55 protein-coding genes, 6 pseudogenes and 1 riboswitch (2 of these 62 running past the window's edge) are annotated in these 55,779 nt (G+C 68.4%); of the genes and pseudogenes, 42 read left to right on the top strand and 19 right to left on the bottom strand.

Annotation, left to right across the window (positions count from 1 at the left end; all coding sequences use genetic code 11):
* Nucleotides 1–289, bottom strand: the 5' portion of a protein-coding gene (locus tag JOE53_RS13680; RefSeq protein ID WP_204948031.1) for an ester cyclase. Its footprint begins 68 nt before the window's first position; only the first 289 of its 357 coding nucleotides appear in the window; the start codon lies at nt 287–289; its stop codon lies beyond the left edge, outside the window.
* 475 nt (nt 290–764) lie between these two features.
* Here JOE53_RS13680 and JOE53_RS13675 point away from each other — a divergent pair.
* Nucleotides 765–1,163 (top strand): annotated as a pseudogene (locus JOE53_RS13675) (SRPBCC family protein); the annotation flags it as partial.
* Nucleotides 1,164–1,281: 118 nt separating this feature from the next.
* Here the strand turns inward: JOE53_RS13675 and JOE53_RS13670 are convergent.
* A pseudogene (locus JOE53_RS13670) lies at nt 1,282–1,737 on the bottom strand (integrase core domain-containing protein); the annotation flags it as partial.
* 72 nt (nt 1,738–1,809) lie between these two features.
* Here JOE53_RS13670 and JOE53_RS13665 point away from each other — a divergent pair.
* A complete protein-coding gene (locus JOE53_RS13665) occupies nt 1,810–2,967 on the top strand; it encodes an IS30 family transposase (protein WP_204948014.1) in 1,158 nt (385 codons plus the stop codon).
* A 13-nt stretch (nt 2,968–2,980) separates the two neighbouring features.
* Here the strand turns inward: JOE53_RS13665 and JOE53_RS13660 are convergent.
* Nucleotides 2,981–3,505 (bottom strand): annotated as a pseudogene (locus tag JOE53_RS13660) (helix-turn-helix domain-containing protein); the annotation flags it as partial.
* Nucleotides 3,506–3,587: 82 nt separating this feature from the next.
* Entirely contained in the window at nt 3,588–4,382 is a 795-nt protein-coding gene (locus JOE53_RS13655) for an alpha/beta fold hydrolase (protein ID WP_204948030.1), read from the bottom strand.
* Nucleotides 4,383–4,441: 59 nt separating this feature from the next.
* On the opposite strand from JOE53_RS13655, the gene JOE53_RS13650 reads away from it, so the two are divergent.
* The 7 genes from JOE53_RS13650 to JOE53_RS13620 all read left to right on the top strand — a co-directional run bounded on the left by JOE53_RS13650 (nt 4,442) and on the right by JOE53_RS13620 (nt 12,399).
* On the top strand, nt 4,442–5,122 hold the full coding sequence (locus tag JOE53_RS13650; protein ID WP_076688265.1) for a winged helix-turn-helix transcriptional regulator: 681 nt from the start codon (nt 4,442–4,444) through the stop codon (nt 5,120–5,122).
* 205 nt (nt 5,123–5,327) lie between these two features.
* Nucleotides 5,328–5,495: riboswitch (M-box (ykoK) riboswitch) on the top strand.
* 236 nt (nt 5,496–5,731) lie between these two features.
* Entirely contained in the window at nt 5,732–7,369 is a 1,638-nt protein-coding gene (locus tag JOE53_RS13645; RefSeq protein WP_233449583.1) for an NRAMP family divalent metal transporter, read from the top strand.
* Between the two features lie 45 nt (nt 7,370–7,414).
* Complete coding sequence (locus tag JOE53_RS13640; RefSeq protein ID WP_233449582.1) at nt 7,415–8,659, top strand: magnesium transporter MgtE N-terminal domain-containing protein; 1,245 nt, start codon at nt 7,415–7,417, stop codon at nt 8,657–8,659.
* A 97-nt stretch (nt 8,660–8,756) separates the two neighbouring features.
* Nucleotides 8,757–9,548, top strand: coding sequence for an MgtC/SapB family protein (locus JOE53_RS13635; RefSeq protein WP_204948027.1), 792 nt, complete (start codon nt 8,757–8,759; stop codon nt 9,546–9,548).
* The gene (locus tag JOE53_RS13630) at nt 9,541–9,960 is read left to right on the top strand and encodes a hypothetical protein (protein ID WP_005050432.1); all 420 of its coding nucleotides are present in this window, start codon (nt 9,541–9,543) and stop codon (nt 9,958–9,960) included. Before JOE53_RS13635 ends, JOE53_RS13630 begins: the two co-directional genes overlap by 8 nt.
* Before the next feature lie 91 nt (nt 9,961–10,051).
* Entirely contained in the window at nt 10,052–11,326 is a 1,275-nt protein-coding gene (locus JOE53_RS13625) for an LCP family protein (RefSeq protein ID WP_204948026.1), read from the top strand.
* 242 nt (nt 11,327–11,568) lie between these two features.
* On the top strand, nt 11,569–12,399 hold the full coding sequence (locus tag JOE53_RS13620; RefSeq protein WP_233449581.1) for a hypothetical protein: 831 nt from the start codon (nt 11,569–11,571) through the stop codon (nt 12,397–12,399).
* Nucleotides 12,400–12,610: 211 nt separating this feature from the next.
* Here the strand turns inward: JOE53_RS13620 and JOE53_RS13615 are convergent.
* Nucleotides 12,611–12,874 (bottom strand): annotated as a pseudogene (locus tag JOE53_RS13615) (MerR family DNA-binding protein); the annotation flags it as partial.
* A gap of 58 nt (nt 12,875–12,932) precedes the next feature.
* Between JOE53_RS13615 and JOE53_RS13610 the strand changes: the two are divergent.
* Nucleotides 12,933–14,179 (top strand): IS3 family transposase gene (locus JOE53_RS13610; protein ID WP_204946851.1). Its coding sequence is split into 2 segments (ribosomal slippage): nt 12,933–13,245 and nt 13,245–14,179, totalling 1,248 coding nucleotides; the frame shifts between segments, so codons are not numbered across the junction.
* 39 nt (nt 14,180–14,218) lie between these two features.
* On the opposite strand, the pseudogene JOE53_RS13605 reads toward JOE53_RS13610, so the two are convergent.
* Nucleotides 14,219–14,356: pseudogene (locus tag JOE53_RS13605) on the bottom strand (MerR family DNA-binding transcriptional regulator); the annotation flags it as partial.
* Nucleotides 14,357–14,472: 116 nt separating this feature from the next.
* Here JOE53_RS13605 and merA point away from each other — a divergent pair.
* Together merA and merB are read left to right on the top strand one after the other, a co-directional pair.
* Entirely contained in the window at nt 14,473–15,897 is a 1,425-nt protein-coding gene (gene merA / locus JOE53_RS13600) for a mercury(II) reductase (RefSeq protein WP_036286088.1), read from the top strand.
* Entirely contained in the window at nt 15,807–16,304 is a 498-nt protein-coding gene (gene merB / locus JOE53_RS13595; protein WP_025104814.1) for an organomercurial lyase, read from the top strand. Before merA ends, merB begins: the two co-directional genes overlap by 91 nt.
* A 503-nt stretch (nt 16,305–16,807) precedes the next feature.
* Here the strand turns inward: merB and JOE53_RS13590 are convergent.
* From JOE53_RS13590 to JOE53_RS13570, 5 genes are read right to left on the bottom strand one after another with little or no spacing between them, the layout of a single operon-like run.
* Nucleotides 16,808–18,721, bottom strand: a complete 1,914-nt coding sequence (locus tag JOE53_RS13590) for a heavy metal translocating P-type ATPase (RefSeq protein ID WP_204948025.1) — start codon at nt 18,719–18,721, stop codon at nt 16,808–16,810.
* Nucleotides 18,718–19,077 (bottom strand): Cd(II)/Pb(II)-sensing metalloregulatory transcriptional regulator CmtR, encoded by a 360-nt coding sequence (gene cmtR / locus JOE53_RS13585; protein ID WP_060960787.1) that lies wholly within the window; start codon nt 19,075–19,077, stop codon nt 18,718–18,720. Before cmtR ends, JOE53_RS13590 begins: the two co-directional genes overlap by 4 nt.
* 26 nt (nt 19,078–19,103) lie before the next feature.
* On the bottom strand, nt 19,104–19,646 hold the full coding sequence (locus tag JOE53_RS13580) for a type II glyceraldehyde-3-phosphate dehydrogenase (RefSeq protein WP_081767967.1): 543 nt from the start codon (nt 19,644–19,646) through the stop codon (nt 19,104–19,106).
* Between the two features lie 39 nt (nt 19,647–19,685).
* The gene (locus JOE53_RS13575; protein WP_005049568.1) at nt 19,686–21,341 is read right to left on the bottom strand and encodes an ABC1 kinase family protein; all 1,656 of its coding nucleotides are present in this window, start codon (nt 21,339–21,341) and stop codon (nt 19,686–19,688) included.
* Nucleotides 21,341–21,928 carry an AAA family ATPase gene (locus tag JOE53_RS13570; RefSeq protein ID WP_005049570.1) on the bottom strand — a complete coding sequence of 196 codons (588 nt, stop codon included), beginning with the start codon at nt 21,926–21,928 and terminating at the stop codon, nt 21,341–21,343. Before JOE53_RS13570 ends, JOE53_RS13575 begins: the two co-directional genes overlap by 1 nt.
* Before the next feature lie 60 nt (nt 21,929–21,988).
* Between JOE53_RS13570 and JOE53_RS13565 the strand changes: the two genes are divergently transcribed.
* From JOE53_RS13565 to JOE53_RS13540, 6 genes are all read left to right on the top strand, one after another.
* Entirely contained in the window at nt 21,989–22,273 is a 285-nt protein-coding gene (locus JOE53_RS13565; RefSeq protein WP_005049572.1) for a metal-sensitive transcriptional regulator, read from the top strand.
* 45 nt (nt 22,274–22,318) lie between these two features.
* Entirely contained in the window at nt 22,319–22,669 is a 351-nt protein-coding gene (locus JOE53_RS13560; RefSeq protein WP_005049574.1) for a heavy-metal-associated domain-containing protein, read from the top strand.
* On the top strand, nt 22,666–24,954 hold the full coding sequence (locus tag JOE53_RS13555) for a heavy metal translocating P-type ATPase (RefSeq protein WP_005049576.1): 2,289 nt from the start codon (nt 22,666–22,668) through the stop codon (nt 24,952–24,954). The genes JOE53_RS13560 and JOE53_RS13555 overlap by 4 nt, the downstream gene beginning before the upstream one ends.
* Nucleotides 24,955–24,979: 25 nt before the next feature.
* Complete coding sequence (locus tag JOE53_RS13550; RefSeq protein ID WP_204948024.1) at nt 24,980–25,258, top strand: YHS domain-containing protein; 279 nt, start codon at nt 24,980–24,982, stop codon at nt 25,256–25,258.
* Between the two features lie 29 nt (nt 25,259–25,287).
* The gene (locus JOE53_RS13545) at nt 25,288–25,905 is read left to right on the top strand and encodes a hypothetical protein (protein ID WP_204948023.1); all 618 of its coding nucleotides are present in this window, start codon (nt 25,288–25,290) and stop codon (nt 25,903–25,905) included.
* 275 nt (nt 25,906–26,180) lie between these two features.
* Nucleotides 26,181–26,786 carry an alpha/beta fold hydrolase gene (locus JOE53_RS13540; protein WP_233449580.1) on the top strand — a complete coding sequence of 202 codons (606 nt, stop codon included), beginning with the start codon at nt 26,181–26,183 and terminating at the stop codon, nt 26,784–26,786.
* A 28-nt stretch (nt 26,787–26,814) separates the two neighbouring features.
* Here JOE53_RS13540 and JOE53_RS13535 read toward each other — a convergent pair whose 3' ends face one another.
* The 4 genes from JOE53_RS13535 to JOE53_RS13520 form a co-directional block, all read right to left on the bottom strand.
* Nucleotides 26,815–27,543, bottom strand: coding sequence for a cytochrome c biogenesis protein ResB (locus tag JOE53_RS13535; protein WP_373876964.1), 729 nt, complete (start codon nt 27,541–27,543; stop codon nt 26,815–26,817).
* Nucleotides 27,527–28,417, bottom strand: coding sequence for a prolipoprotein diacylglyceryl transferase (gene lgt, locus JOE53_RS13530; RefSeq protein ID WP_204948022.1), 891 nt, complete (start codon nt 28,415–28,417; stop codon nt 27,527–27,529). The genes JOE53_RS13535 and lgt overlap by 17 nt, the downstream gene beginning before the upstream one ends.
* Complete coding sequence (locus JOE53_RS13525) at nt 28,417–29,088, bottom strand: M23 family metallopeptidase (RefSeq protein ID WP_005049595.1); 672 nt, start codon at nt 29,086–29,088, stop codon at nt 28,417–28,419. Before JOE53_RS13525 ends, lgt begins: the two co-directional genes overlap by 1 nt.
* Before the next feature lie 394 nt (nt 29,089–29,482).
* Entirely contained in the window at nt 29,483–29,938 is a 456-nt protein-coding gene (locus JOE53_RS13520) for a DUF6153 family protein (RefSeq protein ID WP_204948021.1), read from the bottom strand.
* 164 nt (nt 29,939–30,102) lie between these two features.
* On the opposite strand from JOE53_RS13520, the gene JOE53_RS13515 reads away from it, so the two are divergent.
* The 8 genes from JOE53_RS13515 to istB all read left to right on the top strand — a co-directional run bounded on the left by JOE53_RS13515 (nt 30,103) and on the right by istB (nt 41,255).
* Nucleotides 30,103–30,573: a DUF6153 family protein gene (locus tag JOE53_RS13515; protein WP_036286051.1), complete on the top strand. Its 471-nt coding sequence runs from the start codon at nt 30,103–30,105 to the stop codon at nt 30,571–30,573.
* Nucleotides 30,574–30,673: 100 nt separating this feature from the next.
* The gene (locus tag JOE53_RS13510) at nt 30,674–31,288 is read left to right on the top strand and encodes a DUF305 domain-containing protein (protein ID WP_056207384.1); all 615 of its coding nucleotides are present in this window, start codon (nt 30,674–30,676) and stop codon (nt 31,286–31,288) included.
* Between the two features lie 117 nt (nt 31,289–31,405).
* Nucleotides 31,406–32,266 carry a F510_1955 family glycosylhydrolase gene (locus tag JOE53_RS13505; RefSeq protein WP_060959933.1) on the top strand — a complete coding sequence of 287 codons (861 nt, stop codon included), beginning with the start codon at nt 31,406–31,408 and terminating at the stop codon, nt 32,264–32,266.
* Between the two features lie 58 nt (nt 32,267–32,324).
* Complete coding sequence (locus JOE53_RS13500; protein WP_204948020.1) at nt 32,325–34,778, top strand: phosphoketolase family protein; 2,454 nt, start codon at nt 32,325–32,327, stop codon at nt 34,776–34,778.
* On the top strand, nt 34,775–37,396 hold the full coding sequence (locus JOE53_RS13495) for a heavy metal translocating P-type ATPase (RefSeq protein ID WP_204948019.1): 2,622 nt from the start codon (nt 34,775–34,777) through the stop codon (nt 37,394–37,396). The genes JOE53_RS13500 and JOE53_RS13495 overlap by 4 nt, the downstream gene beginning before the upstream one ends.
* The gene (locus tag JOE53_RS13490) at nt 37,389–38,918 is read left to right on the top strand and encodes a multicopper oxidase family protein (RefSeq protein ID WP_204948018.1); all 1,530 of its coding nucleotides are present in this window, start codon (nt 37,389–37,391) and stop codon (nt 38,916–38,918) included. The genes JOE53_RS13495 and JOE53_RS13490 overlap by 8 nt, the downstream gene beginning before the upstream one ends.
* A 337-nt stretch (nt 38,919–39,255) precedes the next feature.
* Nucleotides 39,256–40,464 carry an IS21 family transposase gene (gene istA / locus JOE53_RS13485; protein WP_204946859.1) on the top strand — a complete coding sequence of 403 codons (1,209 nt, stop codon included), beginning with the start codon at nt 39,256–39,258 and terminating at the stop codon, nt 40,462–40,464.
* Nucleotides 40,464–41,255 carry an IS21-like element helper ATPase IstB gene (gene istB, locus JOE53_RS13480; RefSeq protein WP_204946858.1) on the top strand — a complete coding sequence of 264 codons (792 nt, stop codon included), beginning with the start codon at nt 40,464–40,466 and terminating at the stop codon, nt 41,253–41,255. The genes istA and istB overlap by 1 nt, the downstream gene beginning before the upstream one ends.
* Before the next feature lie 17 nt (nt 41,256–41,272).
* Here the strand turns inward: istB and JOE53_RS13475 are convergent, their stop codons facing one another.
* The 3 genes from JOE53_RS13475 to JOE53_RS13465 all read right to left on the bottom strand — a co-directional run bounded on the left by JOE53_RS13475 (nt 41,273) and on the right by JOE53_RS13465 (nt 43,387).
* Nucleotides 41,273–42,223 (bottom strand): integrase core domain-containing protein, encoded by a 951-nt coding sequence (locus tag JOE53_RS13475; protein WP_061681364.1) that lies wholly within the window; start codon nt 42,221–42,223, stop codon nt 41,273–41,275.
* Nucleotides 42,220–42,537: a transposase gene (locus JOE53_RS13470; protein WP_022883238.1), complete on the bottom strand. Its 318-nt coding sequence runs from the start codon at nt 42,535–42,537 to the stop codon at nt 42,220–42,222. The genes JOE53_RS13475 and JOE53_RS13470 overlap by 4 nt, the downstream gene beginning before the upstream one ends.
* A 496-nt stretch (nt 42,538–43,033) precedes the next feature.
* Nucleotides 43,034–43,387 (bottom strand): histone-like nucleoid-structuring protein Lsr2, encoded by a 354-nt coding sequence (locus JOE53_RS13465; RefSeq protein WP_076691976.1) that lies wholly within the window; start codon nt 43,385–43,387, stop codon nt 43,034–43,036.
* Between the two features lie 627 nt (nt 43,388–44,014).
* Here JOE53_RS13465 and JOE53_RS13460 point away from each other — a divergent pair.
* The 11 genes and pseudogenes from JOE53_RS13460 to JOE53_RS15150 all read left to right on the top strand — a co-directional run bounded on the left by JOE53_RS13460 (nt 44,015) and on the right by JOE53_RS15150 (nt 52,495).
* Nucleotides 44,015–45,325, top strand: coding sequence for an ISL3 family transposase (locus JOE53_RS13460; protein ID WP_204946571.1), 1,311 nt, complete (start codon nt 44,015–44,017; stop codon nt 45,323–45,325).
* 515 nt (nt 45,326–45,840) lie between these two features.
* Nucleotides 45,841–46,158 carry a transposase gene (locus JOE53_RS13455; protein WP_022883238.1) on the top strand — a complete coding sequence of 106 codons (318 nt, stop codon included), beginning with the start codon at nt 45,841–45,843 and terminating at the stop codon, nt 46,156–46,158.
* Nucleotides 46,155–47,105 carry an integrase core domain-containing protein gene (locus tag JOE53_RS13450; RefSeq protein ID WP_061681364.1) on the top strand — a complete coding sequence of 317 codons (951 nt, stop codon included), beginning with the start codon at nt 46,155–46,157 and terminating at the stop codon, nt 47,103–47,105. Before JOE53_RS13455 ends, JOE53_RS13450 begins: the two co-directional genes overlap by 4 nt.
* Nucleotides 47,074–47,280 carry an IS3 family transposase gene (locus tag JOE53_RS13445; protein WP_204948017.1) on the top strand — a complete coding sequence of 69 codons (207 nt, stop codon included), beginning with the start codon at nt 47,074–47,076 and terminating at the stop codon, nt 47,278–47,280. The genes JOE53_RS13450 and JOE53_RS13445 overlap by 32 nt, the downstream gene beginning before the upstream one ends.
* A 201-nt stretch (nt 47,281–47,481) precedes the next feature.
* Entirely contained in the window at nt 47,482–47,889 is a 408-nt protein-coding gene (locus JOE53_RS13440; protein ID WP_061682027.1) for a hypothetical protein, read from the top strand.
* 1 nt (nt 47,890) lies between these two features.
* The gene (locus JOE53_RS14845; RefSeq protein ID WP_269454330.1) at nt 47,891–48,124 is read left to right on the top strand and encodes a helix-turn-helix transcriptional regulator; all 234 of its coding nucleotides are present in this window, start codon (nt 47,891–47,893) and stop codon (nt 48,122–48,124) included.
* Between the two features lie 86 nt (nt 48,125–48,210).
* Nucleotides 48,211–49,080 carry an NAD(P)-dependent alcohol dehydrogenase gene (locus tag JOE53_RS13430; RefSeq protein WP_204948015.1) on the top strand — a complete coding sequence of 290 codons (870 nt, stop codon included), beginning with the start codon at nt 48,211–48,213 and terminating at the stop codon, nt 49,078–49,080.
* A gap of 140 nt (nt 49,081–49,220) precedes the next feature.
* Nucleotides 49,221–49,766: a transposase gene (locus JOE53_RS15215; RefSeq protein ID WP_407663971.1), complete on the top strand. Its 546-nt coding sequence runs from the start codon at nt 49,221–49,223 to the stop codon at nt 49,764–49,766.
* The gene (locus JOE53_RS13420) at nt 49,652–50,731 is read left to right on the top strand and encodes an IS30 family transposase (protein ID WP_425562642.1); all 1,080 of its coding nucleotides are present in this window, start codon (nt 49,652–49,654) and stop codon (nt 50,729–50,731) included. The genes JOE53_RS15215 and JOE53_RS13420 overlap by 115 nt, the downstream gene beginning before the upstream one ends.
* 8 nt (nt 50,732–50,739) lie before the next feature.
* Nucleotides 50,740–51,704, top strand: a pseudogene (locus JOE53_RS13415) (IS3 family transposase); the annotation flags it as partial.
* A 473-nt stretch (nt 51,705–52,177) separates the two neighbouring features.
* Nucleotides 52,178–52,495 (top strand): GIY-YIG nuclease family protein, encoded by a 318-nt coding sequence (locus JOE53_RS15150; protein ID WP_271170963.1) that lies wholly within the window; start codon nt 52,178–52,180, stop codon nt 52,493–52,495.
* 51 nt (nt 52,496–52,546) lie between these two features.
* On the opposite strand, the gene JOE53_RS13405 is transcribed toward JOE53_RS15150, so the two are convergent.
* Entirely contained in the window at nt 52,547–52,948 is a 402-nt protein-coding gene (locus tag JOE53_RS13405) for a DoxX family protein (RefSeq protein ID WP_204948012.1), read from the bottom strand.
* Nucleotides 52,949–53,018: 70 nt separating this feature from the next.
* Between JOE53_RS13405 and JOE53_RS13400 the strand changes: the two genes are divergently transcribed.
* The 5 genes from JOE53_RS13400 to JOE53_RS13380 form a co-directional block, all read left to right on the top strand.
* Complete coding sequence (locus JOE53_RS13400) at nt 53,019–53,552, top strand: putative immunity protein (RefSeq protein WP_204948011.1); 534 nt, start codon at nt 53,019–53,021, stop codon at nt 53,550–53,552.
* A 12-nt stretch (nt 53,553–53,564) separates the two neighbouring features.
* Complete coding sequence (locus JOE53_RS13395) at nt 53,565–54,098, top strand: VOC family protein (protein WP_271170964.1); 534 nt, start codon at nt 53,565–53,567, stop codon at nt 54,096–54,098.
* Nucleotides 54,091–54,882: a MerR family transcriptional regulator gene (locus JOE53_RS13390; protein ID WP_204948010.1), complete on the top strand. Its 792-nt coding sequence runs from the start codon at nt 54,091–54,093 to the stop codon at nt 54,880–54,882. Before JOE53_RS13395 ends, JOE53_RS13390 begins: the two co-directional genes overlap by 8 nt.
* A gap of 73 nt (nt 54,883–54,955) precedes the next feature.
* Nucleotides 54,956–55,321 (top strand): ArsR/SmtB family transcription factor, encoded by a 366-nt coding sequence (locus tag JOE53_RS13385; protein WP_204948260.1) that lies wholly within the window; start codon nt 54,956–54,958, stop codon nt 55,319–55,321.
* Nucleotides 55,318–55,779, top strand: the start of a protein-coding gene (locus JOE53_RS13380) for a cation diffusion facilitator family transporter (protein WP_204948009.1). The gene runs 582 nt beyond the window's last position; 462 of the gene's 1,044 nt are visible here — the first part of the coding sequence; it begins with the start codon at nt 55,318–55,320; its stop codon lies off the right edge, out of view. The genes JOE53_RS13385 and JOE53_RS13380 overlap by 4 nt, the downstream gene beginning before the upstream one ends.

The following is a 55,779-nucleotide window of genomic DNA, read 5'->3' as shown; positions in this document are numbered from 1 at the left end:
CGACGATCCGCCGGTTGGCCCACCGGTAGTGCGCGAGTTCGAAGCCTTGCCCCTCCGAGCAGGTGGTGGTCAGTCGTGCAGCGAGGCGATCACCGTTGCACAGCAAGTCGGTGATCTCCCAGCGATGGTCGGGATGTGTGGCGGCCAGACGGCGCAGGTTGCCAACGTAGGTGGCACCGTCGATCAGCTCGCCGTTGACGCTGACCTCGTGCGCGACGTGCTCTGCGGCCACGTTCCAGTTTCGGGCGTTTACGGCCGCCAGGTACCGTCGGTAATCCCTGATCTGCATCCGGCAAGTCTGCCTCGGTGGACCTGTGATGATGGTCGTCGACGCAGCGCTCTCGCACGCGCCGACGGCTCACCGACCGCAGACGCGAGCTACGAGGTGCGCCGTGGTGTCGGCCGTCGCGGTTGTGCTCGCACTGACAGGGCATGGCCTCATCGATCAGATTGACGGTGCTGCGGACAGGGACAGACCGGGTGCGCGCAGGCAACAGACGGCGCGCTCGACAACGTGTGCGGGGCCGACGAATCCATTGCGGCAGTCCCCAACCCAGCACAACCAGCTCGACTGACAAGACGCCCCAGACACGGACACCGGCCAGGGGTGCGCGAGTACGCGCGGGACGGGTTCCTTGGTCTGGACGGCAAGACGGCCTCGGCGCTGAAGACGTTCTTGACAGCGAGGCAGTCCGCACACCGGAGAACAGAGATCCGCCTCGAACGCGACGGACCGGTGTGAGGGGCTCGAGCACGTCGTCGCTGCACCCGTCGACCGCGTCTGGGCGGCACTCGCGAGCCCCGAGGGCCTGCGCTCTTGGTGGTGGAGCCACTGGAGCGACGTCGAGATCGACGCCGACGTTCGCCCCGGCGGCGCCTACCGCATCGCCGCACACGGAGCGGGCGTCGAGTTGCAGGGCAACTACCTTGCCGTCGACGCACCGAGCCATCTCGCGTACACCTGGGCCTGGCGCGACGACGACGGGGAGATGCCCGACGAGGCCGTCGACATGCGGCTCGACGCCGTCGACGGCGGCACGCGCGTCATGATCCTGCACTCCGGTCCGTGGCCCGACGACGCTCCTGCGGAGTCCTACCGTCACGGCTGGATCTTCACCCTCGGACAGCTGGAGGAGGCGCTCGCCTCGACCGACCTTCCTTAGCAGGGGTTTGACACCGCCAGGCTGGCCTCCCCAGGCTGGCCCGCGGCTGACACCCCTCTGAGAGGCCGCCCGCGGGCACCCCGCCGCGGCCGGCTGCCGGCTGAGAACCTCACCATGACTAAATGTACTGACCGGGGACGTTGATCAAGCGTGAGAACGGCGGCTGGTTCCCGCAGGCCGTGTGGGGCCGGTGCTGGTTGTAGTAGTGCAACCAGCCCTCGAGCTCGCCCCGTCGTTCGGCCTCAGACGTGTAGCAGCGGGCATAGGCCCAGCCGTCAGCCAGGGTGCGATGGAAGCGCTCGATCTTTCCGTTGGTCTGCGGCCGATACGGGCGGGTGCGCTTGTGCCGGATGCCGAGTTCTGCGCAGGTGTCACGCCACAGGTGTGAGCGATAGGCGCCGCCGTTGTCGGACAGGACCCGTTCGACGATCACGCCGCGGGCGTTGAACCATTCGACGGCCCGGACCAGGACGGCGGTGGCCGTTTGGGCGGTTTCGTCGTCGTGGATCTCGGCGTAGGCGACTCGGGAGTGGTCGTCGATGACGGTGTGGACATAGGCCTTGCCCATCAACGGGTCGGCGGATTCAACCGGTGGTCGCAATGAGTGCTGTGAGATGAAGCAGACGCTGATCTCGGGAGGCATTCGTTGCAGGGCAAGCATGGTCATCTCAGTCGTGAGCAGAAGCAGCTCGCGCTCCGTCTCCACTCGAAGGGGTGGCGGCTCATCGATATCGCCCGCGAGATCGGGTGCACGGCCCCGATGGTCGGCCGCATGGCGCGGGAAGGCCGTCACCTCGACGGGAAGCCGTTCGGCTGGGAGCCGCGCGAGGGGCATCTGACGGTCTTCGATCGTGAGGAGATCCTGGTTGGTCTCGCGCGCGGTGACACGTTGACCGCGATCGCGCTCGCCCTGGGACGGGCGGTGTCGACGGTCAGCCGCGAGGTCAAGCGCGGCGGCGGGCGGGAGGGGTACTCGGCGTGGCGGGCGCATGAGGACGCGCGAGAGCAGGCCCGCCGACCGAAGCCGTTCAAGCTTGACGGTGGACGGCTGCTCGAGGTTGTCGCGACGCAGCTGGAGCAACTGTGGTCTCCGCAGGAGATCGCCGCCCGCCTACGGTTGGAGCATCCCGACGACCCGGAGATGCACGTGAGTCATGAGACGATCTACCAGTCCCTGTTCGTGCAGGGACGCGGGCAGTTGCGCCGCGAGCTTGCCCGCTGCCTGCGGTCAGGGCGTGCGGCACGGAAGTCGCGGACCGCGACGGACCGGCGAGGCCGGCTGCCAGGGATGGTGATGATCAGCGAGCGCCCCGCGGAGGTCGAAGACCGCGCCGTGCCGGGGCATTGGGAAGGCGACTTGATCCTCGGTGAGAACAGTCGCAGCGCCGTGGGAACCCTCGTTGAACGCAGCACCCGCCTCACACTTCTGCTGCACCTGCCCGACGGGAAGAGTGCAGACAAGGTGGAGGCCGCAATGCGCGAGGCGATCACCGCGTTGCCGGCGTCGCTGGCGCGGACGATCACCTGGGATCAGGGTGCCGAGATGGCCAAGCATTCCGAGTTCACGACAGCGACCGGCATCCCGATCTACTTCTGCGACCCGCGCTCCCCGTGGCAGCGCGGAAGCAACGAGAACACCAACGGACTGCTACGCCAGTACCTGCCGAAGAGCACCGATCTGAGCATCGTCACCCGCGCTGAGCTGACCGCGATCCAGGACTCGCTCAACGGACGACCACGCAAAACGCTCGGCTATCTGACACCATCGGAGAAGTTCACAGAACTCGTTGCGACCACCGGTTGAATCCGCCGTCCCGGTACTTGTTCCTGGGTTTGTCGGGTGTGGCGGCGCGGTTCTTCGCGCCTTGCTGCCGGCCGACATAACGCCAGCCGCCCCCGTCGGGGATGTTGCCGAGCTTCTTCACATCGACATGCAGCATCGCGCCGGGATGGTCGTGCTCGTAGCGGCGGATCGGTTCTCCGGTGGCGCGGTCGACGTGCGTGAGCCGGTTGAGATGGACTGAAACGAGGATCCTGTGGACGGTCGACGGGGCGATCCCGAGCCGACAGGCCAACTGCACGGGTCCCTCTCTCAGGCGCAAACGCAAGCTGATACAGCGTTTCGCGATCCTGGCGATGGTCCTGTTCGGCGAGCGATGGGGTCGTGAGCTTCTGTCCTGCATGGATTGGCCATTGCGATAACGCTCGGACCAGCGTTTGACGGCTGGCCAGGAAACCTGGAAGCGAGCGGCTACCTCCCTGATCGGCCAGCCCTCGTCTATGACCAGACGGGCGACGATCAGGCGGTGGCGCGGGGTGAGTGCTGCGTTGGCGTGAGACATGGGGCTCCTGCAATTGCTGGACGGGGCCCACCCGATCAGGATGGGCCCCGTCCAGGGAGTATGGATGTGCGGTTGCGTTTGGTCAGGCTTGCTGGTCAGAGTGATTGCGGATCGCTGCCAGCTGCACTTCCGCGGGAATGCCATGCCACTCGCCGGGAAGCTCGTGCAGCGTCGACTGTGGAAGCGCCTGCTCCAACTCGGCGGCCCACCGCTTGAGCCGCGGGGCGGTGTGGGTGCTGACCATCAGCACTGTCGGGGTCGCGAGGCCTTCGAACCGCTGGGCGTTGCAGCCAGGAAGGAAGGTCAACTCGTGCAGGCTGGCCGGGACGTCTGCGAGGTGCTGCTCCAAGGTGGGAATCTGCCCAACGATGTCGGCGGGGATGCCGACGACATCGCGAAGGTAGTAGTCGCGAGCCTGCTGCCGGTCACGCGCCAGCAGGTCCTTCATCCGGGCCCGCTCAACGGCCAGGGTGCCGGGCTCGAACAGCGGCGGCTCGAGCAGGTACAAGGTGCGGATGGGTGCGCCAGCCTGGGCAGCGAGCAGCGCGAGGTCGGCGCCCGAGGAGAACCCGTACACGTCGACGGTGGCGCCGAGATGCTGGGCGATCAGGGTGATGTCGTTGATCTCCTGGTCGACCGTGTAGCAGTCGGGGTCGGAGCCGGGCGGCAGGGTGCTCTTCCCTGTGCCACGACGGTCATAGGTGGTCACCGTGAAGCACGTGGCGAGGGTGGTGGCCAGGTCAGGCTGGGGGTCGATCGTCCGCGAGCTGGCGACGCTGGGAACGATGAGGAGTTGGGGTCCGCTGCCCTGAGTGGTCAAGGCAAGGGTGGCCCCGTCGGCTGTGGTGAGGACGGTGTCCGTCGGCTGCGCACTCATGAACTATATTAAACATAGTAACAACTATGTTGTCCATAGCTGATGGGTAGGCTTGTCATATGCCCATCAAGAAGACCTACGCGGAGCATGGAGACGCTTGCGCCTCAGCGCACGGCATCGAGCTCATCGGTGACGTGTGGACCTATCCCATCCTGCGGGAACTGTTCCTTGGGCCCAAGCGGTTCTCGGAGCTGTCCTTACTGCTGCACGGCGTGACCCCAGCCGTATTGACAGCCCGCCTACGCGACCTGGACACCAGGGGCCTTGTGCAGCGACTTGACACGACGTCGCCAGCTGGGGGCTCGATCTACCAGCTGACGAGCTGGGGCCACGAGCTGGAGCGCCCCTTGGAGGGCATTGCCCGGTGGGCTCAGTCGTCGCCCACCTGGGATCCCAGCGGCGGCCTGACACCCGATGCGGCGGTCCTCGCCATGAAGACGATGGCCGCAGGCCTCACCTCACCTGGCAGCACGCTCGAGTTCGACCTGACACTGTTCGACAGTCGCTGCACGCGGCCGCAGGACTACACCTACCGCGTGAAGCTGGACGGGACAGGCCTGCTCGTCGTGCGGGAGTCGACTGTCATCGATGACGCCGACCTGCGTTGTGACTCAACCCTCTGGGCAAACCAGCTGTTCGATCCGAACTGTCCGATTATTGGCACGAGCAAGGACAGCGCAGGTCCGGTGGGGCGGTTCGTCGCTGTGTACCAGGCATCGCTTCAGTCGGTCGAGAATTAGCGCGGCACCATCGGTGACCTCTCACCCTGCCTGCTTCAACCAATGTGTCCGGTCAGTACAGCTAGACTGCCCGCAACCGTTCACTTTTCGAGCGCCGAAAGTGACCAGGATTCACGCGCCGCCGACAGTTCCCAGAATTTCGGGGCACCGGATTCGGCCTTCGGGGACGAAGTCGCGCCGTCCGTGGCCTACACTTGACGCGTTAGGCGCCGATCGTTAGCTGAGGCTCCTTCGTGAACACACGCCAGCGACCCCACACGTCGAGAGACGCTCCGGGTCAGGACAGGCTTCCCCGGCTTAAGGGGTCGCCCCGATTGGCTCCCGCTCCCGGGTGACGTCACGAAGTGCCAAAGGTCTTACGTGGAGAGGCTGAGTCGTATCGACGAGCCTCAAGGTGCGAGGAATCCGATCGGGGAGGTGAGCGATGAGCGATCACGATAGTTGGGCGTTCCGCACGCCCCCCTTCTTCCTCTAGACGCCCACTCGGGCTGCCTGGGCGGGCCTCTTCGCCTGCCGTCTTCTTCCGTGCCCTCCGTGCGGTCGTTGATCGACCGTGCCTGGGGGTCCGCTTCCATGCCCACCCGACTCGGGGTGAGAAAGCGATGCATCATGACGACCACCAACACTCCACGGACGCAGCAGCACGCGGTGCTCGACTCCGCCCACGTGGGGAACATCGAGGGCGCGTTCGGCACGATCCAGCTCGATGACACGGCGCCCCGCACGAAGCTGTCCGCGAAGCTGCGCACCCTCGTGGCGATCGTCGGGCCGGGCCTGATCGTCATGGTCGGCGATAACGACGCCGGCGCGTTCGGCACGTATACGCAGGCGGGGCAGAACTACGGCACCGCACTGCTGTGGGTGCTGCTGCTGCTGGTGCCGGTCCTCTACGTGAACCAGGAGATGGTTCTGCGCCTGGGCGCGGTGACCGGGGTCGGGCATGCCCGGCTGATCCTCGAGCGGTTCGGGAAGTTCTGGGGCGCGTTCAGTGTCATCGACCTGTTCATCCTGAACGCGCTGACGATCATCACCGAGTTCCTCGGCATCAGCCTGGGGCTGAGCTATCTGGGACTTCCCGAGGTGCCGGGCGTGATCATCGCCGCGGTCGTGATCGTCGCCGCCGTGAGCACCGGGTCGTTCCGCCGGTTCGAGCGGCTGTGCATGTTCCTCATCTTCGGGTCCCTCATTCTCGTCCCGCTCGCATTCCTGGCACACCCCTCCGCAGCGGAGGTCGCGCACGGGTTCATCCCCGGCTTCCCGCCCGGCGCCGAGCTGTCGACGGTGATGCTGCTGATCATCGGGATCGTGGGCACCACCGTGGCGCCGTGGCAGCTGTTCTTCCAGCAGTCGTACATCATCGACAAGCGGATCACGCCGCGGTTCATGAACTACGAGAAGGCCGACCTGTGGATCGGCATCGTGATCGTCATCGTGGGGGCGACGATCCTCATCGCGGTGCCCGCCGCGGTGTTCGCCGGCACCCCCGAGTTCGGGAACTTCACCGACGCCGGCGGGGTCGCCGCCGGCATCGGAAAGTACGTGGGCCGGGTCGCCGGCATCCTGTTCGCCATCGCCCTGATCGACGCATCCATCATCGGTGCGGCCGCGGTGGGCCTTTCCACCTCGTACGCACTCGGCGACACGCTCGGGTTGAAGCACTCGCTGCACCGCAAGGTGTCGGACGCGAAGGGCTTCTACGCCGCGTTCGCCGGGCTGCTCATCGTCTCCGCGATCATCGTCGTCATCCCGGGCAGCCCGCTGGGTCTGATCACGGTCGGGGTGCAGGTCCTCGCCGGGGTGCTGCTGCCCTCGGCCACCGTCTTTCTGCTGCTGCTGTGCAACGACAAGGAGGTGCTCGGCCCATGGGTGAACGGGCGGCGGCTGAACATCTTCACCTCCGCCGTGATCGCGGTGCTCGTCATCCTCTCCCTGGTGCTGACGGCGAGTGTCATCTTCCCGGACATCAGCGGTGACCAGATCATCATGATCCTCGTCGCCGGCGCCGTGCTCTCGATGCTGACCGGTGTCGGGTTCGCAGTCGCCCGGGTCCGTCGCCCCGCGCGCAGCGACCCGGACGAGGTTCCGCGCAGCGCGCGCGCCTCGTGGCGGATGCCTCCTATCGCGCTGCTGAACCCGCCGAAGCTGTCCACCGGGCGGCGGCTCGGGCTGAGCGTGCTGCGCATCTACCTGCTGATCGCGATGATCCTCGTCATCGTCCGTGTCATCCAACTCGCCCTCGGGCACTGAACTGCTGGTCTTGAAAGAACGGTGAGACAGATGAACGATGCAATCATGACCACCACCCGTCCCCGGACGCTCCTGTCGGGCATGCTGCGACAGCCGATCCAGGACGCCAAAGGCAACCAGATCGGCGTTCTCGCCGACGTGATCGTCCGCCTCGGCCCGGAAGGCTACCCGGCGGTGACCGGGCTGGTGGCCCGGGTCGGGTCGACCGCCGTGTTCGTCCCCGCGGTGAACATCGAAGCCCTCGACGACGACCGGGTCGTGCTCGATACGGCGAAGCTCGACCTGCGCCCGTTCGAACGCCGCGACGGCGAGGTCCTCCTCAAAGAGGCGGTGCTCGGCCACCGGCTCATCGACGTCGACAACGCCCGGCTGGTACGCGCCTACGATGTCGCGATCGACAGCATTCCCGGCGGGTGGGTCGCCGCCGCGCTCGACGTGCACGCCCGGCCCTGGTATTCGCGCCGCGGGCACGGCGCCCACGCCTTCCGGGACTGGAAGTCGTTCGAGGCGCTCATCGGCCACGAGCCGTCCGCCGCGGCACGCTCCCGCTTCAAGCGGCTGCGCGGTCTGCGGCCCGCGCAGATCGCCGACCTCATCGAGGACGCGTCATCCCGGGAGCGAGACGATCTGTTCGAGCACCTGCACACCGACCCCGAGCTCGAGGCCGACGTCATCGAGGAACTCGACGACAACGACCAGGCGCAAGTCCTGAAAGCCCGCGACACGGCCGACATCGCCGCCGTGCTCAGCCGCATGCACGCCGACGACGTCGTCGACGCGATCCTCGACCTTCCGCAAGAACGCCGCCAGCCGGTCCTCGACGCGCTGCCGCCCACGCAAAGACGGGACGTGCTCCGCCTGATGACCTACCAGGACAAGACAGCCGGCGGCCTCATGGGCGTCGAATACCTCGCCCTCGGCGAGGACGTCACTGTCCAGGAAGCGAGGAGCGCCGTCCGCGCCGCGGACGCACAGCAGCCGCAGTCCCTCGCGGTCGTCTACGTCGTCGACGACACCGGGCGCCTCGCAGGGTCGGTCGACCTGGTCGCCCTCCTGCGCGCCGACCCCGCCGCACTCCTGCGCGACGTGGCGGAGGCCGAGCCGGTGAGCCTCGTGCCCACGGACGACATCATCGAGGTCGTCAACGTCATGGCCGACTACAACCTGCTGTCTGTCCCCGTCGTCGACGACACTGAGCACATCCTCGGCGTCATCACCGTCGACGACCCGCTCGAGGAGGCGATCCCCGAGGACTGGCGGCAGCGCGAACGCCGCACCCGCAGCAGCTGACCCGCCCGGCCTCCACCGGCATCATCATTCCGAAGTCACCCCCGGCCCTGCCTGGATCAGGTCGGGGCTGACTTCGACGACCCTGAAGGAGCGTCCCATGACGCTGACCAACCTCGACTTCATCCTCCGCCTCCTCCTCGCCGGCGGGTGCGGCATGCTCATCGGACTGGAACGGCAGTACCGGTCCCGCACCGCGGGTCTGCGCACCCAAGCGCTCGTCGCCCTCGGCGCCGCCGCGTTCGTCCTCTACGGCATCCAAGTCGGCGTGCCCCAGGCGTCCTTGCAGATCACCGCCTACGTCGTCTCCGGCGTCGGCTTCCTCGGTGGCGGGGTGATCCTCCGGCAAGGGTTCACCGTGCAGGGGCTGAACACCGCCGCCACCCTCTGGTGCTCCGCCGCGGTCGGCTGCCAGGCCGCGGGAGGACACGTCATCCCCGCCCTCGCCACGACCGGCCTCGTGCTGGCGATCCACCTGCTGCTGCGCCCGCTCGGCCGACTCGTCGACCGCGCCCCCGCAGCCAAGAGCGAGACGGTGGGTGCGTACAGGCTGACCGTCCGGGTCCTGGAGCGGAGGGAAGCCGAACTGCGCGCCCGCCTGTCCGCCGCTCTCGACTCGCCCGACGTCGTCGTGCACGGCATGACGAGCCACCTCGACGACAGCGGCGGGAAGGGGCAGGAGATCGAGGAGCTCGAGGCTGAACTGCTCGTCGAAGGCCACGCCGCCACGCTCCTCGACGGCATCGTGACGCGCCTGTCGCTCGAGCCCGGGGTGCGCGGGCTGTCATGGCGGTCGGAAGATCCAGCTCCGATCGGCGATGACGAGGGGAACGGGCGACCGACGCACGGCAGCGCCCTGCGGGCGATCACGAGGAGGACGCGCGATGAGTGACTTCGGGATGCTCGCCCTCCTCGCCGAGGGAGCCGGCGAGGCCGCGATCAAGGCTCTTGCCGGCCGCATCTCACCGGACCTCATCATCGTGGCCGACCGGATACCGTCGGATGTGACCGCGAAGACCCTCATGTCGGGCCTGCACCACCTCCCCGACGAGGTCATCACGACCACCGTCGAGGGAACCCGCATCCAGAACTCGCTCAACGAAATGAAGGAGGCCGGCGACTACTTCACCGAGTACCTCACACCCCTCCTGCTCAGCCGCACCCACATCCTGATCGTCGCGCCCGCCGAACTGCTCGACGCCTTCCTGCGGATCATCGCGCCCGCCCGCCTGGAGGGCACGATCGCCGGGGGCGACGCCGTGGTGTACGCGTTCGATCGATGGATGCGGGCCAGGACGCGCTGACGGCGCGCTGATCGGGTGCCGATTGGAGCCAGCCCGTCCAGTGCCGGAAACATTCGACTTCCTCACAGGTTCATGTCTGCATGATCGGTGGGTGTCGCGTCGTGTCGTTCGTTCCGCCCGTGTCCGCCGCAACCGGCGACGTCTTGTCGCTCTGATCGCCGGGGCGGTCGTCATCGTCCTGCTCGCCGGGGTCGCAGTCGTGGTCGTCAACTTGGTGAGTCTGAACACGGGCATCCACCGGTCCGCGATCGCGATGCCCGCCGGCACGGGGCAGACCGCGGCGCCGGGTGTGGCGCAGGACACCGGCGAGGTGAACATACTAGTGATGGGTCTGGACAGTCGGGTCGATGAGAATGGCAACCCGTACCCGCAGGACATCTACAACGCGATCCACGCTGAAGACGCGTCCGTCGGTGGGTACAACACGAACGTCCTGCTCTACATCCACATCCCCGCCGGCGGCGGTCCGGCGGTGGGGATATCCATCCCGCGCGATGACTATGTCCAATACGCGGGCAACATCGGCGGTGTCTCGCACGGCAAGATCAAGGAAGCGTACGGGCGGGAACTGTCCGCGAAGCTCCCCGTCCTGCTGAAGCAGGGCCTGTCGAAGGCGGACGCGTATCAGCAGGCGCGCGATGCGGCACGCGAGGCGGAGATCCGCACGGTGTCGCAGTTCCTCGGCGGGGTGCGGATCGATCATTTCGTCGAGGTCACCATGGCGGCGTTCTACCGTGTCGCGCAGGCCGTCCAGCCGATCACGGTCTGCCTGAACCACGCGACAGCGGACCCGAAGTACTCGGGCGCGAACTTCCCCGCCGGGATGCAGCAACTCACCGCGTCGCAGGCGATGTCGTTCGTGCGTCAGCGCCGCGACACCGTATACCGGGGCGTGTTCCTGACCGACCTGGACCGCACCCGCCGACAGCAGGCGTTCATGGTCTCCCTCGCCGTGAAACTGCGTAACGCGGCGACGTTCACCAACTTCGGCACCCTGCAGACCCTGATCGACACCGCCAAGCAGTACATCGCCCTCGACCAAGGCCTGGACCTTCTGTCGCTCGCCTCGGACATGCAGCACTTCTCCGGCGGAGGCATCAGCTTCCAGACCCTGCCCGTGGAACGCTTCGGCACAATCGGCGGGGAGAGCGTGAACATCGTCGACGTGAAGAAGATCCAGGCCACCGTCGCCGGACTTCTCCACCCACCAACGCCCACGCCCGCTCCGCCCGCGCCGACCGCGTCGGCATCCCCTCACTCGACCGCATCGACGCCCGTCAACACCCAGCCGACCAGCACGGGACCGGCGAGCTACACGAACTCCCAGCAGCCCATGCAATCCGGCGCCATCCCCTGCGTCAACTGAACGACCGCTGACAGCGAGCGGACTCCCGCTGGCGCCCGACGAACGCTGGCGCACCCGCATTCCTCCGAACACCAAGCATCGAGCATGGTCCCGGATCAAGCCGACATGCCGGTACCGAGTCGAGTTGACATTCTCACCACGGCAGTGCGATCTCCCTCGAGCGGTGGCTGTACAAGAGCCGCTGTGCGGTCGTCCTCCGTGAGCTCGCCGATGGCACGCTGCCCCTCACCGCGGACGCGATCATGACCAGAGCGCACGCCGGCCAGTCCGTGGCATTCCTGCTCTCGCTCCTCATCCGCTCAGGCGTGCTGCCCGATTTCGACATCCAAGCGGCGAGGTTCGAGCACTGGTTCCAACGGTGGCTTCCGACCGTCCCCCATCCCGAGGACCGGCTCCTCCTACGGCGGTACTGCACCTGGGAGCTGCTGCCGTCGGGCAGATCACTCAGGGGCAGACCAGCTACGGCCGTCCGATCCGGCTCCACCTATCAGAAGGTGCGTGCGGCGCTGAAGCGGTGCGCGGCCCTCCTGCAGCAGATCCGCGCGAGCGGCGAAACGCTGACGACATACCCGCAGCGATCTCTCGACGGCTTCCTCACCGGTTCGCCCTCACAACGGGATGCCCTCGCGCCGTTCACCCGGTGGCTGCGACGGCACCGCCTGAGCCGCCTCCGGGTCGAGTTCCGCAGCCATCGCCTCGAAGGGCGCGACTACGCCGCCGACCATCGGTGGACGATGGCACGCGCGTTCATCACGCGAGACGACATGGATCCCGTGACGCGAGTCAGCGGATTGCTCGTCCTGTTCTACGGGCTCCACCTGACCCGCATCGCAGCGATCACCCGCGCACAAGTCGATACGACCGCGCGCCCCATGACGCTGACGGTCGGAACTGAACCGATCGAGCTGCCCAAGTCCTCGCCGAAGCAATGGTCCAGCTGCTCGACGGCAACCGCTCCGACACTTGGCTCTTCCCGGGCAGGAACCCGGGCCGACCGATCACCCCCGGGCCGCTCAGCCGTCGACTCCGTCAAGAAGGACTCCTCGCCGGCAGCGCTCGTGTCACCGCGCTGATGGACCTCACCCGACAACTGCATCCTCGAATCGTGTCCGACCTGCTCGGCATCACGGCGTCATCAGCTGCCGCCTGGGCACGCCTCTCCGGGGGCGAATGGTCCGACTATCCCGCGCTGCGCTCAACCTCGACCTGAGCACCAATGGCCTCCCGCTACGCTTGCGCCTCCAGTGGGACTGCCTGAATTATCGGACAGACCCCCGGGCTTGGCTACAGATAGCGGCAGACCTGATCCGAGCTGCACGTGTCGGGCTCGACGTGCTCGGCCTGGTCGCGGAGCCCGGCGAGGGTGTCGCGCAGGTCGTGGAGCTGCCTGAGCTGCTGGTCGATATCGGTGAGGCGTGCGTCGAGGAGGTCGCGGACGTGGCTGCAGGGCGCTTGGCCGTGGTCGCGGATGTGGAGGATCTGCTGGATCTGGGCGAGGGTGAGTCCAGCGGCTTGGCCGCGGTGGATGAAGTCGATTCGGGGGCTTGACCCCTGATCTTGGACACGCTGATTCCAGCACGATGCTGGGGAAGCGAGAATCTGAGGGATGGCAAGGAAGAACTACACGGACGAGTTCCGGCAGCGTGCGGTGGATTTGTACGAGTCCACGCCGGGCGCGACGCTGAAAGCGATCGCGGCCGATTTGGGGATCTCCCGTGGTGCGTTGAAGGAATGGGTCGACAAGCTCGGATCCGGGACCGCTGCGGCCGGTTCGGTGTCGCCGCCGGTGTCGGTGCGGTCGGAGTCGCAGGCGGCGAGGATCATCCGGTTGGAAGCCGAGTTAGCGGTCTCGAGAGCGGAGCAGGTCAAGCTCGAGACGGAGCGGGACATCCTCCGTCAGGCGGCGAAGTATTTCGCTGCGGAGACGAACTGGTGAACCGCTTCCAGTTCGTCGAGGACCACAAGGACGCCTACGGCGTGAAGCGGTTGTGTGAGGTCATCGAGATCGCCCGGTCCTCGTTCTACGCGTGGCTGGCCGCAGCCCCGGGACGGGCCGCGCGAGCCGCGGACGACGCCCGGTTGGCGGCACGGATCCGGGTGCTGCAGGACCCCGCGCAGGGTGGTGACCGCGCCTACGGGGCACCGAGGATCACTGCCGACCTCAACGACGGCGTCCCCGCCGCCGGGCGGGTGAATCATAAGCGGGTCGCTCGGGTGATGCGGGAACACGCGCTCGCGGGGATCCGACTGCGCCGCCGGGTGAAGACCACGATCCCGGACCAGTCCGGACGGAAGTTCCCCGACCTGGTCGGGCGGGACTTCAGCACCGGGGAGCCGAACCGCAGGTATGTCGGCGATATCACCTACCTCCCCATCGCGGACGGCAGCAACCTGTATCTGGCGACCTGCATCGACCTCGGGTCGCGCAAGCTCGCCGGCTGGCAGGTCGCCGACCACATGCGCACCGAACTCGTCGAAGGCGCTCTCCGCGGCGCGCACCGCGACCGCGGATCGCTGGCCGGCGCAGTGTTCCACAGCGACCACGGCTCGGTCTACGCGTCGAAAGCCTACGCAGCACTCTGCGAGCAGCTCAAGGTGACCCAGTCCATGGGCGCGGTGGGCACGAGCGCCGACAACTCGCTGGCCGAGAGCTTCAACGCCGCGCTCAAACGCGAGCTCCTCCAAGGCGCGTCGGCGTTCCCCGATCAAGCCACCGCCTACCGGGCCGTGTTCCGGTGGACGAACCGATACAACACGCGCCGACGCCACTCCGCGATCGGCCAGATCACCCCGAACAGCTACGAGAACACCTACGCGGCCGCGAGATCAGCTACCCTCACGGAAGCGGCATAACCGAAATGACACCGTGTCCACGATCCGGGGTCAAGGCCCTCGGGCGATGGTCTCGGCGGTGTAGTTGCGGTAGCCGCTGGGCGTGCGCCCGGCCGGCGGCAGGAGCCCCTGGTCCTCGTAGAACCGCAACGTCTTCGCCGTGGTGCCGGCCGCGTCGGCGAGCTCTCCGATCCGCATTCCCCGCCCCCCCCTTTTCGCTGGTCGCAAATTTCGTGCTTGACCTTCCCCTGTGGTGGAAGGTTCATGATGAGTGTATCAGCGGGATGTTCCAAGATGTCCAGGGAGGAATAAGGATGCCATCGAGGTTTGATCTGGCCGTGATTGGGTCGGGTGGCGCGGCATTCGCCGCGGCGATCCGCGCCACCACACTGGGAAAGTCGGTGGTGATGATCGAGCGCGGCACGTTGGGCGGCACGTGCGTGAACACGGGGTGCGTTCCGTCCAAGGCGCTGCTCGCGGCCGCCGAGGCCCGCCACGTGGCCGCGGATGCGGGCTCCCGGTTCCCGGGGATCGCCGCCACCGCTGGCCCGGTAGACATGCACGGGCTGGTGGGTGGCAAGCAGGACCTGGTCGAGGCGATGCGGAGTGAGAAGTACATCGACGTGGCAGAAGCCTACGGCTGGCCGGTCCGCCAGGGCGAGGCGGCGTTCGCCGGCACGCCGGATGCGTCGGTCCTCGAGGTCACCGCCGCGGACGGCACCGTCGAAACCATCGAGGCCGCCCACTACCTCATCGCCACAGGCTCCCGCCCGTGGGCTCCTGCCATCGAGGGGCTGGACGGCGTCGACTTTCTCACCTCGACGTCGGCGATGGAGCTGTCCGAGGTGCCTGACTCGCTGCTGGTGCTCGGCGGGGGCTATGTGGCGCTGGAGATGGCACAGTTGTTCGCCCGGCTCGGCTCGAAGGTGACTCTGCTGGTGAGGTCCCGGCTGGCGTCGAAGGAGGAGCCGGAAGTCTCCAAGGCGTTGCAGGAAATCTTCGCCGACGAGGGCATCCGAGTGGTCCGCCGCGCCATCCCCACCCGCGTCACCCGCGACCCGGGCACCGGCCAGATCGTCGCCGCGGCCGAGGTCTCGGGCGGCGTGCAGGAGTTCCGTGCCGACGAGATCCTCGTCGCGCTCGGCCGCGCCCCGGTCACCGACGGGCTCAACCTCGAGACCGTGCAAGTGAAGACCGGCGCGGCCGGAGAGGTCGTGGTCACCGACCAGTTGCAGTCCTCCAACCCTCGCGTCTGGGCGGCTGGGGATGTCACCGGGCACCCCGAGTTCGTCTACGTCGCAGCCCGGCACGGCACGTTGGTCGCCGAGAACGCCTTCACTGACGCCAGCACGTCGGTCGACTACACGCGGATGCCGCGGGTCACATTCACGAGCCCTGCCGTCGGCGCGGTCGGGATGACCGAGAAGGAGGTCATCGCGGCCGGGATCCGCTGCGACTGCCGTGTCCTGCCACTGGAGTACGTGCCCCGCGCGCTGGTGAACCGGGACACCCGCGGGTTCATCAAGATGGTCGCCAACGCGGACACCGGCGAGATCCTCGGCCTCACTGCGGTCGCCAAGGACGCCGGCGAACTCGCCGCCGCAGGTGTCCACATCCTCGGCAAGACCATCACCGAGGTCGCCGACGCGTGGGCCCCGTACCTGACCACGGCCGAAGGCATCCGGATCGTAGCCAAGGCCTTCACCACCGATGTGTCGATGCTGTCCTGCTGCGCCTGACCGCGCGCCAGACAGCGGATCCACCCCATCAGAAACTGGAGCCTCGCCCGCTCCTCGATCGGCCCGCCCGGGTCGAATCGATCTCCCCGGCCAGCGGCGACACGATCCGCGTCACCGTCGACTCGACCGCCGGTGTCACTAGCGTGGAACCGGCGACCGCGGTGGTGTCCTTGGTCAGCCCCGAGGCCATGCACTCGATTCGCTCCTCGTTCTGCAACCAGGTCCACTACTTCGCTTCCCGCGAGGACGCCGCCGGATGGCTCACGGAACACCCGATGGCCCAAATCCTCACGGTCGCCGATGCCTTCGAGGTTGGCAGCACCCTGATCACCGAGATGCTCGAGCGCCCCCGGACCGGTGCCGACGAACTGTCTGGAAGCTGCTGCGGTCCCGAGACCTGCTGCTGAGACGGCACCACGAGAGGACAGAACACCAATGCCTCCCAACCAGGACGACCAGCGAGGCGGCCGTGGCCTGCTCCTTGGGGCCGTCGCCGCACTGCTCGTGGTCGGCTGCTGCGCCCTCCTTCCACTTCTCGTCGTCGGAGGCACGATCACAGGGATCGGCACCCTCCTCCGCAACCCGTGGGTGATCACGGGCGGTGCCGCACTCCTGATCCTCGCGGTGGTTGCAAGCATCGTGATGACAGCGCGTGCCAGGCGACACCGCCGCGAAAACGACCCCGACTGCTGCCCGCCCCTTCGCCCGACCATAACGAAGACAGACCCGAGGCGAAGGGAAACCGGAACCAAATGATCATGGCCATTAGACCCCGGCATACGGCCCGCCCGATAGGCCCCTAGCCAGCAGGCAAGTCGCCGATCAACGCGCGCGAACTCTGATGTGAAATCTAAAGGTCATCCGCATGGTCCCGGATCAAGCCGTCACGCGGCGGCGACGTCCTGCGCGGTCACGTGCTTGCCTTCCGCGTCGACGCGGCGCGCAGGCCGTTGAGGATCACGATCACCTCGGCGATCTCGTGCACCAGCACCACCGCCGCAAGCCCCAGGACGCCAAAGAGGGCGAGCGGGAGCAGGGCGGTGATGATCAGCAGCGACAGGATGATGTTCTGGTTGATGATGTGCCGCCCCCGACGGGCATGGGCGAACGCGCGCGGGAGAAGCCGCAGATCGTGACCGGTGAAGGCCACGTCGGCCGACTCGATCGCGGCGTCGGAGCCCGTCGCGCCCATCGCGATCCCGATGTCCGCGGCGGCCAGCGCAGGGGCGTCGTTGATGCCGTCGCCGATCATCGCGACCGGCCCCTTCGCACCGAGCTCTGCGATCGCGGCGGCCTTGTCTTCGGGGCGCAGCTCGGCGCGGACGTCATCGATCCCTGCATGCGCAGCGAGGGCGCGGGCGGTGCGGGCGTTGTCGCCGGTGAGCATGGTCACCCCGATGCCCTGGGTCGCGAGGGTGCGGACCACTTCAGGGACCTCGGGGCGCAGCTCGTCGCGGACGCCGATCGCGGCGACCGGGACGCCGCCGCGGTGGACGATCACGACTGTCATGCCCTGCTCCTCCAGCCCCGCGACCCGGTCGCCGAGGGTCCCGGCGTCGAGCCAGCGCGGGCTGCCGACGGTGATCCGCGCGCCGGCGAGCTCGCCCTCGACGCCGTGCCCGGCCTGCTCGGTCACGCCCTCCGCCGCAGGGGCATCCGGCGCTGCGGCGGTGATCGCGGCGGCGAGGGGGTGGGTGCTGTGCTGCTCCAGAGCGGCCGCCCACGCCAGCGCCTCCGCCTCGCTCACACCGTCCACGGTGAGGACGGCGGTGACGGCGGGCTCGTTGCGGGTGAGGGTGCCGGTCTTGTCGACGGCGACGTGGCGGATCACGCCGAACCGCTCGAACGCGGCACCGGACTTGATGATCACGCCGAACTTGCTCGCCGAGCCGATCGCCGCGACCACGGTCAGCGGCACGGAGATCGCCAGTGCGCAGGGCGATGCCGCGACCAGCACGACCAGGGCGCGGGTGATCCACAGCTCCGGGTCGCCGAGCAGCGAGCCGATGATCGCGACCAGGGCTGCGAGGATCAGCACGCCCGGGACGAGAGGGCGGGCGATGCGGTCGGCGAGGCGGGCGCGGTCGCCCTTCTCCGCCTGAGCCTTCTCCACGAGGTCGACGATCGTGGTCAGTGAGTTGTCGGTGCCTGCCGCGGTCGTTTCGACCTCCAGTGCCCCGGCGGTGTTGATTGCGCCGGCGGAGACGGCATCGCCGGGTTCGACCTCGACCGGGATCGACTCCCCGGTGATCGCGGACGTGTCCAGGCTGGAACGTCCCGTGCGGACGACGCCGTCGGTCGCGATCCGCTCACCCGGCCGCACCAACATCAGCTGCCCGACAGCCAGATCCTTCGCGGCGACCTCGACCGAGACGCCGTCGCGGCGGATGGTGGCGGTCTCCGGGACGAGCTTGAGCAGTGCCCGCAGCCCGCCGCGGGCACGGTCCATCGCCTTGTCCTCCAGCGCCTCGGCGATCGAGTACAGGAATGCCAGCGCTGCGGCCTCCTCGACGTAGCCGAGGATCACCGCGCCGACCGCGCTGATGGTCATCAGCAGCCCGATGCCGAGCTTGCCCTTGAAGAGGTTCCGGATCGCGCCCGGCGTGAACGTCGACGCGCCCAGCAGCAGGCCGATCCAGAACAGCACCAGCGCAGGGATCTCCATCCCGGACCACTCCAGCGCCAGACCGGTGAGGAACGCCACACCGGAGAAGACCGGGACCATGATCCCGCGGTCCCGCCACCAGGGGCGCTCCGCCTCCTCGGCCTCTTCGCCGACTGCGGTCTCAGGCTCGTCGTGCTCGCAGCCGCACGCCGCGCTCACGCGCCCGCTCCCGTCCCGCAGCAGCCCGGCACCGTGCACGAAGCGTCCATGCAGGGCGCGTGCTCGTCCACCGCGAGCGTCACGTCCACCAGCGCGGTCAGCGCCGCCGCGAGGTGCGGGTCCGCGATCTCGTAGCGCGTCTGCCGCCCTTCCGGCTCGGCGACCACGATGCCGCAGTCGCGCAGGCAGGTCAGGTGGTTCGAGACGTTCGAGCGGGTCAGCTCCAGCTCACGCGAGAGCACCGCCGGGTAGCTGGGGCCGTCGAGCAGGGTCATCAGTATCCGGGAGCGCGTCGGGTCCGCCATGGCCCGGCCGAGCCGGTTCATGACGTCGAGACGTGGAGCAATGGTCAGCATGCACTGATCATACAGTGTTGACTGAACTAATCCCAGGATGAATAGTGCACCCTGCGACATTCGGCCCTACCAGTAACCCCGCGGGCGCGCAGCAGCAGCCCGGCGTTTTCGAGCGCGCCGAGGACGCGGACGATGCTGGTGGTGTTGCAGGACACCACCCGGGTCAGGTCCCGGCCGAGCGCGGTGGCGTAGTTGGCCTGGGCGACGAAGGAGTGCCCGGTGGTCGAGTGCGCTTCCCCGCCCTGCACGATCACCTTTACTCCCGCCGCCTGGTAGCGGGGCAGGTTTCCGGCGGCGACGTGCTTGGGGGTCGTATCGACGATCACGTCGCTCTGCGCGAGGAGATCGTCGAGGGTTCCCTCGGGGCGGATGCCGGTGTCCACCATGCCGCTGTGCGCGTCGGGGGTGGCGGCGAATACGGGCAGCCGCGGGACGGCGGATTGTATTCGCCAGTCGGTGACGATGTCCGCGACGCCCACCAGGTGCATGTCGGGTTGGGCGTGGACGGCGTCGGCGACCCTCTTGCCGATCACTCCGTACCCGTTGACGCCGACTCTGATCCTGTCCATCTTCGTCTCCTTTCGTGGTGTTCTTGAGCCGTGCGCGGGTCAGGGGCGGGGTCGGCGGCGCCGCAGCGTCCACAGCAGATAGCTGCCGAGGGCGCCGATCGTGCCGGTCCCGGCGCCGATCAGGACGCCTTCCCGGGAGCGCCATTTCGTGTTCCCGCCGACGAGGGTGCCGATCCCGCTGATCAGCGCGGCGGCGATCATTCCCGCGACGACACGGTTGCCGACGCGTTCGGCGCGCCCGACGAGAGGTTCCAGCTCCGTCGCGCGTAGGTGCACCTCGAACCCGCCGTCTTCGAGGAGATGCCGGAGCCGGCTCAGGGTGGCGGGCAGCTCGGTGAGCAGTGCCCCGGTGTCGGCTCCCGCGCGCGCCCATCGCCGGGCCAGAGCCGGCAGGGACAGCTGGGCGCGGGTGAGCTGCTCAGCGTAGGGCTGCAGGGCGTCGAGCATCTGGAAGTCCGGATCCAGCCGCGCCGCGGTCCCTTCGGCCATCATCAGCACTTTGAACAGCAGCGCCGTCTCCTGCGGAAGGTGCAGCTGGTGCTGCTGCAGGATGCCGAGCAGCTGCTGGAGCATGATTGCGAGGCTGATCTCCGACAGCGAACGGCCCCGGTAGCGGGCCGTGAACGCGGTGATCGCCTGCCGCAGCCCTGCCCGGTCGACGACGTCGGCGGTCCGGGAGAGTTCTGTCAGGGCGGTGGTGAGGGTGTCCGGGTCGTCGCGGGTGAAGGCGAGCACGATGCCGGCGAGGCCGTCCGTGGTCTGTTCGGTGAGCTCCCCGACCATCCCGAAGTCGATCAGCGCGAGCGCGCCGTCGGGCTGCACGAACATGTTCCCGGGATGGGGGTCGGCATGGAAGAACCGGTTGTCGAACACCATCGTGAGCACGATGTCGGCACCCAGCCGCGCGAGTGCGACCCGGTCGATGCCGGCGGCGTCCAGGCCCTCCAGGTCGTCGATCCGCACCCCGCTCATCCGCTCCAGGGTCAGCACGCGCGAGGTCGTGGTCTCCCCGTGCACGCGGGGAATCCGCACCCGCGCCGCGTGGGCGAACTCCTGCGCGAACCGTTCGGCGTTGCGGGCCTCCTGCAGGTAGTCCAGCTCGGCACGCAGCGTGCGGGAGAACTCCTCCACCAGCCCGGGCAGGTCGTACTGCCGGATGGCATCCCAACGCCGGTCGGCGCGGTCGGCGAGGTTGCGGAGAATGTCCAGGTCTTCATGCACCTGCGCGACCACGCCGGGCCGGCGCACCTTCACGACGACCTCGGTGCCGTCGTGAAGAGTTGCCGCGTACGCCTGCCCGATGGACGCCGCCGCCAGCGGCACCGGGTCGAACTGGGCGAACACGTGCTCTGGGTCGGCGCCGAGCTCTTCACGGAGCACGTCCCGAATGCCCTCCCACGGTGCCGCGGCGACGTCGTCCTGCAGTTTGGCGAACTCGGCGACCCATGCCGCGGGGAGCAGATCGTGCCGGGTGGAGAGGATCTGGCCCAGTTTCACGAACGTCGGCCCGAGCTCCTCAAACGCGACCCGCACATGCTCGGGGTTCGTGTAGGGGTCCTCCTGCCGGGCGTGTCCGAGGGCGCCGCGGTGGAACGGCACCAAGCCGCCCAGGCCCAGCACGCCGGCCAGGACGCCGAGTCCGTGCCGGCGCAGCACGGCCCCGATCTGCCGGTACCGGCTACTCCCCGCGCCCATCAGCTCACGCCCCTCTCGGCTGGAGTGCCGACCGATGCTCGTTCGAGGATGAAGTCGACGCGCGCGTCGGGGGCGAGTGCGGGGACGGTGACGACGGGAAAGCCCAGCTCCTGGTACACCAGCCCGAGCAGGTCGTGGATGCGCCGCTGCGCGGCGGGGTCCTCGGTGCGCGCGTAGTCGGGCGCCAGCGGGAGCAGGTCAAGCAGGAACACCGTCGCGTACCGGGCGCCGGCCAGCGCGCCCAGCAGGGCGGTGCCGGGGGCGAGGCCGAGGAAGCGGTAGTAGGCGAGCGAGTCCGGCAGAGCACGGTCCAGGAACACGGTCTGTTGCGGGTCGAGGGAGCGTTCCTGCTCGATCTGCATGTCGACGACGGCGCGCTGGAACTCGCTCTGCCGTGCCCGCACCTCCGCGGTGCTGCGCCCGGTGATCCGTTGCAGGTCGATGTAGTGGCGGGCGTGCTCGATCGTGGTCGTGTACCCGCGGCCCCGCAGCAGGTTGACCGTGGTGGTCTTGCCCGAGCTGGGACCGCCCGTCACGACGTGCCAACGGGTGGTCTGTGCGGGCCGCGGCTCCTGGATGCCGGTCATGACCTCACCCTACACCCTGTACCCCTACAGGGTATGGTAGATTGTGGGTGGAGGTGCGAGATGGCACACGGGTATGTGGACAACAAGCCGGCGCTGCTGGCGCGGCTGAGCCGCGCGGAGGGTCAGGTGCGCGGGATCGCGCGGATGATCGACGAGGACGTGTACTGCATCGACGTGCTGACCCAGGTGTCGGCGGCGACGAAGGCGCTGGAGTCCGTCGCGCTGTCGCTGCTGGAAGACCACCTCGCGCATTGCGTCGCGCAGGCGACCGCCGAAGGCGGCCCGCTCGCGGAGGAGAAGCTCCGCGAGGCGAACGCCGCGATCGCGCGCCTCGTGCGCTCCTAACCTCGCCCCACTCACATCGTTCAACGCTCTTGAAGGGAGCACATCATGACCGGACAGGGATTCCAGGACCTCGGACTGCAGGCGACGAGCACCGGCGCGGGGTGCGCGTGTTGCAGCCCCACCTCACACGGCGCGGCAGCCGCCGACGCCACCGCAGTCCCGGCGACGGGTGACGTTGTGTCGGCGCAGTTCCTGGTGGAGGGGATGACCTGCTCGCACTGCGTGCGCAGCGTGACCGAGGAGGTCTCCGCGATCGACGGCGTCTCCGACGTCGCCGTCGATCTGCGCGCCGGTGGCGTGTCCACGGTGACGGTGTCCAGCGCGACGCCGGTGGATGCGGCGCGGGTGCGGGAGGCGGTGGAGGAGGCCGGCTACAGCCTCGCCTCAGCGTCATGACCACGACCACGGATGTCGATCTGGACATCAGCGGGATGACCTGCGCGTCGTGCGCGACCCGGGTAGAACGGAAGCTGAACAAGTTGCCCGGGGTGGCGGCGACGGTCAACTTCGCCACCGAGAAAGCCCGCGTGCACGCCGAGTCCCCGGTGCCGGTGGAGGAGCTGATCGCGGCGGTCGAGCAGGCCGGGTACGGAGCCTCCGTCCCCGCCCCACCGGCCACCGAAGCCCCCGATGAACAGGCCACGGTGCCGCGGGATGCGGAGTTGGTGTCGTTGCGGCAGCGGCTGATCGTCTCGACGGTCCTGGCGGTGCCGGTGGCGGTGTTGTCGATGATCCCGGTGCTGCAGTTCACCTACTGGCAGTGGCTGACCCTGACCCTGGCGGCCCCGGTGGTGGTGTGGGGAGCGTGGCCGTTCCACCGCGCCGCGGCGATCAACGCCCGCCACGGGGCCGCGACGATGGACACCCTGATCAGCCTCGGCGTGCTGGCCGCGTTCGGCTGGTCCCTCTACGCCCTGTTCTTCGGCGGCGCCGGCATGCCCGGGATGCGGATGAGCGTCACCTTCGTCGGCACCCCGCAGTCCGGCGGTCACGAGGTGTATCTGGAGGTCGCCGCCCTGGTGACGGTGTTCATCCTCCTCGGCCGCTACCTGGAAACCCGCGCCAAGCGGCAATCCGGGGAAGCCCTCCGCGCCCTGCTGGAGCTCGGCGCGAAAGACGCCGTCGTCCTCCGCACAGGTAGCGAACAGCGCGTCCCCGTCGCCCAGCTGGTGCCCGGCGACATCGTGGTGGTGCGGCCCGGGGAGAAGATCCCCGCCGACGGTGTCGTCACCGAGGGTGTCTCCGCGGTGGACGAGTCGATGCTGACCGGCGAGTCCGTCCCCGTCGAAGTCGCCCCCGGCTCGAAGGTGGTCGGAGCGACCGTGAACACCGGCGGCCGACTGCTGGTAGAGCTCACCCGGGTCGGCGCGGACACGGAGCTGGCCCGGATGGCCAGGCTGGTGGAGGAGGCGCAGACCGGGAAGGCGCAGGTGCAGCGCCTCGCCGACCGGGTCTCCGCGATCTTCGTCCCCATCGTCATCGCCCTCGCCATCGTCGCGTTCACGGTGTGGCTGCTGGTCGGCGCCTCCCCGGAGGTCGCGTTCACCGCCGCGGTGACGACGCTGATCATCGCGTGCCCCTGCGCGCTCGGGCTCGCGACCCCGACCGCGCTGCTGGTCGGCACCGGGCGAGGCGCGCAGCTGGGCATCCTCATCCGCGGACCGCAGGTGCTGGAGCAGACCCGCCGCATCGACACCGTGGTGCTGGACAAGACCGGCACCATCACCGCCGGCACCATGACCGTGACCGCCACCCACCCCGCCGCAGGGACCGACGAGACGGAGCTGGTGCAGGTCGCCGGGGCGCTCGAGCACGGCTCCGAACACCCCATCGGCCGCGCCATCACCAACGCGGCCAGCGGCCCGCTCGCGGCAGTGGAATCGTTCGCCGCGGTGGCCGGGCAGGGCGTGCAGGGCATCGTCGACGGCCGCCTGGTCGCCGCCGGCCGCGCCTCCTGGATCACCACCCAATGGGCGCTCCCCATCCCCGCCGAGCTCGCCGACACCATCGCGGCGGACGAGGCTGCGGGGGCGACGGTCACGGTGGTGGCGTGGGACGGGCAGGTGCGCGGGGCGATCAGCGTCGCCGACACCATCAAACCCACCAGCCGTGAGGCGGTCACCCGGCTCCGAGAGCTCGGGTTGACCCCGATCCTGCTCACCGGCGACAACCCCGGCGCCGCCCGCGCGATCGCCAACCAGGCCGGGATCGAGGACGTCCGCGCCGGGGTCACCCCACAGGGCAAGCTCGACACCATCCGCGACCTGCAGGCCGCGGGCCGGGTGGTCGCGATGGTCGGCGACGGCGTCAACGACGCCGCAGCCCTCGCCGCCGCCGACCTCGGGATCGCGATGGGCACCGGCACCGACGCGGCCATCACCGCCGCGGACCTGACCATCGTCTCCGGCGACCTGATGCTGGTCCCGGACGCGATCCGGCTGGCCCGGCGCACCCTGGGCACGATCAAGGGGAACCTTTTCTGGGCGTTCGCGTACAACGTCGCCGCGATCCCGGTCGCGATGCTCGCCCTGCTCAACCCCATCCTCGCCGCCGCGGCAATGGCGTTCAGCAGCGTGTTCGTGGTCACCAACAGCCTCCGCCTGCGCCGCTTCCGCCCCCTGCCCACCCCGACCCGTGCCGGCGCCCCCGCCACCCGAGAGCCCGCGCCCGTCCAGGCCTAACCATCGCTCGAGAAGGAGACACACCATGTCCCACGACCACGACCACTCCGGGCACGACCACACGCACGGGCACGACCATGGAGGACACGAGCATGGTGCGCACGAGCATCACCATCACGAGCCGCCGGCGGGGGCGACGAACCTGGTGACCTGTCCGGTGATGCCCGGCAACCAGGTCGACCCGGCCTGGGCCGAGCAGCGCGGCCTGTTCCGCGACTACCAGGGCAGCCGGTACTGGTTCTGCTGCGCCGAGTGCGGGCCGCTGTTCGACGCCGACCCCGCCCGCTACACAAACGCCGCCTGACCGGCCAGACAACCGGTCGGAGATAGAGGGTGGACACGGCGATCGGGCTGGTGCAGGCCTACCTGCGGGTCAACGGCTACTTCACCGTCGCCGAATACCCGGTGCTGGATGCCACCGGGCTGGCCGGGCCGCGCACCATCACCGACCTGGACATCCTCGCCGTGCGGCTGCACCGGGCACCGGGAGCGTCCGGGACCGTCGACGCACCGCTGGACCCGGCGCTGGGCGCCGGGGGCGGGGCGGACATGATCGTCGGCGAGGTCAAGGAGGGCCGCCCGCACCCCAACCCGGCGATGCGTGACCCGGCGGTGCTGGAAGCCGCGTTCACCCGGTTCGGGTGCTGCGCCCCGACCGATGCCGCCCGGCTGGTCGCCGAACTGCTGGAGACGGGACGGACGGTGGCGCCGGAAGGGCACACGATCCGCACGGTCGTGTTCGGCAATCCCACCTCCCCGCCCGGCTCGCGGGCGCCGTGGCACACCATACCGTTCGCCCGGGTGCTGCGTTACCTAGAAGACCATCTCAGCGCGCACTGGGGGATCCTCGGCCGCACTCAGATCAAGGACGACACCCTCGCCCTGCTGGCCCTGCGGGAGAAAGCCCACCGCGCCGCGACCGGCGCCTCCCGCCAGGGCACGGACCGGTAGGGGGTGGGTCGTGACCGGGTCTGGTGTGCACACCCAGGGGGAGCCGGTGTGGGTGCGCACCCGTGACGGGCGCGCCCTGTATGCGATGGTGCTGCCGGGTCCCGCCGGGGGCCACCGGGGTGCCGACGGTGGTGTTCGAGGCGGGATCGGCGGCGACCCGGTCCACCTGGGCGTCGGTGCAGACCCGGGTCGCCGCGTTCACGCGGGCCGTGGTGTATGACCGGGCAGGGCTGGGCCGGTCCGTCCCGGATAGTGCAGGGCACACCCTGGACCGGATGGCCGACGACCTGAACGATCTGCTGGACGGCCTCGAGCCGAGCAGCGGGTTCGTGCAGGCGGCCCGATCGTGCGGCAGGCAGCAGACCGGCCGCCCGGACCGGGAGGCCGGTCTGGTGCTGGTGGATCCGACCGACGAGGCAGCGACCCAGCAGTTCGGTGTGCCGTTCCGGGTCGGGGAGAAGATCGTGATCGCCGTGGAGTGGGTGCTGGCCCGGGTGGGGTTGCTGGAGCGGTTCTTCCGGTTCCTCGGGGAGGGGATGCCCGAGGATGTGCGGGCGGATCTTCACCGGGAGGCGTTCCGGCCCGCGGTGGTGGTCACCCAGGGTCGGCAGGCGCGCACGTTCCTCACCGAGCTGCACGCCTGGCGCGGCGACCCGCCGGTGCTGCCCGATGTCCCGGTCACCGTCATCTCCGGCAGTCTCGCGGACGGGATGCCGCGACGGGTCCGGGATGCCGCGACCGCCGCCGGGCGGTATCGGGCCGCACAGTCCCGGCAGGGCCGGCACGTGGTCGCTGCCCGCTCCGGCCACTACATCCCCGCCACAGAACCGGACCTGATCGCTGCGGAGATCCGCCGCCTCGTCCTCCCGCCCGTCGGATAGCCCCGGGTTGTCTGGCGGGCATGCCTGGTCAGGCCACGGCAGGGGGGCGTCGCCGCCGGGCGATCGCACCGGTGAGGGCGAGACCACCCAGCCCACCCCATAGGGTGACAGTGGAAACGCCTTGCCCGATGAGGACGGCGGGGGTGAGCCCGGCGCGCAGGTCGGTGTCGGCGATCATCGCCCCGGCCTGTCCGGCGGGCAGACCGGTGAGGGTGCTGCCGTCGCCGCGGACCCGGCGGGTGCGGTACCGCTGCCGACGCAGCGCCTTCTCGGCCGCGTCCAAGACCGCACCGGGGGGCGTGTCGGGGAGGACGCGGCGGGTGTGGGCGGGCAGGCGGGACAGGTTGCGGGGGGTGGCCGGGGGCGGGGCGAGCAGCGCGGTCAGGTGGTGGCGGATGCGGGGGATGACGCAGCCGATCAGCGACGCGAACAACAGCAGGTAGATCGCGGAGAACCACACCGACCCGAACACGTCGTGCAGCTGCAGCAGGTCCACCGCCCACATCCAGCCCGGGTTGGTCTTGTCGAACTGGATCACCCCGTTCGGGTCGGAGGAGCGTTGCGGGATCAACGACCCGGGGATCGCGGCCACCGCGAGCAGCAGCAACAACACCAGGGCGGTGCGCATGCTGGTCAGCTGCCGCCACGCCCACCGCGCCCACCCCGACACGCTCAGGCGCGGATTCGTGGGCTCGTCCACCGGCCGGTCGACGTGATCGGCGGGCAGCTGCGGGGCCTGCTCACTGCGGATCGACACGCGCATCCCCCCTCCCCCGGACGGGTGCGCGGCGGCGGGCGCGCCAGGAGGCGTGGGCGAGCAGCCCGACCCCCAGTACGGCGGCCACCAGGGCGGTGAGCACGTTCGCTTTCAGTCCGCCGGCGAGCAGCTCGGTGGGATCCAGCCGGATGGACTCCAGCACCGCCCGCCCCGCCCCGTACCACAGCAGGTACACGCCCAGACTCCGCCCGGCGCCCAGCGTGATCCGGCCGTGCCGGCGGCGGTGCTGCTCGAGCAGCACGATCACGGCGGCACCGGCCAGGTTCCACAGCAGCTCGTACAGGAACAGCGGATGAAACAGGGTCCCCGCCGGGGTCCCCGGCGGGATCGCGGGGGCTGAGGGGTCGATCTGCAGCCCCCACGGTAAGGTGGTGGGCGGGCCGAACAGCTCCTGGTTGAAGTAGTTCCCCAGCCGTCCCACCGCCTGGGCGACCAGCATCCCCGGCGCGAGCGCGTCCAGGAACAGCAGCACCGGGATCCCGGCGCGACGGGTGCCGATCACAATCCCGACCAGCCCGCCCAGGATCGCACCGAAGATTGCGATCCCGCCTTCCCAGATGTAGAGCACCCGCCACAGGTCCACGCCAGGGAAGAAGTAGTCGCCGGGATGGGTGAGCACATGGTAGATCCGGGCGCCGAGGATCCCGAACGGCACCGCCCACATCGCCACATCCACCACGACCCCGGCCGGGTGCCCGACCGCCCGCAGCCGACGGCCGGTGATCAGCACCGCCAGCACGATCCCGGCCAGGATCGCCAGCGCGTAGAACCGGATCTGGAACGGACCGACCTGAACGAAGCTGATCCCCGGGCTCGGGATCAGCGCCGGAGCCACAATGAGGAGTGCGTCCATCAGGGCCTCACCCTCGCCGGAAGCCACGCCAGCGGGTCCACCGCTTCGCCTCCGGTGCGGATCTCGAAGTGCAGGTGTGCGCCGAAGCTGCGTCCACTGTCCCCGACCCGGCCGACCATCTGCCCCACCCGCACGGTCTGTCCCGGGGTCAGGGCGAGGGACCCTTCCCGCATGTGCGCGTACGCGCTTTCCACGACCTGCCCGTCGATCTCGTGCCGGATCACCACGTACACCCCGTACGCGCCGCCCTGCTCCGTCGCGGTGGTGACCACCCCGTCGGCGATCGCCTGGATCGGGGTGCCGATCCCGGGGGTCATGTCCAGTCCGGCATGGAAATTTGAGCAGGACGGGCATGGCGGGGTGCGGTACCCGAACGTGCTGCTGATCGGCACTCCCACGGTGAACGGCCACTGCACCGCCGATGCCGGGTCGTTGGTGAATGTGTCCGCGGTGTGCGCGTACGACTCGGTCCCGACGGGGGCGGTCACCGCCACCGTGTAGTCCCCGCGCACCATCACCGTCCCGGTGACGGTGTCGGGGGTGGTGAACGACTGGGCGCGCACCGGGGTGCGGGTCGCCTCGACGGCGAACACCGGCTCCGGCGTCAACGGGATCAGCAACGGCAGTCCGGCGATCGACGCGACCGGGAGCATCACCGCGCCGGCGAGCATCCGGGATCGGGTGAGCGTGCGGCGCGGCGCGTGTCGAGGTGTCCGGACGGCACGGGTGGGCCGACGGCGTCGATCGCGTCGCGTCTGGACGGGTGGGGAAGACAGGGCGGCTCTCGCCGCACGGCGCGTTCCGGTACCGGGAGTCGGGGTGGAGGGGGCGGGTTCGGGCATACAAGACTTTCCTGGATGAGGGGGACGATGAAGGTGCGCACGGTCGCCGTCACACGGTCCAACCGGGAGCCGCGGCCCGGAGTGCACGGCGAGAATCCGGGATCGGATCACCCATGGCGCTGCCGCAGACGGGTCGCGCTCGCCTGCGGGCCGCACATCGTGGACCGTCGGCGACATCACGCGCCGGCGGCGGCTCAGGCGGCGGGCGCGGGCGGGGTGCTGATCAGGTGCGGCTGATCGACAGCACGATCAGGGAGGGCCGCAGAAGAGGCGACCCGGACGTGAACGAGCTCGACCTGCCGGGGAGGGATCGCAGCCACTCCAGCAGCGACATCCACCCGTCCCGGGCCGGGAGCACCAGGATGAGCAGGGTCAGCAACGCGAGCAGACACGTCACGGCAGCGAAAGCATGAGACGTCCCGCAGACCGTCTCATCGCACGAGGGCGTCACCACCCCGCTGACCAGGACATCAGCGGCGGCATCGGGGGCCACAACGACTGCGGAGGCGGACACGACAGTGCCCGCCTGGTCCTCTTCCAGACTCAGCGAATGCATCGCAAGCAGCCCCGCGATGATCGCGGTCACCGCGGCCAGGTAGAACCACAGGGCACGCCGGGACCCGAGTGCCCGCCGTCGCGCCACCACCTGGTTCACCGTCGACGCCCCTTCCTCGATCACGCCCAGCATACCCCGGGCGGGTAGCCATCCCCGAAGCGATACCCATCCTGGATACCCCGGATGGGTATATGCTGAGTGGTAGGGGGCACGCGCTCCCGTGCGTGGTGTTCTGACCGTGTCGCGGAGGCAAGGCACCGCTACCCTGGACGGGAAGGAGGTCGGTCGTGAACGTGATTCGCTCGCACGCGCGTCTGACCCCCGGGGTGCGACGGCTCCTGCTGGCCGCTCCGATCGCCCTGGCGATCATCACCGGGCTGCTGTCCATGCACGTCCTGACCGGTTCCCACCAGCCCGCCCTGGCATCAGAGACCAGCGCGATGAGCACGCACAGCCAGGTCGGCTCCGCACCAGCCGCCGCCGACGATACGCCGATGACCGCAGCTGCGGCGGAGGGCGCTGGAGGGCATTGCCAGGACGGGTGCGGCAGCCCTGCGGGGATGCCGGATCACTCGATGCTGATGATGGTGTGCGTGCTGGCGCTGCTGGCCGCGGTGATCGTCCTGCTCGCCCCGACGTCCCGTGCCCTTCTCACATACGCCGTAGCCCGCTCGCGCTCCCATACCCGGACTCTGCTGGTCGGATTGCCGCATCCCCGCCCGCCTTCACTGCTTGTCCTGTCCATCAGTCGCACCTGATTCCGCCTGAACCCCGGCGACCCTTGCCGGGGATGCTGCACCCTGCCCTCCCGGGCACTGAATCAGACCCTCACCGACTGAATAGACAAGGACACCCCTGATGCGTTTTCGTACTCTCACGCTGACCGCCGGCGCCCTGGCCACCGTGCTCGTGCTCGCCGGCTGCGCCCCCACCGACGGCACCATGCCCGGCATGGACCACGGACCCGGGGGGATGACCAGCACCGCCCCCTCCCAGTCCGCCGCCGCGTTCAACGCCGCGGACGAGATGTTCGTGACCATGATGATCCCGCACCACCAGCAGGCCATCGAGATGGCCGATCAGATCCTCGCGAAAGACGGCATCGACGAGCGAGTCGTCTCCCTCGCCGAGCAGATCAAGGCCGCACAGGACCCGGAGATCCAGACCATGAAGGGCTGGCTGGAGGAGTGGGGCGTCCCGTACGACGACTCCATGTCCGGGATGGACGGCATGGACATGGGCGGCGGGATGATGTCGGAGGACGACATGGCCGCTCTGGATGCCGCGACCGGGGTCGAGGCGACCCGCCTGTTCCTGAACGGCATGATCGCTCACCACCAGGGCGCCGTGACGATGGCGCAGTCGGTGCTCACCGACGGACAGAACCCGGACGTGGCCGCCCTCGCGCAGCAGATCATCGACGGGCAGACCGCCGAGATCACCACGATGCAGGACATCCTCGCCAGCCTCTGACCCGGTACCCCTCGGACGGGACCCGCGCTCCCGATGCCGGTCCCGTCCGAGGCCCCACCCTCGACCCCTGTGCGGTCACCGGTATCCGGCGTACCCGCACGGAAAGGACCTCCGTTCATGATCTCTCCCACCACCCGCAGACTGGCGATCACGGCCACCGTCACCGTCGCGCTGCTGCTCACGGGCTGCAGCACCACCCCTGCGGAGCCCGATGCCCCCGCGGGCACCGCGGCCGGGTTCGGGCATGTGCACGGCATCGTCGACGCCGGTGACAGCACCGTGCTGCTGGGCACCCACACCGGCCTGTACACGCTGGGCGAGGACGGCACCGTCACCGGCCCGGTCGGTGGCATCGACCTGGACGCGATGGGACTGACCGCTACCGGTGACACCCTCTACGCGTCCGGGCACCCCGGCCCGTCCACCCCGGCGGAGCTCGGCGCCCCCAACCTCGGCATCATCCGCAGCCTCGACGCCGGCGCCTCGTGGGAACCGGTCGCGTTCACCGGGGAAGAGGACTTCCACGTCCTCACCGTCACCGGCGACGGCACCCTGTACGGGATCGGATCCTCCCGGCTGCTGCTGCGCACCAGCAGCGACGGCGGGCAGAGTTGGGCGGACGGTGCCGAGCTGCCCGCCGTCGACCTGGCCGCCGCGACCGACGGCACCCTGTACGCCGCCACCCAGGACGGGCTGCAGCACAGCACCGACGGTGGCGCCACCTTCACCCCGGCGCCGGACGCGCCAGTGCTGTACCTGGTGGAGACCGACCCAACCGGTGGGGTGGTCGGAGTGGACACCGACGGGACGTTGCGACGCCTAGTCGGCACCGGCTGGGAGAACGTCGGCACCACCACGGGAACCGTCCAAGCCCTCGGGGTCACCGGGGACGGTGCGATCGTCCTGGTCGATGACCGCGGCGTGGTCTGGATCCGCGACACCACCGCCACCGTTCTCATCCCGGCGGCAACACCATGACCACCGTCATTCGCACCTGGCGCGACCCGAGCGGTCGCGGATCGGAAGGAGACCGACCATGACCCCCACACCGGCACCCCCCGCGTGGGCGCACCGCACCACTGATGCCACCGCCGAGCAGTTGGCGGCGGTGGATGCGTGGTGGCGGGCGGCGAACTATCTGAGCATCGGGCAGATCTACCTGCAGGGTAACCCGCTGCTGCGCCACCGCCTCAGCCGGGACGACATCAAGCCGCGGCTGCTGGGGCATTGGGGCACCACCCCGGGCCTGAACTTCCTCTACGCCCACCTGAACCGCGCCATCCGCGACCGCGACCTGAACACCCTGTACGTGACCGGGCCCGGGCACGGCGGACCCGGCATGGTCGCCAACGCCTACCTCGACGGCACCTACACCGAACGCTACCCGGGCATCGACCGCACCGAAGAGGGGCTGCGGGCGCTGTTCCGGCAGTTCTCCTTCCCGGGCGGGATCCCCTCGCACGCGTCCCCGGAAACGCCCGGGTCGATCAACGAGGGCGGGGAGCTGGGCTACTCCCTCGTGCACGCCTACGGGGCCGCGTTCGACAACCCCGACCTGCTGGTCGCCTGCGTGATCGGTGACGGGGAGGCGGAGACCGGGCCGCTGGCGACCGCGTGGCACGGCAACAAGTTCCTCAACCCCGCCCATGACGGGGTGGTGCTGCCGATCCTGCATCTGAACGGGTACAAGATCGCCAACCCGACCGTGCTGTCCCGCATCCCCGAGGAAGAGCTGGTCGCGCTGCTGCGCGGCTACGGCCATCACCCCCACGTCGTCACGGTTGGCTTCGATGGCGAGACCCCGCAGGAGTCCCACGCGACGTTCGCGGCGGTCCTGGATGCGGTGCTGGATGAGATCGCGGACATCAAGGCCGCCGCGGCGGCCGGGACGCTGGAGGGGCGGCCGGCGTGGCCGGCGATCGTGCTGCGCAGCCCGAAGGGGTGGACCTGCCCGAAGATCATCGACGGTCTGCCGGTGGAGGGCACCTGGCGGGCACACCAGGTGCCGCTCGCCGAGGTCCGCGACAATCCCGAGCACCTGCGGATCCTCGAGGACTGGCTGGCGTCCTACCGCCCGCACGAGCTGTTCGACGTGACCGGCGCCCCCCGCCCGGCCACGGTCGCGATCGCCCCGGACGGGGATCGGCGGATGAGCGCGAACCCGGCCGGCAACGGCGGACAACTCACCGTCCCGCTGCGGCTCCCGGACTTCCACAAGCACGCGCAGCCGGTCGACCCGGCCGAGCGGGGTGCGGGAACCGGGGAAGCGACCCGCGTGCTGGGCGAGTGGCTGGCGGGGGTGATCCGGGACAACCCGGACAACTTCCGCATCTTCGGCCCGGACGAGACCGCCTCCAACCGGCTCGCCCCACCCGTCTACCAGGCCACCGGCAAGCAGTGGAACGCGGCCGTGGAGCCCGTCGACGAGCACCTGGCCCCGACTGGGCGGGTGATGGAGGTGCTCAGCGAGCACCAGTGCCAGGGCTGGCTCGAGGGCTACGTCCTTACCGGCCGGCATGGGCTGTTCAACTGCTACGAGGCGTTCACCCACATCGTCGACTCGATGTTCAACCAGCACGCCAAATGGCTCGAAGCGGCCCGGGAGGTGTCGTGGCGGGACCCGATCCCGAGCTTCAACTACCTGCTCTCCAGCCACGTCTGGCGGCAGGACCACAACGGGTTCTCTCACCAGGACCCCGGGTTCATCGACCTCGCCCTGAACAAGAGCCCCGACATCGTCCGCGTCTACCTGCCGTTCGACGCGAACACGCTGCTGTCCACCTACGACCACTGCCTGCGCTCGGCCGGATACATCAACGTCGTCGTCGCCGGGAAGCAGCCCGCCCCGCAGTGGCTGACGATGGACGAGGCGATCGAGCACTGCACCCGCGGGCTCGGGATCCTGCCGTGGGCGGGCACCGAAACCGAAGGCACCGAGCCGGATGTGGTGCTCGCCGCCGCCGGCGACGTCCCCACCCTCGAGACCCTCGCCGCGGCGGCGCTGCTGCGCGAGCACATCCCCGACCTGAGAGTGCGGGTGGTGAACGTGGTCGACCTGACCCGGCTGCAATCCGAGGACCAGCACCCGCACGGTCTCCCGGACCGGGAGTTCGATGCGATCTTCACTCCCGACAAGCCGGTGATCTTCGCCTACCACGGCTACCCGTGGCTGATCCACCGACTCACCTACAAGCGCGCCGGGCACCAGAACCTGCACGTGCACGGCTTCCAGGAGCGCGGCACCACCACGACCCCGTTCGACATGGTCATGCTCAACGACCTCGACCGGTACCGGCTCGCGATCGACGTCCTCGACCACGTCCCGGGCCTCGCCGCCCGCCACGCCGGCCTGCGGCAGGGGCTGCAGGACGCCCGCCTGCACGCCCGCGCCCACACCCGCGAGCACGGCACCGACATCCCCGCCGTCGCCGACTGGCAATGGCCCCACCCCGACACCACCGACCCCACCCTCGGGAAGGAACCGAAATGAGCGACACCAGAACCGTGACCCTGCAGGTCAGCGGCATGATCCGCGCGACCTCCAAGAACGTCACCGAAGCCCACCTGAGCCGACAACCCGGAGTGATCGCCGTGGACGCGAACCCGGTCTCACAGACCGCGACCGTCACCTACGACCCCGAGACCACCTCGGTCGCCCACCTCCAGCAATGGGTCATCGACTGCGGGTATCACTGCGCCGGCCAGTCCGTCCCCGACCATATCTGCGACCCCGCGCACGACCCGCACGACGAGGGTGCGCACGACCACAGCGCCCACCACGGCCCCGCAGCTGAGGGCGCACAAGAACCGCACGCGAGTCACGACGCGCACGAGGGCCACACGGATGCCACGGGTCACGCCAGCCACGCGGGCCATAAGGGTCCTGCGGGCTATCACGACGACCCCGTCCACGACCACGCCGCTGGCCACGACCACACGCACGCCCCGTCGGCGACGGCGGATGACGGTGAGCATGCCGGTCACCACGTCGAGCACGCCGGTCACACCGAGGCCGCGGGTGGGCACGATCATGGTGCAGCGTCGGGTCACAGTGCGCAGGAGATGATGGGCCACGGTGGGCATCACGGCGGGATGTCGATGGACGCGATGATCCGCGACATGCGCAACCGGTTCCTGGTCGCGCTGATCCTGTCGATCCCGATCACCCTGTGGTCTCCGATCGGGCGGGAGGTGATCGGATTCGAGGTGCCGGCACCGTTCGGGCTGCGCGATGACGTGTTCATGCTGATCCTGTCGCTACCGGTGATCTTCTACTCGGCGTGGATCTTCTTCGACGGCGCCTACCGGGCGCTGCGCGCGAAGACCCTCGACATGATGGTGCTCGTCGCAGTCGGTGTCGGCGCCGGCTGGCTGTACTCCCTCGCGGTCACCCTCACCGGCGGCGGTGAAGTGTTCTACGAAGCCGCCACGGTGCTTGCCACCTTCGTGCTGCTGGGGCATTGGGTGGAGATGCGCGCCCGCGGCGGCGCGAACGACGCCATCCGCACCCTCCTGGAGCTCGCACCCTCGCAGGCGGTCGTGATCCGTGACGGGCAGGAGGTCGAGATCCCCACCAGCGAGGTCGTCCCGGGGGATCTGATGCTGGTGCGGCCGGGGGCCAAGATCCCCACCGACGGTGTCGTGGAATCCGGAGAGTCCGAGGTGGACGAGTCGATGGTCACCGGCGAGTCCATGCCGGTGGACAAAGCGCCCGGGTCGGAGGTGATCGGAGCGACCGTGAACACCGTCGGCACCCTCCGCGTCACAGCCACCAAAGTCGGCTCGGACACGGCGTTGGCGCAGATCGTGAAGCTCGTGCAGGAGGCGCAGAACTCCAAAGCCCCCGGGCAGCGCCTCGCCGACCGGGCAGCGTTCTGGCTCGTCCTGGTCGCCCTGATCGGCGGCACCCTCACCTTCCTGGTGTGGCTGCTCGCCGGCGCTGCAATCCCGATGGCGATCCTGTTCGCTATCACCGTCGTCGTCATCACCTGCCCCGACGCGCTCGGCCTCGCCACCCCGACGGCGATCATGGTCGGCACCGGGCTCGGCGCGAAACGGGGCGTGTTGTTCAAGAACGCCTCCGGGATCGAAACCGCCGCCCACATCGACACGGTCGTGTTCGACAAGACCGGCACCCTCACCAAGGGGGAGCCGGAGGTCACCGACTACATCCCCGTCGGCGGCGACGAGCTCGAGACTCTCTCCCTCGCGGTCGCGTTGGAGCGGGAATCCGAGCATCCTCTGGCGAAAGCGATCGTGAATTACGCCGACGCCCGCGACATCCCCCGTCGCACCGCGACCGCGTTCCGAAACGTCACCGGGCAGGGCGCGATCGCCACCGTCGACGGTCGACAGGTCGTCCTCGGCAACCCGCGCCTTCTCACCGGGGAGGGGATCGACATCAGCGGGGTGCAGGCCGCTCAGCAGGACCTGGCTGGGTCCGGCCGCACCGCGATCCTGTTCGCCGTGGACGGGCAAGTCGCCGGGATCATCGGTCTCGCCGACGCACCCCGGGACACCGCAAAGACCGCGATCGACGCTCTCCACGAGCAGGGCGTCGAGGTCGCAATGCTCACCGGGGACAACAAGCCCACCGCCGACCGGATCGCCGCTCTCCTCGGCATCGACACCGTGATCGCGGATGTGCTCCCCGAGGACAAGTCCGCGAAGGTCGCCGAGCTGCAGAAGACGGGCAAGAAGGTCGCGATGGTCGGCGACGGCGTCAACGACGCCCCCGCCCTCGCCCAGGCCGACCTCGGCATCGCGATCGGCGCCGGCACCGACGTCGCCATCGAGACCGCCGACGTGGTCCTGATGCGCTCGGACCCGCTCGATGTTGCGATCGCACTCAAGATCGGCAAGGGCACACTGCGAAAGATGCGGCAGAACCTGGGCTGGGCCATCGGATACAACGCCGCCGCCCTCCCCATCGCCGCCGGCGTGTTCTACCCGGCGTTCGGGATCATGCTGTCCCCGGAGATCGCCGCCCTGTCGATGTCCGGTTCCTCCGTGATCGTCGCCGTCAACGCCCTCCTCCTCAAGCGGCTCCGCCTGCCCGCCCAGGCGCCCGCTGCGACGACCATGCAGAAGGAGCCCGAACATGCCTGACCGTCCGCTCTCTCCCACACCGTCCTCCCCGATGCTGCTGACCCGACGAGGTGTGCTCGGACTCGGACTGGGCGCCGTCGCGGCAGCCGTGCTCGCCTCCTGCACCCCCGCGCCGCAATGGGTGACACCCACCGGCGCAGCGGTGTCCGGCACGGAGAAGAACCGCGGCGGCACCGGCCGAGTCACCACCGTCGACCTCACCGCCGCCCCCACCACGCTCGACCTGGCCGGTACCTCCGCCGCCACCTGGGCGTTCGGAGGTATCCCCGCCCCGGTAATCCGGCTCACCGCAGGCGACACGCTGAAAGCGACCGTCCGCAACCAGCTCGACGCGGACACCTCCGTGCACTGGCACGGACTCGCCCTCCGCAACGACATGGATGGGGTCCCTCCGGTAACCCAAGCCCCCATCGCCCCGGGCGGACAGTTCGCATACGAGTTCGTCACCCCGCATCCGGGCACCTACTGGTTCCACCCCCACGTCGGCCCGCAACTGGACCACGGCCTCTACGGTGCGCTCATCATCGACGACCCGGACGAGAAGGTGACGTGGGACGACGAATGGGTGCTGATCCTCGACGACTGGCTCGACGGCGTCACCGCCACCCCGGACCAGGTCCTCACCGACCTCTCGAAGGGCATGGGAGGCATGGGCGGGATGGGCGACATGTTCATGCGGATGGGGAACCGGCTGATGGGCGCCACCTCCGACCTGCTCGGCGGTGACGCTGGTGACGTCTACTACCCCCACTATCTGATCAACGGGAAACCCCCGGCCGACCCTGCCCAGTTCACCGGCACCCCCGGCAACGTGGTGCGCATCCGCCTCATCAATGCGGGCAGCGACACCGCCTTCCGGTTCGCGATGGGTGGTCACACGCTGACGATTACGCACACTGATGGATTCCCTGTCGAGCCGGTGGAGGTCGACAGCATCCTGCTCGGGATGGGCGAACGTTACGACGTGCAGGTAACACTCGGCGACGGGGTCTTCCCGGTCGTGGCAGAAGCTGAAGGAAAACGAGACCGCGCGTTCGCATTAGTCCGCACTGGTAGCGGCACCGCGCCGATGAGCGACGTCGAGGTTTCGGAACTGGATAGCCGTCAGGTGGGGACAGCGCAGAATCTGACCGCAACCGCCGAGGTTGCCCTGAGCCGGGCCACCCCAGACCGCCTGATCGACGTCTCACTGACGGGCGGGATGGCGGCCTACGACTGGGGAATCGATGGACGGCGATTCGACATGACCGACCCTTTGAGGGACGTGCACGCGATTAGCAGGGGAGAACGGGTTCAGCTACGGATCCGTAATGACACCAAGATGTGGCATCCGTTCCACCTGCACGGCCACACCTACCAGCACGCGAACGGCGGCCCCCGGAAGGACACCTCCATCATCCTCCCGGGCCAGACCCTGACGGTCGACTTCGATGCCGACAACCCCGGCCAGTGGGTCGCGCACTGCCACAACATCTACCACGCCGAGACCGGCATGACCACGGTGCTGGGATACCAGTCATGAACCGCGCGTTCACCCCCAGCACGGGAGGATGATCGCGCGGGAGATCGGACGGCGGCGGCGGACGTCAAGTCTAAGTGGACTTCCTACTCTTATGTAGGGATCTGCCATTTCGCGCGGAATCCTGCTGACGAAACTGCTGCCAATTAGCGTGGAATCCCCGAGTTCTCCGCCACCTTGACCGGGAACCTACATTAGTTGTAGGTGTAGGTCCAGCTTGGAGTTGTCCATTTCGCAAATGAAATGTCCACGCGATGTCCATCGGGACATTTGTGTGTCGACGGCGCTCGAAAACTGGACAGTAGCGGCGCTTGAAAAGTGAACACTCAACGATTGGAGAGTGATCACTTTGGAGGACTGGGCGTTGATCCGGAGGCTGGCCGGCGAGGGCGTGCCGAACGCGCATATTGCCGAGCGGTTGGGGATCTCGAGGACCACGGTCATCAAGGCGGTGAACTCGGAATCGCCGCCTCACTATGAGCGGACAGCGGCGCCGACGTCGTTCACACCGTTCGAGTCGCGGGTGCGTGCGTTGCTGCTGGAGACGCCGACGATGCCGGCGACGGTGCTCGCGGAGCGGGTCGGGTGGACGGGCTCGATCCGGTGGTTCCGTGACAACGTGAAGCGGTTGCGGCCCGAGCAGCAGCGTCTCGATCCCGCGGATCGGATCACGTGGGCGGCGGGGGACGCGGCGCAGTGCGATTTGTGGTTCCCGCCGAAGAAGATCCCGCTCGAGGACGGGACAGCGAAGCTGTTGCCGGTGCTGGTGATCACCCCGGCGCATTGCCGGTTCACGACGGGAGTGATGATCCCGACTCGGAAGACCGAGGATCTGCTGCTCGGGACCTGGCAGCTGATCGAGCAGCTCGGCCGGGTTCCGCGTCGGCTGATCTGGGACAACGAGCCCGGCATCGGGCGAGGACGCCGTCACGCGGACGGAGTCGACGCGTTCATGGGAACCCTCGCGGCCAAGCTCGTGCTGCTGCCGCCGCGGGATCCGGAATCGAAAGGGATCGTGGAACGCCGCAACGGTTGGTTCGAGACATCGTTCATGCCGGGCCGGTCATTCGCCTCGCCCGCGGACTTCAACGAGCAGTTCACCGACTGGCTCGGAGTCGCCAACCAGCGGAGGGTGCGCACCCTGGCCGCCTCTCCGATCTCGCTGCTGCCTGCGGATCTGGCGGCGATGTTGCCGTTGCCGCCGATCCCGTTGCATCTGGGCTGGCGGAACCGGATCCGGCTCGGCCGCGACTACTACGTCCGCATCGACACGAACGACTACTCCGTCGACCCGCGCGCGATCGGCAGGATCGTCGACGTCACCGCGGACCTGGACCGGGTCCGCGTCCGCCTCGATGGACGGATCATCGCCGACCACACCCGTGTCTGGGCGCGAGGAATGGTGATCACCGACCCCGCGCATCGAGAAGCTGCGGCCGTCCTACGACGCGAGTTCCAGCAGCCGCGACTTGTTCCAGTCGGCGACGATCTGACTCGGGATCTCGCGGACTACGACCGCGCGTTCGGGCTCGTCGAGGGGAGCAACTGATGGCCGGCAAGACCGACGTCGCAAAGCAGATCACCTATCTCGCCGGCGCACTCAAGGCACCCCGGATCACGGAGGCCGCAGCCCGGATGGCGGACCAAGCACGCGACGCCGGTTGGTCGTTCGAGGACTACCTCGCCGCCGTCCTCGAACGCGAAGTGAGCGCTCGCAACGCCTCCGGCGCGGAGCTGCGGATCAAAGCCGCTGGCTTGCCGAGCCGGAAGACGCTCGAGGACTTCGACTGGGACGCGCAACCGGCCACTCGGCAGCAGATCGCCGCGCTCGCTTCGGGAGGGTTCCTCCTCGAAGCGCAGAACGTGGTCCTGCTCGGCCCTCCCGGGACGGGGAAGACGCACCTCGCGACCGCGCTCGGGATCGTCGCTGCCCGCCACGGGCACCGGGTGTTGTTCGCGACTGCGACGGACTGGGTCACCCGCCTCACCGACGCCCACCGGCAAGGCAACCTGCCACGAGAGCTCACCCGGCTTCGCCGTTACGGACTGATCATCGTCGACGAAGTCGGCTACCTCCCGTTCGAACAAGACGCCGCCAACCTCTTCTTCCAGCTGGTCTCGTCACGCTACGAACACGCGTCGCTGATCCTGACCTCGAACCTGCCGTTCTCCAGCTGGGGTGGCGTCTTCGGCGACCAGGCCGTCGCCGCCGCGATGATCGACCGCATCGTTCACCACGCCGACGTCCTCACCCTCAAAGGCGCCAGCTACCGACTCCGCGGCAGAGGCATCGACAGCCTCCCCAGCATCCGCACCACCACCGACGAAACACCTAGCTAGACTGCCCGTGTCCCGCGTCAAGTAGTTGGCAGGATTTCTTCTGTTTCAAAGGTGGGGGTGGTGGGGTCGGCCAGGCCGAGGTGCACCTCCAGTGGCCGGTTCCAGGCGATCGCCTCATGAGGGCGCTCGGTGTTGTACTCGACTCGGTAGTCCTCGGCCCGCTCGATGAGCGTCAAGGCGTCCGGGATCTCGTCGAGGAACAGCCGCTCGTACTTCAGCGTCCCGAACCCGCGTTCGCGTGACCCGTTCTGGCCTGGCGACTTCACCCGGGTGCGGACATGCCGAAGCTCGGGGTGACGCATGATGAACAACTCGAAGTTCAACGACCGGAACGGGCCGCCATTGTCCGTGACGATGGTGAGGACCGGCAGCAGCTCCCCGGTGTCCGCATCGACCTCACACTCGTCGACGAGCGGGTGCCCGAACAGACGCTCGTACTCGGCCAAGGCGAGTTCGATCGCGGCGATCGCGTCGTACTGGTTCGCCGTCGGCGACACATGGAACGGGTACTCGAGCTTCGAGAACCAGTCCCGACACCCCGCGATCCGCCAGGTCCCGCCCTGGGTGGTCTCGAACTCGCTGAAGTCCAGCTGCCACACCTGGTTCGGTCCGTTCGGGTTGCGAGCGAACGCTGCCTTCCGGTCCTTCGCCAACTCCCGACGCTGCTTCTGGTACTCCGACGGCAGGATCAGCCCGTCGTCACGCAGCAACCGCAGCACCGTCGCCTGCGACACCTTGTGCCCGTCGTGCCGCGTCATCGCCCAGATCTTCCGGTGACCCCACGCCGGCTTCGCCAACGCATGCTTCACCACCAGCGGCCGAGCGGCATCCCTCGCCGGCTGCGGCCACGGCCCCTTCGGCGGCTGTTCCTGCCGCGCCTTGGCCTGCCAGCGTCGCCAGGTGCGTTCGGGCATATCGATCAGCTTGCAGAACCTCGCGGTCGACATGCCCGCCTCGACGCGGATCACCTCGAGGTCCTCGAAGGGCCCAAGCGTCCCTCCGCGGACTTCTTCCATACCCGGATCTCGACCGCCGCCTCACCGAGCGCCTGGGTCAGCTCCGCGACCTCCGCCTCGAGCTGCTGCTCCCGGGTCGAGGGCCCGTTCTTGCCCGCCGCGAGACTCGTCTTCCCGGCCTCGAGGAAGTCCGCCTTCCACCGGCCGATCGACTGCTCGCTGACCTTCTCGCGCCTGGCCGCCTCGGCGATCGTCATCTCGCCGGCGAGGATGCTCAGCACGATCCTCGTCTTCTTCTCCACCGGGATCACTGGTGGTCTTCCCATGTCGAACTCTCCGCTCAGGACTCAATCAATGGTCCTGCCACAAAGTCTGACGCGCGACACCCGCAACCGTTCACTTTTCGAGCGCCGAAAGTGACCAGGATTCACGCGCCGCCGACACACGCTCAACTTGTCGGCAATGCGGTACTGGTCGGGGGAGTGAACTCCGCCGGCCATAGCACCGACCTTTCACCTGCGGTCTCGAAGCTGCTCCTCGGCTCCGGAGAATGCAACGTCAGTACCCGCGAGCCGGATAGCAAGCGGTGGCGATCCGAGCCGGATGTGCACGAGGACTATCTCGAAGCGATCATCTGGGCCACGTTGCTTCAGGAGTACGCGCCCGGTTTACAGGTCCGCGTCACTCCCACGAGTGACAGTCAGAGCGAGTAGCCACCTCCGCACAGCGGTGGGCGCCGGCGAAAAGTCATTCTCTGCCAGCGCCCACCGCTTTTCACTTCTTGCACATCGGCCCTTTCGCCGTCGGTGCAGCCCGTGCTGATTACTGCGCGGCGGCGTACGCCTCAAGCACCGCGGCGGGAACACGTCCACGCTCGCTGACCGTGTGGCCATTGGCGCGTGCCCACTCGCGAACGGCCGCGAGATCGACACCTGAAGCCTTGCGGGCCGAACGTGAAGTGCCACGACGCGCACCAGCGGCGGGTGCGCTGGAGGAAGGGCGTGCGGCGTCGATGAACGGCGCGAGGGCCTTCTCGAGCTTGGCGAGGTTCGCGTCGGAAAGGTCGATGTCATAGGACTTCTTGCCCAGCGCGAAACTCACCGTCCCGCCCTTGCCGTCCTTGATGGGGGTACCGTCGAGATCGTCAACAAGTTCGACGATGACTTTCTGTGCCATGAGGGGTGCTTCTCTCAGAGTTAGTTCGGTGATAGGTAGTCGGGTCCACCTGTTTCGTAGCCACTGTAGTCACACATGCAGGAGATATGTCGGAAGTAGTAGCACGCTTGACAATTGAATCAAAGCCTGATCGGGCTGAGGGGCTCTTCAGGATGTTATGCCGGGTCTCAGATAGGCGGGGTCATCTGCTAAGTCACGCGCTCGTTGACGCTTTTTTGAGCGACTGCGATGTCGCGGCCAAGGTGGAAACGCGCGACACGCGAGCGCTACTTCGTCTCTCCAGAGTGCGGCAAATTCGAGTGAGCTCACGATGACTCATACTCCGGAGTGGAGCAAGCAATGTTCGCCTGATCGCAGCGGGCCACCTCGCAGTAGAAGGTGGTCTTGCGAGCCCCAATAAGACCGGCGATCTTAGTCCGACGACTTCTTCCCGCATGCAGAGGTTGCCAGGATATTGATCCGTGGACCTGAGGCTGGATCCGACGCATCGGTCACTGAAGCGCCCACATGCTTTTCGGGGCTCTTCGCAGATGAGGGTGTAGTCGTGGGCCGGCTGGTGGTTCGCGGATAGGCGTCGAGGTCTTCCAGGATGGAAGTTCCTACGCTGCCCATCCGAAAGACCTCGACGTGCACCACCCTACGTTCGCGACCCCTGACCTGACCACGTTCTGCCGCCTCGACGAGCTCGGCCTCGAGGCTGTTGGACAGCTGCTCGAGCCAGACCGGGCAGTGCTTGAGTGCCGTGTCATCAATGATGACCCGTGGTGCCGGAAGTGCGGTGCGGAGGGCGTGGCGCGTGACACGGTCACGCGGCCGCTCGCGCATGAGCCGTTCGGGCACCGGCCGACGACGCTGCTGATCCGGGTGCGCCGCTACCGGTGCGCGCACTGCCGGCGCACCTGGCGGCAGGACACGACGAAAGCGGCGGCGCCACGGGCGAAGATCTCGCGCGGCGGGATCGGGTGGGCACTCACCACGATCGTGGTCGACCACCTCACCGTCTCCCGCGCCGCAGCAGGACTCGGGGTGTCGTGGCACACCGCGAACACCGCGATCCTCGCCGAAGGCAAGCGACGGCTGATCGACGACCCCACGCGGTTCGATGGGGTGACCACGATCGGTGTCGACGAGCACGTCTGGCGCCACACACGGTTCGGCGACAAGTACGTGACCGTGATCATCGACCTCACCCCGGTCCGCGAGAAGAGCGGCCCGGCCCGGCTGCTGGACATGGTCGAGGGGCGGTCGAAGCAGGTGTTCAAGCAGTGGCTCGCCGCCCGGCCCGCGGACTGGTCGAAGGCGATCGAGGTGGTCGCGATGGATGGGTTCAGCGGGTTCAAGACCGCCGCGGCCGAGGAACTCCCCGACGCCGTCCCCGTCATGGACCCGTTCCACGTCGTCCGCCTCGCCGGCGACGCCCTGGACCGCACCCGGCAGCGTGTTCAGCAGGACAACCTCGGCCACCGCGGCCACGCCGGTGACCCGCTCTACGGTGTCCGCCGCACCCTTCACACCGGCGCGAGCTTGCTCACCGAGAAGCAGACCGCACGCCTCGACGCGGTGTTCGCCGCCGAGGAGCACATCGAGGTCGAAGCGACCTGGGGCATCTACCAGCGCATCGTCGCGGCCTACCGCGAACCCGACAAGAACAAGGCCAAGGAGATGATGCGCGCAGTGATCGACGCCGTCAGCAGCGGCGTCCCCGCCGCTCTCACCGAGATCCGCCGACTCGGGCGGACCTTGAAGCAGCGCGCAGCCGACGTGCTCGCGTTCTTCGACCGCCCCGGCACCTCGAACGGACCCACCGAGGCAATCAACGGGCGCCTCGAACACCTCCGCGGATCGGCCCTGGGCTTCCGCAACCTGACTCACTACATCGCGCGGTCGCTGCTCGAAGCCGGCGGCTTCAGACCACTCCTACACCCTCGATTGCGATGAGCCCCATATGCCTCCGCGGCAGACCCTACGGCCGTGGCGTACGAGTGCTCGTAACTCACGGCGGGAACGCCTGGCATGGCGGCGAAGATGCCCCGCTCAAACGCGGCAAGCTCTGGGGCGCGCGCGGAAGCGAAGGCGTTGTTCTGTGGCCCGTTGGACCAGAAGTCCACGGGGGCCGGAGTGAGGTAGGGCATTGGCCCCGTCAACACGGTGAACGCGAGAACACTGTGGCTCGCCGATTTCTCAACCTGCCAGCTTGCGAAGCGGGTTGTGGGGTTGTCGCTGGTGAACTCGCTTATGCTCGCGTTCGTGCCGGGCACCACGAACAGTGCGGACTTCGCGGTGCGTGGGTCCCCGGCCATTTCGATGATTGCGCCCTTCTCGGGGCGCCAGAGGTAGAGCTGCACGTCTCCGTCGGCTACGCGGCGGAGGTAGTTGACCAAGTGTGGGTCGACGTGTCGCGCGTCAGACTTTGTGGCAGGACCATTGATTGAGTCCTGAGCGGAGAGTTCGACATGGGAAGACCACCAGTGATCCCGGTGGAGAAGAAGACGAGGATCGTGCTGAGCATCCTCGCCGGCGAGATGACGATCGCCGAGGCGGCCAGGCGCGAGAAGGTCAGCGAGCAGTCGATCGGCCGGTGGAAGGCGGACTTCCTCGAGGCCGGGAAGACGAGTCTCGCGGCGGGCAAGAACGGGCCCTCGACCCGGGAGCAGCAGCTCGAGGCGGAGGTCGCGGAGCTGACCCAGGCGCTCGGTGAGGCGGCGGTCGAGATCCGGGTATGGAAGAAGTCCGCGGAGGGACGCTTGGGCCCTTCGAGGACCTCGAGGTGATCCGCGTCGAGGCGGGCATGTCGACCGCGAGGTTCTGCAAGCTGATCGACATGCCCGAACGCACCTGGCGACGCTGGCAGGCCAAGGCGCGGCAGGAACAGCCGCCGAAGGGGCCGTGGCCGCAGCCGGCGAGGGATGCCGCTCGGCCGCTGGTGGTGAAGCATGCGTTGGCGAAGCCGGCGTGGGGTCACCGGAAGATCTGGGCGATGACGCGGCACGACGGGCACAAGGTGTCGCAGGCGACGGTGCTGCGGTTGCTGCGTGACGACGGGCTGATCCTGCCGTCGGAGTACCAGAAGCAGCGTCGGGAGTTGGCGAAGGACCGGAAGGCAGCGTTCGCTCGCAACCCGAACGGACCGAACCAGGTGTGGCAGCTGGACTTCAGCGAGTTCGAGACCACCCAGGGCGGGACCTGGCGGATCGCGGGGTGTCGGGACTGGTTCTCGAAGCTCGAGTACCCGTTCCATGTGTCGCCGACGGCGAACCAGTACGACGCGATCGCCGCGATCGAACTCGCCTTGGCCGAGTACGAGCGTCTGTTCGGGCACCCGCTCGTCGACGAGTGTGAGGTCGATGCGGACACCGGGGAGCTGCTGCCGGTCCTCACCATCGTCACGGACAATGGCGGCCCGTTCCGGTCGTTGAACTTCGAGTTGTTCATCATGCGTCACCCCGAGCTTCGGCATGTCCGCACCCGGGTGAAGTCGCCAGGCCAGAACGGGTCACGCGAACGCGGGTTCGGGACGCTGAAGTACGAGCGGCTGTTCCTCGACGAGATCCCGGACGCCTTGACGCTCATCGAGCGGGCCGAGGACTACCGAGTCGAGTACAACACCGAGCGCCCTCATGAGGCGATCGCCTGGAACCGGCCACTGGAGGTGCACCTCGGCCTGGCCGACCCCACCACCCCCACCTTTGAAACAGAAGAAATCCTGCCAACTACTTGACGCGGGACACACGGTCGAGCAGGTCGAACTCGCGACGCTCGAATACGTGTGGTGGTGGAACTACCAGCGCCTCCACGGAGAGCTCGACATGCGCACCCCCGCCGCGGTCGAAGCCGACTACTACGCTGGCCTCGACACACCCTTGGGAACACCCGTCTCCCAAGCCGCCCGATAGGAACGAAACTCAGGGCGAATCACTTTCCGATTCGAACGATCAGTTGTCACCGACCAGTTCCTCTCGCCCGCCCACGCGCTCCGGCTGGACGTGGCGCCGACCACAGCGGCTCCCGCTTCACGAAGGTAAAGAAACATTGACACAGAGTTAGGTCTTCATTACATTGCATGTGTACAGATTTCTTGACAGCAGGAGTACTCCATGTCGTATGAGGAGAGAAACACCTGGGCGTTCATCGTGATCGCTCCGGTCGGGTATGCGCTGTACCTCGTGCTCAGCTTCATGACCGGCGGCGGACCGCTCGATGCCGAGACATATGTATGGCCGATGGCGTGGGCGATCACTGGGGGAATCGTGGCCGGCATCCTGACAGGGATCGTGATCGGCATGGCCGGATCCCGTCGCGTCGATCAGCGGGACAAGGAGATCGGATGGTTCGGCTCGCGGATCGGCAACATGATGATCGTTCTGGGGGGCGTGGGTGCGCTCGTCCTCTGCTTCATGGACGCCTCGCAGGTCTACGTCGCGAATGTGCTCTACCTCGGCTTCGTTCTTGCTGCGATCCTCCAGTCCGCGGCGAAGCTCGTGGCCTACCGACGCGGCTTCTGACGTGGCCAAAACGAAGCCCACCCGGGTCACCAACCGAATCCGCACCCTGCGTTTCTCAGCAGGGGAGATGACGCAAGCCGCACTCGCCGATCGCGTGGGCGTGACCCGCCAGACGATCATCGCGATCGAACAGGGAAAGTACTCGCCGTCACTGGAGGTGGCGTTTCAGATCGCACGTGTCTTCGGCGTCGGACTCGACGACGCCTTCAGCTACGAGACAGAGGAGAGCAGTTGATGCGAGCAGTTGTCAGGCATGAGTACGGTGACACATCCGTCTTGCGTGTGGAAGAGGTCGATAACCCGGCGCCCGAGCCGGGGCGGGTGGTTGTTGAGGTCGCCGCGGCCGGGGTCAACATGGCTGAGTGGCACGTCATGTCCGGCGAGCCGACGATGATGCGGCTGGGCACGGGGCTCCGTCGCCCGAAGCGGCCCGGACTCGGGCAGGACGTCGCCGGCACCGTCGCGAGCGTCGGACCGGGCGTCGAGAGCTTCGCGGTGGGCGATCGCGTCTTCGGCTCGGCGCGCGCCTCGTGGGCCACCCTCGCGACAGCGAGTGCGGATCTGCTCCAGCGAATGCCGCCGGGGACCAGTTTCGAACAGGCGGCCGCCGTGCCGATGTCGGGATACACCGCTCTGCAAGCGCTCCGGACTCTCGGCACTCTCGCCGGCAAGACCATCGCGATCACCGGAGCGGGAGGGGGCGTCGGATCGTATGCCGTGCAGCTAGCCGCGAAGCGCGGCGCACACGTCACGGCAGTCTGTAGCGCGTCCAAGGCCAGCTTCGTCCGCGGCCTGGGCGCCCGTGACGTCATCGACTACGCGAGCACCGACCCGACCGCGGGCGGTCAGCGTTTCGACGCGGTGCTGGACTTCGCCGGCGGTTTGCCCCTCGCCGCCTGGCGCCGCGCCACCATCCCGGGCGGCACCCTCGTTCTGGGCGGCAGTGAGCGGGGCGGACGAGTGCTCGGCCCTCTCGATCGATCCCTACGCGCCCCCTTCACCCGCGGGATCAAAATCATCACGCTCATGGCTGCAGCCCGCGGGGACGATATCGCGGAGCTTGCAGCGGCGCTCTCGTCCGGGGAGTTGCGCTCCACCCACTCACAGACCTATACGTTCGATCACGCCGCCGACGCGGTCGACGCGCTTCGCGGCTCCGTCCACGCGGGGAAGATTGTGCTGACCCCCTGATAGGCGACGGCGCACTCGGTGAGCGTCTCGTTCGAGATGCCGATCGCGTCCCAACCGGTCCATCGCGGCGCAGGGGGCTTGACCCCTGATCTTGGACACGCTGATTCCAGCACGATGCTGGGGAAGCGAGAATCTGAGGGATGGCAAGGAAGAACTACACGGACGAGTTCCGGCAGCGTGCGGTGGATTTGTACGAGTCCACGCCGGGCGCGACGCTGAAAGCGATCGCGGCCGATTTGGGGATCTCCCGTGGTGCGTTGAAGGAATGGGTCGACAAGCTCGGATCCGGGACCGCTGCGGCCGGTTCGGTGTCGCCGCCGGTGTCGGTGCGGTCGGAGTCGCAGGCGGCGAGGATCATCCGGTTGGAAGCCGAGTTAGCGGTCTCGAGAGCGGAGCAGGTCAAGCTCGAGACGGAGCGGGACATGGCGGATTCAACCGGTGGTCGCAATGAGTGCTGTGAGATGAAGCAGACGCTGATCTCGGGAGGCATTCGTTGCAGGGCAAGCATGGTCATCTCAGTCGTGAGCAGAAGCAGCTCGCGCTCCGTCTCCACTCGAAGGGGTGGCGGCTCATCGATATCGCCCGCGAGATCGGGTGCACGGCCCCGATGGTCGGCCGCATGGCGCGGGAAGGCCGTCACCTCGACGGGAAGCCGTTCGGCTGGGAGCCGCGCGAGGGGCATCTGACGGTCTTCGATCGTGAGGAGATCCTGGTTGGTCTCGCGCGCGGTGACACGTTGACCGCGATCGCGCTCGCCCTGGGACGGGCGGTGTCGACGGTCAGCCGCGAGGTCAAGCGCGGCGGCGGGCGGGAGGGGTACTCGGCGTGGCGGGCGCATGAGGACGCGCGAGAGCAGGCCCGCCGACCGAAGCCGTTCAAGCTTGACGGTGGACGGCTGCTCGAGGTTGTCGCGACGCAGCTGGAGCAACTGTGGTCTCCGCAGGAGATCGCCGCCCGCCTACGGTTGGAGCATCCCGACGACCCGGAGATGCACGTGAGTCATGAGACGATCTACCAGTCCCTGTTCGTGCAGGGACGCGGGCAGTTGCGCCGCGAGCTTGCCCGCTGCCTGCGGTCAGGGCGTGCGGCACGGAAGTCGCGGACCGCGACGGACCGGCGAGGCCGGCTGCCAGGGATGGTGATGATCAGCGAGCGCCCCGCGGAGGTCGAAGACCGCGCCGTGCCGGGGCATTGGGAAGGCGACTTGATCCTCGGTGAGAACAGTCGCAGCGCCGTGGGAACCCTCGTTGAACGCAGCACCCGCCTCACACTTCTGCTGCACCTGCCCGACGGGAAGAGTGCAGACAAGGTGGAGGCCGCAATGCGCGAGGCGATCACCGCGTTGCCGGCGTCGCTGGCGCGGACGATCACCTGGGATCAGGGTGCCGAGATGGCCAAGCATTCCGAGTTCACGACAGCGACCGGCATCCCGATCTACTTCTGCGACCCGCGCTCCCCGTGGCAGCGCGGAAGCAACGAGAACACCAACGGACTGCTACGCCAGTACCTGCCGAAGAGCACCGATCTGAGCATCGTCACCCGCGCTGAGCTGACCGCGATCCAGGACTCGCTCAACGGACGACCACGCAAAACGCTCGGCTATCTGACACCATCGGAGAAGTTCACAGAACTCGTTGCGACCACCGGTTGAATCCGCCCATCCTCCGTCAGGCGGCGAAGTATTTCGCTGCGGAGACGAACTGGTGAACCGCTTCCAGTTCGTCGAGGACCACAAGGACGCCTACGGCGTGAAGCGGTTGTGTGAGGTCATCGAGATCGCCCGGTCCTCGTTCTACGCGTGGCTGGCCGCAGCCCCGGGACGGGCCGCGCGAGCCGCGGACGACGCCCGGTTGGCGGCACGGATCCGGGTGCTGCAGGACCCCGCGCAGGGTGGTGACCGCGCCTACGGGGCACCGAGGATCACTGCCGACCTCAACGACGGCGTCCCCGCCGCCGGGCGGGTGAATCATAAGCGGGTCGCTCGGGTGATGCGGGAACACGCGCTCGCGGGGATCCGACTGCGCCGCCGGGTGAAGACCACGATCCCGGACCAGTCCGGACGGAAGTTCCCCGACCTGGTCGGGCGGGACTTCAGCACCGGGGAGCCGAACCGCAGGTATGTCGGCGATATCACCTACCTCCCCATCGCGGACGGCAGCAACCTGTATCTGGCGACCTGCATCGACCTCGGGTCGCGCAAGCTCGCCGGCTGGCAGGTCGCCGACCACATGCGCACCGAACTCGTCGAAGGCGCTCTCCGCGGCGCGCACCGCGACCGCGGATCGCTGGCCGGCGCAGTGTTCCACAGCGACCACGGCTCGGTCTACGCGTCGAAAGCCTACGCAGCACTCTGCGAGCAGCTCAAGGTGACCCAGTCCATGGGCGCGGTGGGCACGAGCGCCGACAACTCGCTGGCCGAGAGCTTCAACGCCGCGCTCAAACGCGAGCTCCTCCAAGGCGCGTCGGCGTTCCCCGATCAAGCCACCGCCTACCGGGCCGTGTTCCGGTGGACGAACCGATACAACACGCGCCGACGCCACTCCGCGATCGGCCAGATCACCCCGAACAGCTACGAGAACACCTACGCGGCCGCGAGATCAGCTACCCTCACGGAAGCGGCATAACCGAAATGACACCGTGTCCACGATCCGGGGTCAAGGCCCCAGGGTGGCGCAGTCGTGGCCGCGCCGCCATGATGACGTCGGAGAGTCGACCGACCCGTGTGTAGGGGCAACTCGCCCCACCGCGCTACGGGGCACTACTGAGTCATAGCCTTCCGATACGCCCGCGACGACTTTCGACGGGATTCGCTGAATCGTGGAGCTCGCAGGCCTGATCTCTTCCGTGCTCGCGGTCGTTGCCGCCGCGTGGTGCCCGTTCTGCGAGAGGGAACTCGCAGAGGAATGCGCACGCCTCGCCAACGAACCTCCTCAACACGTCGGCCACCCTGCGGCAGAACGGGCAAGATGATCCGACTCTCGCGCAGCGACTCGCAGAGGTCGACGTCGCCATCGGGCAGAACGACAACCGAGCCGCCAACATTCGTGCAGGCTACCTCTGCGTCATTTCGAACCAGGGCGCGTTCGGTGAGAGCGTCGTGAAGATTGGACTCACGAGACGACTCGAACCCCGCGAGCGGATCTATGAGCTTGGCGGCGCGTCCGTGCCGTTCCGCTTCGACACCCACACTCTGTTCTTCTCCGAAGACGCCGTCAGCCTAGAAGCTGAGCTTCACCGTCACTTTGCGGATCGCGCGCTCAATCGCGCGAACCACCGCAGGGAGTTCTTCTTCGCCAGTCCTACCGAGGTGCGTGAGGTTCTCCTCAGTAAAGTCGGCAACATCCTCGAGTTCACCGAGGAACCCGATGCTACGGAGTATCGACAATCCGTAGGCTTGTGGCCTCAAGGGCGCTGAGCCTATGGTGTCCTGTGCCCGACCCGGTCGAGGCCTGGGCACACCTCTGGCTCAGCGTGAGGCGCCGAGCGCCTTCCTGATCAACGTGACCTGAAGCGGCAGCCGCACCAGCGACACCGCGAACGAGGCCCATGCCTTCGCCGTGCGCCGGCGCGCCGCCCGGCGGCCGAGGTCGATGCTCATCTGCATGTTCGCGGGCCAGACAGCGGCCAGCACTACCGCGCTCGCTCGCCCGGCGGCGGCCCGGGTCGAGGGCACCACCAACCCCACCGCGCACGCCAGCTCCGCGATGCCCGACGCGACCACGAGCGGCCGATCCCACCGCCGCAGCGCCCGCGGGATGATCGGCGTGAACACCCCGGGTCGCACGAGGTGGATGACGCCCGACACCGCGAACGGCACCATCACGATCCAGGGAACGGTGGCGGCGGGCTTCTTCGCGCGACGTGTCATCACGCCATTCTCCCCGCCCCGCCGCAGCCCGGGGCCGCCGCGCGAACACCTCCGATGACAGCATGGGCAGATGCTCTCCCCGCAAACCCTGAGCGAGCCCGACCGGCGCCTCGTCGCCGCGTGGTCTGCGGACTGCGCCGAACGCGTGCTCCCTCTCTTCGAACGTGAGGCTCCCGACGACGATCGCCCGCGTGACGCCATCGCGAGAGCTCGCGCGTACGCCCGCGGCGAGCTCGACTCGGCGGGCGAGATCCGCCGCCGGTTCGTTGCGGGCCGCGCCGCCGCCTCGGTCACCTCGCCGGCCGCGATCGCGGCGGCCCGGTCGGCGGCGCAGGCGTCGGGCGTCGCGCACATGGGCGCGCACGCCCTCGGTGCCGCCGCCTACGCCGTGAAGTCCGTCAGTACCGCCAGGCCCGACGACGTGGATGCCGAGATCGAATGGCAACTGCAGCGCATGACACCGGACGTCCGCGCCGCCCTCCGTCAGCTTCCACCGGTCGGCGAGGATGCCGCGGGTCCGTTCGTCGCCGACGGATTGCTGGCCCGCGGCATCCTGGGATCGACCATCCACACGCTGCAGACACGGATCGCATCCGGGGCTTGACCCTCACGCGACGTGAGGCTCGATCGTGGTCTCAGGACCGACCTTCCCGACGCTTTCGACATCAGCCCCGTCCCTGCCCCGGGACCCGACGCCGTCGCCCCGCCTCTGTTTCGCGGCATCTACGGCATGCCCATGTTCGTGACGATTCCGACGGCGGATCTCGCGGCATCCATCGACTTCTGGACCCGCGGCCTCGGGTTCTTCGAGCTGTTCGGCATTCCGGGTCAGATGACGCACCTGCGCCGGTGGGCGTTCCAGGACGTGCTCCTCGTCGCGGGCGCGCCGGACGACACCGCCCCGGCCGCGAGCGTGAGCTTCGCCTGCGTGCTCGACCAGATCGATCAGATCGCCGATGCCCTGCGCGCCCTCGGCATTGACACCCACCCGCGCGACACGATGTGGAACACCCGCGACATCGAGGTCATCACCCCCGAGAACACCCGCGTGGTCTTCACGGCGGGCAAGGTGTTCGACCCCGACAGCGTCGAGGGCCGCACCCTCCGTGCGGTCGGCATCGGCGCCGACGACAATGAGTCCCATGTCTGACGACGGTCTGCCGGTGGGCGAGACGGCCGCGCGCCTCGGCCTGACCGTGCGGACCCTCCACCACTGGGACGAGATCGGCCTCGCGAGCCCCGCCGCACGATCGCGCGCCGGCTACCGGCTCTACACGGATGCCGATGGCGAACGCCTCCGGCGCATCGTCGTGTACCGCGAGCTCGGGCTCGACCTCGACGCGATCCGGGCCATTCTCGATGAGCCGGGGGGCGATGTCGCCGACCAGTTGCGGGTGCAGCGCGCCCAGCTCGCGCAGCGGATCGCACAGCTGAACGACCTCGACGACGACCTCGCGCGCATGATCGAGGCGCAGGAGCGCGGCATCCTGCTCTCCGACGACGAGCAGCGCGAGATCTTCGGCCCTGACTGGAACACCGAGTGGCCCGCCCAGGCACGCGAGGCCTACGGGCAGTCGACGCAGTGGCAGCAGTACGCGGAGCGTGCGGCGTCGCGCTCGGCCGGCGACTGGGCGGCGGTGACGGAGGCGATGACGGCGTTCGAGGCCGAGCTCGGCGCCGCGGTCGACGACGGGGCGACACCCGGGGATGCCGCGGCCCACCGCCTCGTGGAGCGACACCGCGACCTGCTCTCGCAGTTCTTCCCGATCACCCGGCAGATGCAGGTGTGCCTCGGGCGGATGTACGTCGCCGACCCACGGTTCGCGGCGCACTACGACGCGGTGCGCCCCGGCCTGACCCACTGGCTGAGCCGCGCGATCGACGAGAGCGCGCGTGCCGCGGGCATCGACCCCGACACCGCCACCTGGGAGTGAGGGACGTGCCTGCGGCATCCGGCGTCACCGAAGGGTGCGAGTGGCCTCCCGCGATGAAGTAACGTATCTGCGTATGAGTGCAGATAAGCAGCAATGCGGATTTTCGGTCGAGAGCCCGTACGTGGAGCTTGCGGTCGAGGTCTTCGGAATGCTTGCCGACGCCACGCGGGTACGAATCATTCTCGCGCTGGACGCGGCCGGGGAACTCTCGGTGAATCACATCGCCGACATCGTCGACAAGTCGCCCGCTGCGGTGTCTCAGCATCTCGCGAAGCTGCGGCTCGCCCGGATCGTCGGGACCCGCCAGGAGGGGCAGCGGGTGTTCTACCGACTCGAGAATGAGCACGCGTCTCAGCTCGTCGCCGACGCGATCTTCCAAGCCGAGCACTCGCTTGGCGGGACCCCCCGTCACCATCACGCCGAGGAGGAAGCCCGATGACGCCGTCGCACGTGCACTCCTCGCACCATGACCATGACCATGACCATGACCATGACCACGCCTTGCATAGTGACGGTGGCGTGCATCTCCATGACCACGATCACCCCTCGGGGCTGAAGGGCTTCTTGCGCGGCTTGTTCGTGCCGCATACCCACGACGCGGCCGACTCGATCGATGATGCGATGGAGGCTAGTCACGAGGGTGTGCGCGCGTTAGTGATCAGCCTCGTGATCTTGTTGGTGACGACGATTCTGCAGGCCGTCGTGTTCCTGTTCAGCGGCTCGGTGGCCTTGTTGGCCGACACCGTGCACAACTTCTCGGATGCTCTCACCGCGATCCCGCTGTGGGTCGCGTTCATCCTCGGTCGGCGTGCCGCGAACCGCCGGTACACGTACGGGTTCGGTCGCGCGGAAGATCTCGCCGGCCTCTTCATCGTCGTGGTCGTTGCCCTGTCTGCT

It is taken from the genome of Microbacterium laevaniformans (assembly GCF_016907555.1).
GTDB lineage: Bacteria > Actinomycetota > Actinomycetes > Actinomycetales > Microbacteriaceae > Microbacterium > Microbacterium laevaniformans.
The sequence above is the reverse complement of the archived record's forward strand: the minus strand, read 5'-3'. Positions and strand labels throughout refer to the sequence as shown.

What these genes read in the sequence shown, in the direction of transcription:
- JOE53_RS13390 (WP_204948010.1), top strand. Translation starts at nt 54,091, where the DNA reads ATGTCTGACGACGGTCTGCCGGTGGGCGAGACGGCCGCGCGCCTCGGC.
- JOE53_RS13500 (WP_204948020.1), top strand. Translation starts at nt 32,325, where the DNA reads ATGACCCCCACACCGGCACCCCCCGCGTGGGCGCACCGCACCACTGAT.
- JOE53_RS13505 (WP_060959933.1), top strand. Translation starts at nt 31,406, where the DNA reads ATGATCTCTCCCACCACCCGCAGACTGGCGATCACGGCCACCGTCACC.
- JOE53_RS13640 (WP_233449582.1), top strand. Translation starts at nt 7,415, where the DNA reads ATGACCACCACCCGTCCCCGGACGCTCCTGTCGGGCATGCTGCGACAG.
- JOE53_RS13555 (WP_005049576.1), top strand. Translation starts at nt 22,666, where the DNA reads ATGACCACGACCACGGATGTCGATCTGGACATCAGCGGGATGACCTGC.
- JOE53_RS13385 (WP_204948260.1), top strand. Translation starts at nt 54,956, where the DNA reads ATGAGTGCAGATAAGCAGCAATGCGGATTTTCGGTCGAGAGCCCGTAC.
- JOE53_RS13580 (WP_081767967.1), bottom strand. Translation starts at nt 19,646, where the DNA reads ATGGACAGGATCAGAGTCGGCGTCAACGGGTACGGAGTGATCGGCAAG.
- JOE53_RS13440 (WP_061682027.1), top strand. Translation starts at nt 47,482, where the DNA reads ATGTCGTATGAGGAGAGAAACACCTGGGCGTTCATCGTGATCGCTCCG.
- JOE53_RS13570 (WP_005049570.1), bottom strand. Translation starts at nt 21,928, where the DNA reads ATGACCGGCATCCAGGAGCCGCGGCCCGCACAGACCACCCGTTGGCAC.
- JOE53_RS13550 (WP_204948024.1), top strand. Translation starts at nt 24,980, where the DNA reads ATGTCCCACGACCACGACCACTCCGGGCACGACCACACGCACGGGCAC.
- JOE53_RS13510 (WP_056207384.1), top strand. Translation starts at nt 30,674, where the DNA reads ATGCGTTTTCGTACTCTCACGCTGACCGCCGGCGCCCTGGCCACCGTG.
- JOE53_RS13540 (WP_233449580.1), top strand. Translation starts at nt 26,181, where the DNA reads ATGGCCGACGACCTGAACGATCTGCTGGACGGCCTCGAGCCGAGCAGC.
- JOE53_RS13495 (WP_204948019.1), top strand. Translation starts at nt 34,775, where the DNA reads ATGAGCGACACCAGAACCGTGACCCTGCAGGTCAGCGGCATGATCCGC.
- JOE53_RS13645 (WP_233449583.1), top strand. Translation starts at nt 5,732, where the DNA reads ATGACGACCACCAACACTCCACGGACGCAGCAGCACGCGGTGCTCGAC.
- merA (WP_036286088.1), top strand. Translation starts at nt 14,473, where the DNA reads ATGCCATCGAGGTTTGATCTGGCCGTGATTGGGTCGGGTGGCGCGGCA.
- JOE53_RS13575 (WP_005049568.1), bottom strand. Translation starts at nt 21,341, where the DNA reads ATGGGCGCGGGGAGTAGCCGGTACCGGCAGATCGGGGCCGTGCTGCGC.
- JOE53_RS15215 (WP_407663971.1), top strand. Translation starts at nt 49,221, where the DNA reads ATGGCAAGGAAGAACTACACGGACGAGTTCCGGCAGCGTGCGGTGGAT.
- JOE53_RS13455 (WP_022883238.1), top strand. Translation starts at nt 45,841, where the DNA reads ATGGGAAGACCACCAGTGATCCCGGTGGAGAAGAAGACGAGGATCGTG.
- JOE53_RS13525 (WP_005049595.1), bottom strand. Translation starts at nt 29,088, where the DNA reads ATGCTCGCCGGCGCGGTGATGCTCCCGGTCGCGTCGATCGCCGGACTG.
- JOE53_RS13465 (WP_076691976.1), bottom strand. Translation starts at nt 43,387, where the DNA reads ATGGCACAGAAAGTCATCGTCGAACTTGTTGACGATCTCGACGGTACC.
- JOE53_RS13560 (WP_005049574.1), top strand. Translation starts at nt 22,319, where the DNA reads ATGACCGGACAGGGATTCCAGGACCTCGGACTGCAGGCGACGAGCACC.
- JOE53_RS13490 (WP_204948018.1), top strand. Translation starts at nt 37,389, where the DNA reads ATGCCTGACCGTCCGCTCTCTCCCACACCGTCCTCCCCGATGCTGCTG.
- cmtR (WP_060960787.1), bottom strand. Translation starts at nt 19,077, where the DNA reads ATGCTGACCATTGCTCCACGTCTCGACGTCATGAACCGGCTCGGCCGG.
- JOE53_RS13650 (WP_076688265.1), top strand. Translation starts at nt 4,442, where the DNA reads ATGCCCATCAAGAAGACCTACGCGGAGCATGGAGACGCTTGCGCCTCA.
- JOE53_RS13565 (WP_005049572.1), top strand. Translation starts at nt 21,989, where the DNA reads ATGGCACACGGGTATGTGGACAACAAGCCGGCGCTGCTGGCGCGGCTG.
- istB (WP_204946858.1), top strand. Translation starts at nt 40,464, where the DNA reads ATGGCCGGCAAGACCGACGTCGCAAAGCAGATCACCTATCTCGCCGGC.
- JOE53_RS13405 (WP_204948012.1), bottom strand. Translation starts at nt 52,948, where the DNA reads ATGACACGTCGCGCGAAGAAGCCCGCCGCCACCGTTCCCTGGATCGTG.
- lgt (WP_204948022.1), bottom strand. Translation starts at nt 28,417, where the DNA reads ATGGACGCACTCCTCATTGTGGCTCCGGCGCTGATCCCGAGCCCGGGG.
- JOE53_RS13400 (WP_204948011.1), top strand. Translation starts at nt 53,019, where the DNA reads ATGCTCTCCCCGCAAACCCTGAGCGAGCCCGACCGGCGCCTCGTCGCC.
- JOE53_RS13630 (WP_005050432.1), top strand. Translation starts at nt 9,541, where the DNA reads ATGAGTGACTTCGGGATGCTCGCCCTCCTCGCCGAGGGAGCCGGCGAG.
- JOE53_RS13635 (WP_204948027.1), top strand. Translation starts at nt 8,757, where the DNA reads ATGACGCTGACCAACCTCGACTTCATCCTCCGCCTCCTCCTCGCCGGC.
- JOE53_RS13470 (WP_022883238.1), bottom strand. Translation starts at nt 42,537, where the DNA reads ATGGGAAGACCACCAGTGATCCCGGTGGAGAAGAAGACGAGGATCGTG.
- JOE53_RS13655 (WP_204948030.1), bottom strand. Translation starts at nt 4,382, where the DNA reads ATGAGTGCGCAGCCGACGGACACCGTCCTCACCACAGCCGACGGGGCC.
- JOE53_RS13620 (WP_233449581.1), top strand. Translation starts at nt 11,569, where the DNA reads ATGACCAGAGCGCACGCCGGCCAGTCCGTGGCATTCCTGCTCTCGCTC.